Origin of the sequence: Synechococcus sp. PCC 6717 (genome assembly GCF_022698185.1) — a bacterium.
Lineage (GTDB): Bacteria > Cyanobacteriota > Cyanobacteriia > Thermosynechococcales > Thermosynechococcaceae > Thermosynechococcus > Thermosynechococcus lividus.
On record NZ_JAKLTV010000009.1, the window covers coordinates 1 to 57,671 of the forward strand.

Annotated in this window: 52 protein-coding genes and 1 pseudogene (1 of these 53 running past the window's edge); 26 read left to right on the forward strand and 27 right to left on the reverse strand. The window is 54.0% G+C overall.

Annotation, left to right across the window (positions count from 1 at the left end):
• The 3 genes from L5470_RS06620 to L5470_RS06630 form a co-directional block, all read right to left on the reverse strand.
• Nucleotides 1-1,156: response regulator (locus L5470_RS06620; protein ID WP_499498952.1), on the reverse strand; the 1,156-nt coding region annotated here is incomplete at its 3' end.
• A 506-nt stretch (nt 1,157-1,662) separates the two neighbouring features.
• Complete coding sequence (locus L5470_RS06625; RefSeq protein ID WP_499498954.1) at nt 1,663-3,021, reverse strand: methyl-accepting chemotaxis protein; 1,359 nt, start codon at nt 3,019-3,021, stop codon at nt 1,663-1,665.
• 289 nt (nt 3,022-3,310) lie between these two features.
• Nucleotides 3,311-4,510, reverse strand: coding sequence for a response regulator (locus L5470_RS06630; RefSeq protein ID WP_499498956.1), 1,200 nt, complete (start codon nt 4,508-4,510; stop codon nt 3,311-3,313).
• Between the two features lie 337 nt (nt 4,511-4,847).
• On the opposite strand from L5470_RS06630, the gene L5470_RS06635 reads away from it, so the two are divergent.
• Both L5470_RS06635 and L5470_RS06640 read left to right on the forward strand, forming a co-directional pair.
• Entirely contained in the window at nt 4,848-5,030 is a 183-nt protein-coding gene (locus L5470_RS06635) for a transposase (protein ID WP_499498958.1), read from the forward strand.
• 31 nt (nt 5,031-5,061) lie between these two features.
• The gene (locus L5470_RS06640; RefSeq protein WP_499498960.1) at nt 5,062-5,370 is read left to right on the forward strand and encodes a transposase; all 309 of its coding nucleotides are present in this window, start codon (nt 5,062-5,064) and stop codon (nt 5,368-5,370) included.
• A gap of 47 nt (nt 5,371-5,417) precedes the next feature.
• Here the strand turns inward: L5470_RS06640 and leuS are convergent, their stop codons facing one another.
• Both leuS and L5470_RS06650 read right to left on the reverse strand, forming a co-directional pair.
• On the reverse strand, nt 5,418-7,985 hold the full coding sequence (gene leuS, locus L5470_RS06645; RefSeq protein WP_499498962.1) for a leucine--tRNA ligase: 2,568 nt from the start codon (nt 7,983-7,985) through the stop codon (nt 5,418-5,420).
• Between the two features lie 81 nt (nt 7,986-8,066).
• A complete protein-coding gene (locus L5470_RS06650; RefSeq protein WP_499498964.1) occupies nt 8,067-10,202 on the reverse strand; it encodes a hybrid sensor histidine kinase/response regulator in 2,136 nt (711 codons plus the stop codon).
• Nucleotides 10,203-10,479: 277 nt separating this feature from the next.
• On the opposite strand from L5470_RS06650, the gene cobN reads away from it, so the two are divergent.
• The 3 genes from cobN to L5470_RS06665 are packed head-to-tail and all read left to right on the forward strand — an operon-like array spanning nt 10,480 to nt 15,083.
• The gene (cobN, locus tag L5470_RS06655) at nt 10,480-14,172 is read left to right on the forward strand and encodes a cobaltochelatase subunit CobN (protein ID WP_499498966.1); all 3,693 of its coding nucleotides are present in this window, start codon (nt 10,480-10,482) and stop codon (nt 14,170-14,172) included.
• A gap of 31 nt (nt 14,173-14,203) precedes the next feature.
• Complete coding sequence (locus tag L5470_RS06660; protein WP_499498968.1) at nt 14,204-14,752, forward strand: thioredoxin family protein; 549 nt, start codon at nt 14,204-14,206, stop codon at nt 14,750-14,752.
• The gene (locus L5470_RS06665; protein ID WP_227517327.1) at nt 14,724-15,083 is read left to right on the forward strand and encodes a sll0565 family protein; all 360 of its coding nucleotides are present in this window, start codon (nt 14,724-14,726) and stop codon (nt 15,081-15,083) included. The genes L5470_RS06660 and L5470_RS06665 overlap by 29 nt, the downstream gene beginning before the upstream one ends.
• Here the strand turns inward: L5470_RS06665 and L5470_RS06670 are convergent.
• The 3 genes from L5470_RS06670 to L5470_RS06680 are packed head-to-tail and all read right to left on the reverse strand — an operon-like array spanning nt 15,080 to nt 16,694.
• Nucleotides 15,080-15,556, reverse strand: coding sequence for a GNAT family N-acetyltransferase (locus tag L5470_RS06670; protein ID WP_499498970.1), 477 nt, complete (start codon nt 15,554-15,556; stop codon nt 15,080-15,082). The genes L5470_RS06665 and L5470_RS06670 overlap by 4 nt on opposite strands.
• Nucleotides 15,553-16,071, reverse strand: coding sequence for a hypothetical protein (locus L5470_RS06675; protein ID WP_499498972.1), 519 nt, complete (start codon nt 16,069-16,071; stop codon nt 15,553-15,555). Before L5470_RS06675 ends, L5470_RS06670 begins: the two co-directional genes overlap by 4 nt.
• A complete protein-coding gene (locus tag L5470_RS06680; protein WP_376787941.1) occupies nt 16,071-16,694 on the reverse strand; it encodes a flavin prenyltransferase UbiX in 624 nt (207 codons plus the stop codon). The genes L5470_RS06675 and L5470_RS06680 overlap by 1 nt, the downstream gene beginning before the upstream one ends.
• A gap of 388 nt (nt 16,695-17,082) precedes the next feature.
• Between L5470_RS06680 and L5470_RS06685 the strand changes: the two genes are divergently transcribed.
• From L5470_RS06685 to L5470_RS06695, 3 genes are all read left to right on the forward strand, one after another.
• The gene (locus L5470_RS06685; protein ID WP_099799075.1) at nt 17,083-17,613 is read left to right on the forward strand and encodes a hypothetical protein; all 531 of its coding nucleotides are present in this window, start codon (nt 17,083-17,085) and stop codon (nt 17,611-17,613) included.
• 108 nt (nt 17,614-17,721) lie between these two features.
• The gene (locus tag L5470_RS06690; protein ID WP_099799074.1) at nt 17,722-18,318 is read left to right on the forward strand and encodes an ATP-dependent Clp protease proteolytic subunit; all 597 of its coding nucleotides are present in this window, start codon (nt 17,722-17,724) and stop codon (nt 18,316-18,318) included.
• Nucleotides 18,319-18,364: 46 nt separating this feature from the next.
• A complete protein-coding gene (locus L5470_RS06695; protein WP_499498974.1) occupies nt 18,365-18,763 on the forward strand; it encodes a hypothetical protein in 399 nt (132 codons plus the stop codon).
• Between the two features lie 11 nt (nt 18,764-18,774).
• On the opposite strand, the gene L5470_RS06700 is transcribed toward L5470_RS06695, so the two are convergent.
• Nucleotides 18,775-19,971 carry a Coenzyme F420 hydrogenase/dehydrogenase, beta subunit C-terminal domain gene (locus tag L5470_RS06700; protein WP_099799895.1) on the reverse strand — a complete coding sequence of 399 codons (1,197 nt, stop codon included), beginning with the start codon at nt 19,969-19,971 and terminating at the stop codon, nt 18,775-18,777.
• 15 nt (nt 19,972-19,986) lie between these two features.
• Nucleotides 19,987-22,188: a phosphoketolase family protein gene (locus L5470_RS06705; protein WP_499498977.1), complete on the reverse strand. Its 2,202-nt coding sequence runs from the start codon at nt 22,186-22,188 to the stop codon at nt 19,987-19,989.
• Nucleotides 22,189-22,354: 166 nt separating this feature from the next.
• Between L5470_RS06705 and L5470_RS06710 the strand changes: the two genes are divergently transcribed.
• Entirely contained in the window at nt 22,355-23,701 is a 1,347-nt protein-coding gene (locus tag L5470_RS06710) for a cobyrinic acid a,c-diamide synthase CobB (protein WP_499498979.1), read from the forward strand.
• Between the two features lie 252 nt (nt 23,702-23,953).
• Here L5470_RS06710 and L5470_RS06715 read toward each other — a convergent pair whose 3' ends face one another.
• Nucleotides 23,954-24,952: a hypothetical protein gene (locus tag L5470_RS06715; protein WP_499498980.1), complete on the reverse strand. Its 999-nt coding sequence runs from the start codon at nt 24,950-24,952 to the stop codon at nt 23,954-23,956.
• Between the two features lie 554 nt (nt 24,953-25,506).
• Here L5470_RS06715 and L5470_RS06720 point away from each other — a divergent pair.
• The 4 genes from L5470_RS06720 to L5470_RS06735 all read left to right on the forward strand — a co-directional run bounded on the left by L5470_RS06720 (nt 25,507) and on the right by L5470_RS06735 (nt 30,037).
• A complete protein-coding gene (locus L5470_RS06720; RefSeq protein ID WP_499498982.1) occupies nt 25,507-26,190 on the forward strand; it encodes a DUF1345 domain-containing protein in 684 nt (227 codons plus the stop codon).
• Nucleotides 26,190-26,963: a peptidoglycan editing factor PgeF gene (gene pgeF, locus L5470_RS06725; RefSeq protein ID WP_499499025.1), complete on the forward strand. Its 774-nt coding sequence runs from the start codon at nt 26,190-26,192 to the stop codon at nt 26,961-26,963. Before L5470_RS06720 ends, pgeF begins: the two co-directional genes overlap by 1 nt.
• 2 nt (nt 26,964-26,965) lie before the next feature.
• Nucleotides 26,966-28,081 carry a nicotinate mononucleotide-dependent phosphoribosyltransferase CobT gene (gene cobT, locus L5470_RS06730; protein WP_499498984.1) on the forward strand — a complete coding sequence of 372 codons (1,116 nt, stop codon included), beginning with the start codon at nt 26,966-26,968 and terminating at the stop codon, nt 28,079-28,081.
• Between the two features lie 126 nt (nt 28,082-28,207).
• Nucleotides 28,208-30,037 carry a P-type ATPase actuator domain-containing protein gene (locus L5470_RS06735; protein ID WP_499498986.1) on the forward strand — a complete coding sequence of 610 codons (1,830 nt, stop codon included), beginning with the start codon at nt 28,208-28,210 and terminating at the stop codon, nt 30,035-30,037.
• A gap of 34 nt (nt 30,038-30,071) precedes the next feature.
• Here L5470_RS06735 and L5470_RS06740 read toward each other — a convergent pair whose 3' ends face one another.
• The 3 genes from L5470_RS06740 to mraY form a co-directional block, all read right to left on the reverse strand.
• The gene (locus tag L5470_RS06740) at nt 30,072-30,962 is read right to left on the reverse strand and encodes a hypothetical protein (protein ID WP_499498988.1); all 891 of its coding nucleotides are present in this window, start codon (nt 30,960-30,962) and stop codon (nt 30,072-30,074) included.
• Between the two features lie 134 nt (nt 30,963-31,096).
• Complete coding sequence (locus L5470_RS06745) at nt 31,097-35,803, reverse strand: translocation/assembly module TamB domain-containing protein (protein WP_499498990.1); 4,707 nt, start codon at nt 35,801-35,803, stop codon at nt 31,097-31,099.
• Nucleotides 35,804-35,896: 93 nt separating this feature from the next.
• Nucleotides 35,897-37,006, reverse strand: a complete 1,110-nt coding sequence (gene mraY / locus L5470_RS06750) for a phospho-N-acetylmuramoyl-pentapeptide-transferase (protein ID WP_499498992.1) — start codon at nt 37,004-37,006, stop codon at nt 35,897-35,899.
• A 598-nt stretch (nt 37,007-37,604) separates the two neighbouring features.
• On the opposite strand from mraY, the gene L5470_RS06755 reads away from it, so the two are divergent.
• From L5470_RS06755 to L5470_RS06785, 7 genes are all read left to right on the forward strand, one after another.
• Nucleotides 37,605-38,486: an MBL fold metallo-hydrolase gene (locus tag L5470_RS06755; RefSeq protein ID WP_198406108.1), complete on the forward strand. Its 882-nt coding sequence runs from the start codon at nt 37,605-37,607 to the stop codon at nt 38,484-38,486.
• A gap of 7 nt (nt 38,487-38,493) precedes the next feature.
• Complete coding sequence (locus L5470_RS06760) at nt 38,494-39,195, forward strand: esterase/lipase family protein (RefSeq protein WP_099798052.1); 702 nt, start codon at nt 38,494-38,496, stop codon at nt 39,193-39,195.
• A 110-nt stretch (nt 39,196-39,305) separates the two neighbouring features.
• A complete protein-coding gene (locus L5470_RS06765) occupies nt 39,306-39,956 on the forward strand; it encodes a hypothetical protein (protein ID WP_499498995.1) in 651 nt (216 codons plus the stop codon).
• Nucleotides 39,957-40,068: 112 nt separating this feature from the next.
• A complete protein-coding gene (locus L5470_RS06770; RefSeq protein ID WP_099798873.1) occupies nt 40,069-40,536 on the forward strand; it encodes a DUF29 domain-containing protein in 468 nt (155 codons plus the stop codon).
• Between the two features lies 1 nt (nt 40,537).
• The gene (locus L5470_RS06775) at nt 40,538-40,987 is read left to right on the forward strand and encodes a DUF29 domain-containing protein (protein WP_099798872.1); all 450 of its coding nucleotides are present in this window, start codon (nt 40,538-40,540) and stop codon (nt 40,985-40,987) included.
• 16 nt (nt 40,988-41,003) lie between these two features.
• Nucleotides 41,004-41,450, forward strand: coding sequence for a DUF29 domain-containing protein (locus tag L5470_RS06780; protein WP_099798871.1), 447 nt, complete (start codon nt 41,004-41,006; stop codon nt 41,448-41,450).
• A gap of 148 nt (nt 41,451-41,598) precedes the next feature.
• Complete coding sequence (locus tag L5470_RS06785) at nt 41,599-42,039, forward strand: hypothetical protein (protein ID WP_198405919.1); 441 nt, start codon at nt 41,599-41,601, stop codon at nt 42,037-42,039.
• A 17-nt stretch (nt 42,040-42,056) separates the two neighbouring features.
• Here the strand turns inward: L5470_RS06785 and L5470_RS06790 are convergent.
• The 5 genes and pseudogenes from L5470_RS06790 to L5470_RS06810 form a co-directional block, all read right to left on the reverse strand.
• Nucleotides 42,057-42,425 (reverse strand): annotated as a pseudogene (locus L5470_RS06790) (RNA-guided endonuclease InsQ/TnpB family protein); the annotation flags it as partial.
• Nucleotides 42,426-42,440: 15 nt separating this feature from the next.
• Nucleotides 42,441-43,061 carry an RNA-guided endonuclease InsQ/TnpB family protein gene (locus L5470_RS06795; RefSeq protein ID WP_499498999.1) on the reverse strand — a complete coding sequence of 207 codons (621 nt, stop codon included), beginning with the start codon at nt 43,059-43,061 and terminating at the stop codon, nt 42,441-42,443.
• A complete protein-coding gene (locus tag L5470_RS06800; protein ID WP_227517294.1) occupies nt 43,049-43,396 on the reverse strand; it encodes a DUF2103 domain-containing protein in 348 nt (115 codons plus the stop codon). Before L5470_RS06800 ends, L5470_RS06795 begins: the two co-directional genes overlap by 13 nt.
• Entirely contained in the window at nt 43,396-44,946 is a 1,551-nt protein-coding gene (locus L5470_RS06805; protein WP_499499001.1) for a hypothetical protein, read from the reverse strand. The genes L5470_RS06800 and L5470_RS06805 overlap by 1 nt, the downstream gene beginning before the upstream one ends.
• Nucleotides 44,940-46,100 (reverse strand): 5-(carboxyamino)imidazole ribonucleotide synthase, encoded by a 1,161-nt coding sequence (locus tag L5470_RS06810; RefSeq protein ID WP_499499003.1) that lies wholly within the window; start codon nt 46,098-46,100, stop codon nt 44,940-44,942. Before L5470_RS06810 ends, L5470_RS06805 begins: the two co-directional genes overlap by 7 nt.
• A 234-nt stretch (nt 46,101-46,334) precedes the next feature.
• On the opposite strand from L5470_RS06810, the gene psbA reads away from it, so the two are divergent.
• Complete coding sequence (psbA, locus tag L5470_RS06815) at nt 46,335-47,417, forward strand: photosystem II q(b) protein (RefSeq protein ID WP_499499005.1); 1,083 nt, start codon at nt 46,335-46,337, stop codon at nt 47,415-47,417.
• A 280-nt stretch (nt 47,418-47,697) separates the two neighbouring features.
• Here psbA and L5470_RS06820 read toward each other — a convergent pair whose 3' ends face one another.
• Nucleotides 47,698-49,689: an elongation factor G gene (locus L5470_RS06820; protein ID WP_499499007.1), complete on the reverse strand. Its 1,992-nt coding sequence runs from the start codon at nt 49,687-49,689 to the stop codon at nt 47,698-47,700.
• A 182-nt stretch (nt 49,690-49,871) separates the two neighbouring features.
• Between L5470_RS06820 and L5470_RS06825 the strand changes: the two genes are divergently transcribed.
• Nucleotides 49,872-50,924, forward strand: coding sequence for a tetratricopeptide repeat protein (locus L5470_RS06825; RefSeq protein ID WP_499499009.1), 1,053 nt, complete (start codon nt 49,872-49,874; stop codon nt 50,922-50,924).
• Here the strand turns inward: L5470_RS06825 and L5470_RS06830 are convergent.
• The 6 genes from L5470_RS06830 to L5470_RS06855 all read right to left on the reverse strand — a co-directional run bounded on the left by L5470_RS06830 (nt 50,921) and on the right by L5470_RS06855 (nt 53,234).
• Complete coding sequence (locus L5470_RS06830; RefSeq protein WP_099798866.1) at nt 50,921-51,382, reverse strand: hypothetical protein; 462 nt, start codon at nt 51,380-51,382, stop codon at nt 50,921-50,923. The genes L5470_RS06825 and L5470_RS06830 overlap by 4 nt on opposite strands.
• 8 nt (nt 51,383-51,390) lie before the next feature.
• Nucleotides 51,391-51,684 (reverse strand): Asp-tRNA(Asn)/Glu-tRNA(Gln) amidotransferase subunit GatC, encoded by a 294-nt coding sequence (gene gatC / locus L5470_RS06835; RefSeq protein ID WP_448514760.1) that lies wholly within the window; start codon nt 51,682-51,684, stop codon nt 51,391-51,393.
• 10 nt (nt 51,685-51,694) lie between these two features.
• Nucleotides 51,695-52,216, reverse strand: coding sequence for a photosystem I assembly protein Ycf3 (locus tag L5470_RS06840; RefSeq protein ID WP_099798864.1), 522 nt, complete (start codon nt 52,214-52,216; stop codon nt 51,695-51,697).
• Between the two features lie 71 nt (nt 52,217-52,287).
• Entirely contained in the window at nt 52,288-52,764 is a 477-nt protein-coding gene (locus L5470_RS06845) for a CRR6 family NdhI maturation factor (protein ID WP_099798863.1), read from the reverse strand.
• Between the two features lie 40 nt (nt 52,765-52,804).
• A complete protein-coding gene (locus L5470_RS06850; RefSeq protein ID WP_099798862.1) occupies nt 52,805-53,047 on the reverse strand; it encodes a NifU family protein in 243 nt (80 codons plus the stop codon).
• A 22-nt stretch (nt 53,048-53,069) separates the two neighbouring features.
• Entirely contained in the window at nt 53,070-53,234 is a 165-nt protein-coding gene (locus tag L5470_RS06855; protein ID WP_499499013.1) for a hypothetical protein, read from the reverse strand.
• An 8-nt stretch (nt 53,235-53,242) separates the two neighbouring features.
• Here L5470_RS06855 and efp point away from each other — a divergent pair, with 8 nt between their 5' ends.
• The 4 genes from efp (at nt 53,243) to nadA (ending at nt 56,846) form a co-directional block, all read left to right on the forward strand.
• On the forward strand, nt 53,243-53,800 hold the full coding sequence (efp, locus tag L5470_RS06860) for an elongation factor P (RefSeq protein ID WP_099798861.1): 558 nt from the start codon (nt 53,243-53,245) through the stop codon (nt 53,798-53,800).
• An 11-nt stretch (nt 53,801-53,811) separates the two neighbouring features.
• Nucleotides 53,812-54,270, forward strand: coding sequence for an acetyl-CoA carboxylase biotin carboxyl carrier protein (accB, locus tag L5470_RS06865; RefSeq protein ID WP_448527107.1), 459 nt, complete (start codon nt 53,812-53,814; stop codon nt 54,268-54,270).
• 64 nt (nt 54,271-54,334) lie between these two features.
• Nucleotides 54,335-55,831, forward strand: a complete 1,497-nt coding sequence (crtD, locus tag L5470_RS06870; protein ID WP_499499016.1) for a C-3',4' desaturase CrtD — start codon at nt 54,335-54,337, stop codon at nt 55,829-55,831.
• A gap of 61 nt (nt 55,832-55,892) precedes the next feature.
• Entirely contained in the window at nt 55,893-56,846 is a 954-nt protein-coding gene (nadA, locus tag L5470_RS06875; RefSeq protein ID WP_499499017.1) for a quinolinate synthase NadA, read from the forward strand.
• On the opposite strand, the gene L5470_RS06880 is transcribed toward nadA, so the two are convergent.
• Nucleotides 56,832-57,671, reverse strand: the 3' portion of a protein-coding gene (locus L5470_RS06880; protein ID WP_499499019.1) for a (Fe-S)-binding protein. It continues 495 nt past the right edge of the window; the window shows 840 of its 1,335 coding nt (coding positions 496-1,335); its start codon lies off the right edge, out of view — the gene reads right to left on this strand; the stop codon is at nt 56,832-56,834. The genes nadA and L5470_RS06880 overlap by 15 nt on opposite strands.

Genomic DNA, 57,671 nt, shown 5'->3' on the forward strand with positions numbered 1-57,671 from the left:
GAATCATGGCTTGGACAATAGGACTATCGTCCACGCTTAAAACAATGGGCAAGCCCACGGGACTATCATCATTGGCCACAARAYCAATTAAGCCATCCTTGGCCGTCAGCATGATCACTGGAATCTCCTTAAATTTTTCAATTTTGCGGATGGTGCGGCAAAACTCAAAGCCATCAATTTCCGGCATTGTTACATCTAAAAGAATTAAAGAGACGTTCCGGTTATTTAACAGCGACAGAGCATCAATGGCACTGGTGGCGCTAATCACTTCGTAGCGATCGCCCAAGGCACGACGAATCATGGCTTGGACAATAGGACTATCGTCCACGCTTAAAACAATGGGCAAGCCCACGGGACTATCATCATTGGCCACAAAACCAATCAAGCCATCATTGACCCAACGCAGATAAAGGGAGGCCAAGGCAAGGGAATCTTTATACAGCGCCTCGGCAATATCGGCAATGGTGTTTTCACCATTCACCCATGTTTGTAAGTGTTGAGCCGTTGCCTCATGGTGAATAGTTGCCAATGCCCCCTCATGGAGACGCGGAATTGCTTCAAAAGAAGGAATTGCTGGATACAACTGCTGCCATAGGCTTTTACGACTGTCAATGCGCTCCAACAGAGTACTGGCGTCAATGCCATGGGGAAGGTCGCCGTAGCTGAGATCCCACTCAGGGTTAGGCTGAGATTCAATCGTACAGGTATGGGGAGCAAGGCGCTCTAAGATAACGACTAATCGCTCTGTAATCGCTTTTTCAATATCCTCCCAACTCAAGGCTCGCGTGTTGACAACGGCTTCAAGGATGGCGCGATAGGAGTAATTAGCAGTACGACTTTGGGCATACTGCATCAGGGTATCCATAAACCCCACCTTAAGCATCCTGCCGAGCAGCCGCAATAACTCTTCTGGTGTCGGCAGATTTTTGGCGGCCATGGTTAGGTTGCCGTGGTAAACGCTAAGGTCATAGGCTAAGTGTCGCCCAGTGTCTGGGATATGAGCAGCCACCCGCACAATACCCGTGAACTGTTGAGTCCTCAGCATCTGCAGCATCTGTGGGAGCGGCATAACCGCCTCTAGGGTAGAGGCTGATGGATAGCGAGTATTCTCAAAGGCCTGCATGATCATTCCCCCTTCTAAGGTCTGAGCAATCAAAGGACTAAACAGTCACCTTGGTGTTGGAATTAAGCTTGTTGACTACGCACCTTAAGTGTTATAGTTCTAGCTTGCGCTTAACGCTGCTCCATTGCTTACGCTTATCCTATAGCAGTGCCATTCAATGCAATGTATTAATAAATACAATCAATGGGGTGTAATCACTAAACAATAATTAAGCAATTATGAAAGACATAAATTAAAATGCACAGCGGTGCTATTCTACCACGCATTTACTATTCTGCAAGTCATGCAAGGAATGTAGTCGTAATTTGTTTAAGGTACTGTTGGAGCATGGCCACAGTAATACCTTGATCAGAAGAAATTTTTTCATCTGGCGGGCAGTTCTGCAAGAGGATTTGAGCGGTTGTTAGGGATGGCGATCAAGTAAAGCTCCTTGTGGCTGAATTTGCAAGAGGAGGTCGCCTGAGGAAGTCAAGTTGCTGTCGCAGGTGCTTTATGCCAGTCCCTACTTTCAGAAGAATTGTCAATAGAAAGAAATAGGTTTACAGCGAGTTTTGTAATGTCTCAGCGGCTTCGACTAACTGCTGGGTAGCAGTCTTAATTTGGGAGAGGCTGGTCGAAGTTTCCTGAGCGCCTAAATTAATGGCATTCATGGCAGAAATAGCCTGCTGTACCCCCACTGCCTGCTGCTTGGAACTGAGGGCAATCTGCTGGCTGTTGAGGTGGACAGCATCAATGGCGTTGGCGATCGTGGCAAAGGTCTCGGACGTGCTATGGGCTAGCTTGGCACACTCGTTGGTGGCTTTCATCCCTTCATCGGTCACCATCACGGTACCATTCATCGCCGCTTGCACTTCGCGAATGAGGGTGGTAATTTTCTCTGCCGATTTCTTGCTTTGATCAGCCAGTTTACGCACTTCCTGTGCCACCACGGAAAACCCTTTGCCATGCTCCCCCGCCCGGGCTGCCTCCACGGCAGCATTGAGGGCAAGGATATTGGTTTGGTTGGCAATATCGGCAACAAGTTCGGAAATGGCAGTCACCTGAGTGGTTTGCTCACTTAATTGCATAATTTTTTCGGCGATCGCCATGACATTGCCTTTGAGGGTGTCAATGCCTTCAACGGTGTGGTGTACCGTATCTTTACCATAGGTGGCTAGCTCCATGGCTTGCTTAGCACCAGCGGCGGAAGCTTCGGCCTGCTCTGCGGACTGACGGGAGGAGGCGCCTAATTCTTCCATGGTGGTGGTTGTTTGGTTCACGGAAGCCGCTTGTTGGGCAATCACTTTTTCTTGCTCTGCAAGGGCAGCAGCCGTTTCATTGGAGGAGGTGACCACTTGAGTGGAAATCTGCAACAGCGAGGCAATAACACGCTGAATAACTATAGCAACAAAAACTATTAATATTATTTCTAGACAAAAAATGATGGCTTGAATAATTCGACCATTGCGCTCAACTGCTGCGACAGACGCTTCTGCTTCCTTAACCGCCTCATCGACCAGCCTAAAAAATCCTTCACTGTTTTCAGCAAGCTGTGTCACATCAATAAACGGTCCCTGTATTTGCTCTTTAAGCTCTGGCCATGCAGACTGTACCTTTAGCATCAGGGCACGTAACTTAGGATCTCGTGCTGCTGGAATACCCATTCTAGGGTCGCCATTGATTAGGGCATTGATCCGCTCATCATTGGTACTGGCTTCCTTGTTAATCATGTCAATATTGCTTGCGGTAAGGCGTAGGTTGAGAACGCGCTGACCTGACTCTCGTACTCTATGGGTTTCATTGGAAATCAGGTAAGCTTGACGACTTTGCTGCGACATGTAGAACTCTAAACCTAAACCAATCAACGCTGTAGAGGCAATGAAACCAATCAGGGCGTAAAGTTGATAGCGAATACGCATGAATCTTCCTCGCAATTATGATGGTATGGAACTCTGACAAATGATAAATTAATGTTGCCTAAGCGGCTGCTAAGGATGGCATCATTTTACTGAGTACCTGATTCAGGTTTAATAATTTAATTACATGACTTCCTTGAATAATTGAGCCAACGTGGATCAATAATGTCAACAGGCGCTTCCGGTATCGTCGCCAATTCCGGCAAATTGATCAGTTCTTCCACCACTGGTAAAGGCAGGACACAGCTCAGCCCCTGCGATCGCAACTTTAGGTAGTCCATAGCAGCCAGTACTAGATAAATTTCTCAATCGTACTTAACAGGACGTCGCGATCCACGGGTTTGGTAAGGTAGTAATTTGTGCCTGCCATATGTCCTTTGGCACGATCAATTAAGCCATCCTTGGCCGTCAGCATGATCACTGGAATCTCCTTAAATTTTTCAATTTTGCGGATGGTGCGGCAAAACTCAAAGCCATCAATTTCCGGCATTGTTACATCTAAAAGAATTAAAGAGACGTTCCGGTTATTTAACAGTGACAGAGCATCGATGGCACTGGTGGCGCTAATCACTTCGTAGCGATCGCCCAAGGCACGACGAATCATCGCTTGGACAATAGGACTATCGTCCACAGTTAAGACCACCGGTAACGCTACGGAACTGTTATCCCCACCTACAAAGTGAAGCAAACCATCATTCACCCACTTTAAGTACAGCGACCCGAGAGCTAATGAGTCTTTGCAAAGGCTCTCGGCAATATCGCCAATGCTATTTTCACCATTGACCCATTGTCGCAAATGCTGAACTGTGGGTTGGTGGTGAATTCCAGCAAGGGCACCCTCATGTAATCGCGGCACTGCCTCAACGGAGGGAATTGCTGGATAAAGTTTTTGCCAAAGTGGTTTACGGCTTTCGATGCGCCGCATGAGGAGGGCGGCAGCAATGCCGTGGCCGTCCTCCCCATAACAGAGATCGCAAACTAGGTTAGGCTGGGGCTCAAAGGTACAGGTGTAAGGCACCAAGCGTTCTAAAATTATCGTTAACCGCTCTGTCATCGCATTTTCTATATCGTCCCAATTGAGAGCACGGGTATTGACAACAGCCTCAAGAACAGAGCGGTAAGACGCATCAGCACTATGGTGATTGGCGTACTGCATTAGGGTATCTATAAACCCAATCTTGAGTAGTTGACCGATGAGCTGCAAGAGACCGATAGGGGTGGGCATTTGCCGAGCTGCAATCGTCAAGTGACCCCGATAAAAGCTGACATCGTAAGCTAGGTGACGCTGAGGGGCAGGAATTTTAGCCGCAATCCGTAAAACACCTGTAAATTGCTGTACTTCAAGCATTTCCAGCATTTGTGGCAGGGGSATTACTGCCTCCAATGTGTCTCTCATTTGCGGCAGGGGCATTGCTGCCTCCAATGTATCTCTGGGCAAGTCACTGGCATTGCCAAACGCCTGCATAACATCCCCCCGATGAGTGCCAAACACAACATTTATTCCTTTTACTAAAGCTACACCACTAGAACAAACTCACTATGTATCCACAACTACATCGAATCATTAAAAACTCTTAAATAAAGACACTGATTATTAAGTAAAGACACTAAAATTTGTCTATAAAATCCGTGGAAATATCTTAAATTGCTATAAGATACGGTTCTTCCGGAACGGTGGTGAAAATTTTAATGAGATACTTTTAATCAGGGATGGCATCCATGGATATTCATCTTGATATATTGCCTCAATTGCCGAATACGATGGTTGAACGTTGCCCTCAGCAAGACGATAAGGTTTACTTAAATTTGCGGCGTCTTAACGAGGCAGCATGCTGTCCGCACTGTCAGACGTCACCAGTGTTGGGAACCATTTAGATGGAATTAGCAACTACTTTAGAAATCGCACCACCAGTGGAGCAATGGAGGGAATCAATAATCGTATTAAGTTGATTAAACGAGAAGGGTATGGCTTTGTAAGCTTCAAAAATTTTCGGGACAGGTTGTTAGATTAATTCTCTAATTAGTAAAAATTATCACCACACGGTGGAACGTTTTAGAGATGTGGCTGCTAATGTGCTGCTCAGGAATCGGTGCATCTTGCTGGAGTGCAAGGGAGAGGAAGACCACATTTACTTGCTGATAGACCTGCACCCCGATAACAATCTTCTGGCCTTGCTAGGTGCTACAAAATCAGCAACTAGCCGAATCCCAAGAAAAGAGTTTGAGTCTGAGCTTAGACCGTATTTCAAGGGTGTTGCTGAGTGTGGCTATGAATTGCCCTCATCCCCAACCCTTCTCCCTAGGGAGAAGGGAGCTAAGAGTCTCGTTCCCTCTCCCAAAGGAGAGGGCTAGGGTGAGGGCGGCAAGCGAAGGAAGGTGGGGATAGCCGCGCTTTTCTTCTAGGCATCCAACACAAAGTTGACCAATTTGCCAGGGACAACAATCACTTTCTTAATCACCTGGCCACTGAGATAGCGTTGGCCAATGTCGGAGTGTTTTGCTGCCGCTTCTAGCTCTGCTTGGCTGGCACCAGCGGGAACCTGGATGGTGCCACGGGTTTTACCCATAATTTGAATGACAATCGTGAGTTCATCGGCAACAAGAGCTGTTTCATCGAGCGTTGGCCATGGTTGACGATGGATGGAACTGTTGCCCCCAAGCTGCTGCCAGAGGTCTTCGCTGATGTGGGGCGCAAAGGGAGCAAGGAGGGTGAGCAGGGTGCGAACGCCTTCGCTGTACACCCCAGAAGTGTAGCAGTCAGCATTACTCAGGGCATTGCTAAGTTTCATGAGTTCGGCAACGGCGGTATTGAGTTGGTAGTCCCCTGTAAGATCGTCAGTTACCTCTTTGATTGCGGTGTGAGTGGCGCGTCGCAGTTCTTTTTCAGTTTTACTCAGGGTCGACGGCAACGGTTGTCCAAGCTGGCCGCCTTGGGTTTTGAAGGTGTGTACCAGCCGCCAAACGCGATTGAGAAAGCGGAACTGGCCTTCAACATCGGCATCATCCCACTCAAGGTCTTTTTCGGGRGGGGYTTTRAAGAGAAWAAACATGCGAGCCGTATCCGCGCCGTACTGCTCAATCACATCGCTGGGGGCAACACCGTTGTACTTGGATTTGGACATTTTTTCATAGACGATGTCTAGGGGGTCGCCGGTTTCTGGATCGGTGGGGGCGCTGAGATCCGCAATCTGATTGGGCATGACGTATTTGCCGGTTTGCGGGTTTTTGTAGGTACGGCCTTGCACCATGCCTTGGGTGAGCAGGCGTTGGAACGGTTCCGAGACCGAGACAAGCTGGCGATCGCGCAAAAATTTAGTAAAAAAGCGCGAGTAGAGCAAGTGTAAAATGGCGTGCTCAATGCCGCCGACGTACTGATCCACCGGCAACCACTCCTGAATGGCAGCGGGATCAAAGGGGGCTGCTGCGTTGCGAGCATCGGCGTAGCGGAAGTAATACCATGAGGAGTCAATAAAGGTATCCATGGTATCGGTTTCCCGTTGGGCGGGGCTGCCACAGCGAGGACAGGGTACCTCGCGCCACGCAGTGAGTTTGGCTAAGGGGGATGGGCCGCGGCCACTAAATTCCACATCCTCAGGGAGCAAGACGGGTAACTCTTCGCGGGGAACTGGTACGGCACCGCACTGGGGACAGTGAATGATGGGAATCGGTACACCCCAATAGCGTTGACGGGAGATTAACCAATCCCGTAGGCGATACTGTACCTGTTCGCGTCCCCAACCTTGGGCAGCAGCATACTCGGTAATGGCTGTTTTAGCGGCGATCGAGTCCATGCCCGTAAAGCGATCGCTCTCGATGAGCACCCCTGGCTCAGTATAAGCAGCCTTGAGACGTTGCTTGGTTCGGCCACTGGGGGGAGCAATCACTTGCTTGATGGGGAGTTTATTCGCTGTGGCAAACTCAAAATCACGCTCGTCGTGAGCGGGCACTCCCATCACCGCCCCTGTTCCGTACTCGTACAGCACGTAATCGGCAATCCAGATCGGGATTTCTTGTCCTGTGAAGGGGTTAATGGCTTTGCCGCCCGTCGCTACTCCCCGCTTGGGGCGATCGCCCGCAGTGCGCTCTAGCTCACTTTCCTGTTGCACACTGGCAATGAACGCTTCAACGGTTTTGCGCCGCCGAGCACTCGTCACCTTGGGCGTTAAGGGATGCTCCGGTGCTAAGACAACGTAGGTCACCCCATAGACCGTATCTGGGCGGGTTGTGAATACCGCAATCGTCTCGTCGCTACCCACAATGGGAAACTCAAGGTATGCCCCCACCGACTTCCCAATCCAATTGGCCTGCATCAACTTCACCCGCTCTGGCCACCCCTCAAGTTGGTCAAGGTCGTTGAGGAGTTGCTCAGCGTAGGCGGTAATTTTGAGGAACCACTGCTTGAGCAGCTTGCGCTCCACTAAGGCACCCGATCGCCACGATCGCCCTTCACTATCTACCTGTTCATTGGCTAAAACCGTCTGATCCACCGGATCCCAGTTGACTGCTGCTTCCTTTTGATAGGCCAAACCGGCATCAAAGAACTCCAAAAACAGCCATTGCGTCCAGCGATAGTAATCGGGATGACAGGTCGTTACCTCCCGCTCCCAGTCGTAAGACAGCCCCAACCGCTGCAACTCTTGGCGCATTTGCTGGATATTTTGCTGCGTCCAAACGTGGGGATGAATCCCTCGCTCAATGGCTGCATTTTCCGCGGGTAGGCCAAAGGCATCCCAGCCCATGGGGTGCAGCACTCGATAGCCCTGCATACGGCGCGATCGGGCAATCACATCAGTGATGGTATAGTTGCGAACATGCCCCATATGTAAATTGCCCGAAGGATACGGAAACATCGAGAGGGCATAGAACTTCGGCTTACGAGGATCGGTATCCGTGCGATCCAAGTGTTGTGCTGCCCATTCCTGTTGCCACTTGGCCTCAATAGCGTGGGGGTCGTAGCGATCGTCCACAGGAGTTTTCCCAACAGTTCGGCTTATCTATTGTAGGGGAAAGGCTTAGCGCTTCTTACGGTACCACCGGATCCAGCAACCCTAGATGGGCACCGCTACGGCGGTTAAGCCAATCGTGATCTGCTGTAAAAACCCTTCCGGGTTAATGGGCATCGGAATATAGCGATCCACCCCCCGATAGTTCCCCTGTGCCCCTAGGATAAATATTTTGATCTGAGCCGTGGTGCAGCGGCAGCGGAGGTGATCCACAAGCTCTTGCACATCTCCGTAGTTAAAGGGTTCCGTCAAAATCACCGCCAAGGGAGCCAAGGCCAAGAGGCGCTCCACTTCCCCATCCACCAGCCAGACGACCTGATAGCCTGCGGTTGTCAAAATTGAGCAGATGAGGGTGGCAGTGGCTTCATCATCACTAACGAGCACAATGCGCCCTTCGGGATATGTCAGGAGATCCGTGGCGGCAAGGGGTGGCAGTGTGTTTGTGACGGCGGCGGGTGGCTCGGCCATTGGTTTGGGTAAGCCGACGGTAAAGATACTGCCCTTCCCTTCGGTGGAGTCCACCTCAATCCACCCATTGTGCAGCTCTACCCACTGCTTGGTTAAGGCTAAACCCAAGCCAGCCCCGGTATAGGCACGCCCAAAGGAGCTGTCCAGTTGCTGAAACTTTTGAAATAGGAGGGGTTGCAAATGGGCAGGAATGCCAATGCCGTTATCTTCAACTTGGAACAGGAGTTCATCCTCAGTCCACCATGCCCGCAAAATCACCTCGCCCATCGCAGGAGTAAACTTAATGGCATTACTGAGTAGGTTAATGAGCGCCTGTTGCAGACGGCGATAGTCACCCCAAAAGCGATCACGACCGGGGGAAATCACCAGTTGATGCCTGAGGTTGACGTGATGGCGCTGGGCTTGAGGCCGGACGAGTTCGAGGCACTCGGCACACAATTGCCGGATAGAAAAGCTACTGCGGCGCAGATGCGATCGCCCCAGCTCTGCCTGAGAGAGATCCAAAATGCTATTAATCAGCTCTAGGAGGTGGCTACCGCTCTCGTGAATAATCTCAAGGTACTCCCGCTGCTTTTCGGTGAGTGGGCCAAGGGGCCAACGCAATAGAGTGGCCGACACCCCAATCACACAGGTCAGGGGGGTGCGCAATTCGTGGCTCATCGTTGCCAAGAAGTCATTTTTAATGCGATGAGCCGCTTCCATGGCGCTGAGGGCTTCGCGGAGGGCTTGGGTACGCTCATTCACCCGCTGCTCAAGGGTATCCTTTTGGTGTTGTAGCTCGCTATAGAGTTCTGCTTGGTAAATGGCAATGCTGAGGTGCTGGCTGAGGTGACCCAAGAACTCAATTTCTTGGGGCTGCCACTGGCGGGGGCGATCGCACTGGTGCGCAATGAGCACCCCCCACAAACTGTCTTGCACAATCACAGGAACAATGAGCCATGCCTTGATCTGCCAGCGGGCGGCAAACTCCTGCAAGCAGGGAACACTGGCATAGTGGCGGTCAATATCATCGACGGCAATCAGCTCACCCCGATGTAATCGCTCGTAGGTTGGCGCAGGGGTACTGGCCCATTCCCAGCATTCATCCCACAGCCCCAGCACCGACGTAATACTGCTATCCCGGCAGGATTCATAGGTAATTTCACCGCTCAGCACGGCGGTGGKGCCCCYAAACTGCGCCACCAAGAGACGATCCACTGCCAAGAACTCGCGAATCCGATCCACCGCTGTTTTTAAGAGTGCTGGCAGTTCCAAGCTCTGGCGAATTTGGGTGGTTACCTGATGCAGCAGTCGTTCTTGGGCTTGGCGTTCCTTCAGCGCCGCCGTGACTAAGGGCTGGCAACTCTGGCACTGCTCCATAGTTGCGTCACTAAAGAGATTCATCAGGGCGATCGCCACCCCAGTGGGTAGGGTGCTGCTGCTCTCGTTGCCACGCTGAGCCAAGCGATGTAAAAAGGGTTTGAGGACGGGGCAGTAAGCAGGTGCCGTTTGGGAACGTATCTGCCGTAAAAAGCGGGCGATCGCGGCGGGGGAGGTCACTAACTGAGTGCGATAGTGATTCAGGTGCGCGGTCGTGATGGCTCGCAACAGGACGGTCAGGGAGTCCCCAACAACAAGGGTAAAGGGTTCCACTGCCGCAGGTTTGCCTACATCTTCACTGGTGAGAACAGTGGCACCTAGGGCAGTCGCTTCCGCCAGCAGAGCCGTTGCCATGCGTTCGTAAAACAGAGACGGTAAAATCCGATCAAATATAGGTTCCGAATGGGACATCATCCACAACTAAATCGGCAGAGACAGCGTTTCACAAGCGTTTCACATCACTATGAACATGGGCAGATGAATGGGCGAAAGCATCCCTCACGTCACTGAGCAAACATACAGCAGAACTCACCCCTGTGGCTGCAATGATTGCTCTCAGAGTCTAGTTGTATCGGAGAGCATGGGTCGTTGAGTTAACTGCACTAGTTTGTTTAATAATTGGAACGGGCTGATGCATCGAATCCTTACACTTGGTGATATTTCGTTAGAGTCGGCGGGCAGCGATGTTGCCTTTGTGCAACAAACCGTTGCACCTGTTGTTATTTTAACGGCAGCCGATAGCGATATTACGCTGTTGGCGCAGGCCTATACCGAGCTTGCCGCAGAACTTCCACCCCTGCGCTTGGCGCACCTGTTGCAGTTGCAAGCAGCGGCGGTTATTGATGACTACGGCGATCGCGTCTTGGCTCATGCAGACGTGGTGGTGCTGCGTCTGTTGGGGGGGCGGGGCTACTGGAGCTATGGCCTAGAGGTAGCGCAGCAACTGGTCAGCGATCGCGGTGCGCAGTTGGTTGTTCTGCCTGGGGACGATCGCCCCGACCTCGAACTAATGAGTGTGTCCACCTGGCCGCTGGCGSGGGTGAACCGCCTGTGGCAATACTTCCGTGAAGGGGGGCTGCCCAATATCCGCTCGGCCTTGCAGTTTGTAGCCCACCACGGGTTTGGGATTGGCGCTGAACCACCGGCTCCCCAGATCATTCCCCGCTGCGGCACCTACCCCCAGCCTACAGCGGCACCGCCAGAGTGGCCAACGGTGGGGCTGATCTTTTACCGCGCCCATTATTTAGCGGGGAATACTGCCGTGATCGATGCCCTCTGCCAAGCCCTACGGCAGCGTCAGATTGCCCCCTTGCCGGTAGTCGTCTCTTCGTTGCAGGAGCCTGAGATTCAAGCTGAGCTATTCGCCATGTGGCAAGGCAGGGTGGAACTGGTGCTGAATACAACGGGGTTTGCGATCGCCAAGAGCGAGGCCACCCCCTGCCATTTTTGGCAGCAGCTAGACGTGCCCGTTCTCCAAGTGGTGCTCAGTAGCAGCACTCAAGAGGCATGGCAGCAGCATCCCCAAGGGCTGGTGCCCCGGGATCTGGCAATGCACGTTGTCCTGCCGGAGGTGGATGGCCGTGTGCTCACCCGGGCGGTGTCCTTTAAGGCGGTAGAGCAAATTCAGCCTGCGGTGGAAGCAACGGTAACCACCTATGTCCCCGAGAGCGATCGCATTGCATGGGTGGCGGATCTCGCTCAAAATTGGCTTAAGCTACGGCATCGCCCTCCCCAGCAGCGGCGAGTGGCTCTCATTCTGGCAAATTACCCCTGTCGCGATGGGCGGCTGGCCAATGGTGTCGGCCTAGACACCCCCAACAGCACGGTGGAGATCCTCAAAGCACTGGCGGGCGCTGGATACGACTTAGGGACAACCCCATTCCCAACCGACGGCGACGCGCTGATTCACCACCTGACGCGCCACCGCACCAATGACGCCGAAGGGAATCAGTGGCGAGCCACCAGCCAGTCTCTCCCCCTTGAAGCGTACAATCGCTATTTTGCGGAATTGCCTGAGAGTGTGCAAGCAGCCCTGCGGCAGCGCTGGCCATCGCCAACGACAGACCTGCCCATTGCCGGCAAGCAATGGGGCAATATTTTTGTGGGGATCCAACCCAGCCGTGGCTACGATCGCGACCCCAGCCTGAACTACCATGCACCAGATTTAGAACCCACCCCTGAGTATCTGGGGTTTTATTGGTGGGTGCGGCACCAGTTCCAAGCTGATGCCATCATCCACGTGGGCAAGCACGGCAACCTAGAATGGCTCCCTGGCAAAGGGGTTGCCCTCAGTGCGTCCTGCTATCCCGAAATTGCCCTAGGTTCTCTGCCGCACTTCTACCCGTTTATTGTCAATGACCCCGGCGAAGGGGCCCAAGCCAAGCGCCGTGCCCAAGCCGTAATTGTGGATCATTTGACCCCGCCCTTAACCCGTGCGGAACTCTATGGCGGCTTGGATACCCTCAGCCACTGGATTGAGGAGTACTATGCTGCTGAGCAGTTCGATCGCCCCCGCTTGGGTATCCTCCGCCAACGCATTGAGGCACTGGTGCAGGAGTTAGACCTCACCCAAGAGATTCGTGCCCCACAGGAGGAGGAATCGTGGACCGCTTGGCTAGCGCGTACCGATGGCTATCTGTGCGACTTGCGCGATGCCCAAATCCGTGACGGCCTCCATATTCTGGGGCAGTGTCCCACAGGCCAGCAACTGCGGGATTTAATCGTGGCGATCGCCCGCAGTGCCCCTCCCCAAGGTATTACCCGTGCCCTCGCTCAGGATCAGGGGGTAACAGTGGATCCCCTCACGGCTGATCCAACGGATGCGAGTCCTGTGGCGGGGTATCGCTCGGTGGGCGCATGGCAAGAGGCGCTAGAAACCACGGCGGCCTCGTTGGTAGAGCGGCTCTTAGCCGGGACGCCAGTGAGGGAGATCCCCTGTGGTGCGGCAACCCAGCAGTGTTTGCAATGGATTCACAGCGTTCTGTGGCCAGCGCTACAACACACGTCACACGAACTCACCCACCTGCTCCACGGTCTCAATGGGGGGTATGTTCCCAGTGGGGCTGCCGGTGCCCCTAGCCGCGGACGGCCTGATGTCTTGCCCACCGGCCGCAATTTCTATGCAGTGGATCTGCGGGCTGTACCCACGGAGGCCGCTTGGGGGTTGGCACAGCGATCGGCGGCGGCGCTGATTGAACGCTACTGCCAAGAGCACGGCGAGTATCCGCGCACCCTCGGACTGTCGGTGTGGGGCACCTCTACCATGCGCACCGGCGGAGATGACATTGCCCAAGCGCTGGCGCTACTGGGGGTGCGCCCAATTTGGGATGGCCCATCGCGGCGGGTGGTGGGTCTGGAGGTCATCCCGTTGTCCCTGTTGGGGCGGCCACGGGTCGATGTGCTGCTGCGGATTTCCGGGTTCTTCCGCGATGCCTTTCCAAACCTCATTGCCCTGTTTGATGCAGCGGTGCAGCGGGTTAGTGAATTATCCGAACCCCCGGAGCAAAACCCCTTAGCGGCACAGGTGGCCACAGAAACCCACTACTGGCAGACGCAGGGGCTAACTGCTGAGCAAGCTCGCACCCGCGCCCGCTATCGCATCTTTGGCTCCAAGCCCGGCGCGTACGGTGCAGGCTTACAGGGGCTGATTGAGGCGCAAAACTGGGTGGAGGATGCCGACTTGGCAGAGGCGTACATTCACTGGAGTAGCTATGCGTACACTGGCGAGGCGCAAAGCCACAGTGCTGCCGACGCCTTGAAACATCGCTTACGCCAGTTGCAGGTGGTGGTGCAAAACCAAGACAATCGCGAGCACGATCTGCTAGATTCCGATGATTATTATCAGTTTCAGGGGGGGATGACTGTGGCGGTGCGATCGCAGCGGGGCGAGCAACCAACGGTCTATTTTGGCGATCACTCCCGACCGGAGCAGCCGAAAATTCGCACCCTCCAAGAAGAACTGCTGCGGGTCTATCGCTCGCGGGTGGTTAACCCAAAGTGGCTCACCGGCGTGATGCGGCACGGCTATAAGGGCGCCTTTGAAATGGCGGCAACGGTGGACTACCTCTTTGGCTACAGCGCCACAACTCGCTGTGTACCGGATTATGTGTTTGCAGGGGTGGCCAACACCTACCTGCTGGCAGAGACAGCACAGGCCTTTGTTGCGCAGCATAATCCTTGGGCACTGCGGGATATGGCAGAGCGGCTCCTAGAAGCGGCACAGCGGCACCTGTGGCAAGCGCCTGATCCGGACGTACTAGAGCGGTTGCGATCGCTGGTTCTGTACGCCGAAGGTTTAATTGAAGGCGCATCTGGACTACCCTAGGGGATAGCAGTGCATCGTTTGGATAAGAGTCATGGGGGCATCCACAGCAGCAGATGGCCAGCGCCTACGCAATTTCCTAATTGTCATGGTGGCCATTGTCCTGAGTTTGGCGTTGTTGGTGGCGGTGCGGGGCAACAACCAGCCGCTCACCTTAGCGGAGCAGGCGAGTCAGGCTACCCCATGGGCAGAGGCACAAACCAACGGGAAGCCAACGCTCTTAGAGTTTTACGCCAACTGGTGTAGCAGTTGTCGCGCTATGGCGAAAGACTTAGGAGAGTTAAAGGTGGCCTACCGCGATCGCGTCAATTTTGTGATGCTGAACGTGGACAATCTTCAGTGGCTGCCGGAAATCGAACAGTTTGGCGTAGATGGGATTCCCCACTTTGTTTTTTTGAATGCCCAGCAAGAACTCCAAGGGACGGCCATTGGCCTGCAACCGAAGGGCATTATGGCACAAAACCTCGAAGCCCTGAGTCTTGGCCTCCCTCTGCCCCACGGTGGCAGCAGCGGCAACGTATCTCAGTTGCCCAACCCCCGCGCAACTCAGCGCAGTGACGATCCGCGCAGTCACGGAGGCTAAGGGGGTGGACTCCGAAGACGAGGTGCGGCAACTCTATCGCGAAACCCGCGATCGCCTTGACCAACTCTATGCGGACTATGAACGCATTCAGGCCACCCAAGCACGGCTGAAGCAGGCGAACGCAAACGCCCTCCAAGCCGAGGGCGATCGCCTACAGGAAGAACTACGCCAGCTGGAAGTGGAGTTTGGCTTGACCTTACTGTTTAATTTGGGGGATGCTGCCCGCGAGTGCTGGCAAGAGATTCTCCGCCAAGAGCGGTTCTGGAACTTTGTGCGCTTTTTTGGCTTGGGGTTTGCGCTAGGGATTCTTGTCAAGGCACTGACAGGCTAGGAGCGCTTCAGTGCCGTTTGCCAAAGCCCGGGCCGCGACTCAGGAATGGCGATCGCCCCTACGGCCTTAGCATAAAACTCTTCTGAGGACACCCAGCCAATGACAGCATAGGCATAGCCCATTGCCCCCATGTGCCAGAGGGTTAACTGCAACAGGAGGCGACCAATGCCTTGGCCACGGTGCGACTCCGCCACAGCCATCGGGCCAAACATCCCCAACGCGGCGGTATCATAGCAGGCCATGCCAAGGAGGTGCCCGTCCTGAACCGCAATCAGAATGCGGGGTGGGCGTTGACTGAGGGCGATCGCCACCTCGCTGTGCCACCCGGCACTAAAGCGATCCTGCACCCACTGCAAAATGAGATCCGTTTCTGAGCCAAGGGGGTGGCGATAGTGAATCCCCTGCTGCTGGTGGGCGGTGACAGCTGGCCAGTCCACCTCAAGCGCATAGAGTTTGACCAGCATATCCGTCATAAATCAATATCCCAATCCTCGTTATCATCACTGCGGGGGGGAGGGGGCGTGAGAATGCGGTACTCGGCATCCACAACCGACTGTGGTGGCGGCGGTGCTGGCTGGCTTTTGCGGGAGGGGCGGTAGCGGTGGGAATAGGGGGCACTGCGACGCGGCGGCGAATCGTTGAGGGTGGGTTCGCGCGGGGTAGTCGAGTCAATCTCCTCAAACCAATCCTCGGCATCCGCGACCTCGCTATCCTCTGCGGGGGCACGCATGGATGCATCCTCTACTGGGATTGGTTCTGGCGATTGCCGCTGGGGTCTGCGCTTTTCTGGTAGAGTGCTTGAACTCAGCACCAGCAGCCCCTGCCCCCACAGAAGACCAACCATAGCAGCAGCAGCAATCCAGAAAGCAAGGGGCAACGGTGGTGTTTGCTGCCCTAAAAAACGCAATGGCAGCACAGGCTGCCAATTTTGGACAACTAATGTGGTGATCAGGGCGATCGCCGCCACATATACCCAGACTTGCGACATTAGTTAACCGGTCCTTGCCAACGCTTTAAGGGCACACAATCCAACCCTAGCTGATCGAGAGCACGAGCCACGACAAAATCCACCAAGTCCTCAATCGTTGTGGGGCGGTGATACCACGCTGGAATCGCTGGGACGATCCGCGCCCCGGCCATAGCCAACTGAGTGAGATTCTGCAAATGAATTAGGCTAAAGGGGGTTTCCCGCGGCACCACTACCAAGGGGCGGTTCTCTTTAAGGTGCACATCCGCCACCCGCTCCAGTAAATCAGAACTTAAGCCTGCTGCCAGCTTGGCCACCGTGCTCATACTACAGGGAATAATGACCATCCCAAGGGTGCGAAAGGAACCACTGGCGATCGCTGCGGCCACATCGGTTGGGCGATGGCACGTCAACGACCCGTCCCAGACCTGCGCTTGCTCTCGCCAAAAGAGCGCCTGCTTATCCGGCAGCACTGGCATGGCTAGGCCGCATTCCGCTTGCCACACCTGATGAACAGCCTTAGATGCCACTAATTGAATAGGATACCCTGCTTGTAATAGAAATTTAATGGCACGGACTGCGTACAAAAGACCAGACGCGCCCGTAACACCCAAAACAATCGGTGGAGGAGAGGAAGTCACAATTTAAGCCATACTAAACGAAACAGTCATCACCCTCGGCAAACCCTTAGGTTTTTGCAACGGTTCCATTGTGAACTACCGCTATTGAATCAACGATTACAATAGCGGCTTCCTACCCACAGAAGCGCTTGCCACTCCGAGAGTGATGAGTCTTACCTTCTGACGATAGGCATTGCCCCGCGTCCCGCAGGTCAAACAGCATGGAGAACAGGAGAATGCTTGTACGTATCTGGCTTGGTTTTCGCTCAGTTGCCTTCCACGCAAGGCTGTTTGGATTGTACTACAAGCTGCTGCCGCAATTATCTCACGCTTCCATCAACGATTTGAAGTGGAGGAGTCTTGCGGGTTTTGCTAAATTGCCGACTGGTACACTCTCTTAAGTAGCTGCAACATGACCATTCCTGATCCGGCCTTCTTCCCTGAACCTACGACAGATAGTGCGGTGGTTATGCCACCAGAACTTATCCGCGAGTTGTTTGATGCTGCACTCCTAGATGCGCTAGTCTCTAGTGAGTTACCAGATCTCGATCAACTGTTTGTGAACCTAGAACCCCTCAGGCTTCAGACCGCACCCCCCCCTATCTCTGACGCCCAGTGGCGGCAAATGCAGGCGCAGCAACAAATCATTGCTCGGCAGCTTGAAGAAACGCTGACCTATTTGGCCAAAGTCAAAGCCGTAGCCTACCAACTCCAAGCGGTGGCTAGCGAGTTTGTCACCACACCCAAACGGGGTCAGCGACAGCCATCTTCCCTCCATCCCCTTGAATATTTGGCCGCAGAGTTGCTACAGGCGATCGCCCACACCCAAGCCGCTTTAGAACCAATCTATGACCCCCTACACAACCTAGGAGACACCCTCAATGCTGACGAGCCAGCATTGAGATCCTTTTCTAGTGCAGCAATGTCACAATCTCTGCCCTAGGCGTGGTTATGGCTTGTAGCTTGACCTAACTATGCTTGATCCTGTTGCGCCGCAGGGGGGCTAAATTTTGTTACTGTAGGAGCATGAGCGTCAGCATGGAAGAGTTTTATGCCCATCGGAGTGCCTAAAGTCCCCTACCGGATGCCCGGGGAACCCTACACCCAGTGGATTGACATTTATAACCGCCTGTACCGTGAGCGAATTATCTTCCTCGGCAAAGAGGTTGATGACGAGATTGCCAACCAAATCGTGGCAGTCATGCTCTACCTTGACTCGGAAGACCCGGGCAAGGATATTATGCTGTACATCAACTCTCCTGGTGGCTCGGTCACCGCAGGCATGGCCATTTATGACACGATGCAGCACATTAAGTCGGATGTGGTGACCATCTGCGTTGGTTTAGCCGCTTCCATGGGGTCATTTCTTCTGGCCGCCGGGACGAAAGGCAAGCGTTTGGCATTGCCCCACTCACGTATTATGATTCACCAGCCTTCGGGGGGCACCCGCGGTCAAGCCACGGATATTGAAATTGAAGCGCGCGAGATTTTACGGGTACGGCGGCAACTCAATGAACTCTACGCCCACCACACCGGCCAACCCGTCGAAAAAATTGAGCGGGATATGGATCGCGACTACTTTATGTCTGCCGAAGATGCGAAGGCCTATGGCCTCATCGATCAGGTCATTGAAGAACGTGCCCATTAAAGACCCAAATTAACTGCATTGCCGTTTTATCGAGGTTGTATCCATCATGCTGCGCCCCCTCTCCTGTCTTATTGCGGCTCTGGCTGCTGGTATGGGAGTCTCGTTGAGTCAACCAATGCGTGCCCAGTCTGCTAGTCCCTTTCCCGAAGAGATGATGACCAGCACGGTTCAACAGATGAGTGACTCGTTGGCGACCTATATTGCAGGTTCTAGTTGCAGCCAATTAGCCAGCATTGTCAAAATGATTCCCACCGATGGCAGCAACCCGGCACCGGATCCCAACTCCATCATTGGGTCAGTGATGCTGACGGTTAAAAACAGCCCTAATTTGCAGTCCACGATCGCCACGCGGGTTGGCCCTCCCCTCATTAGCAAAATGTTGGAATGCAACATGGTTCCGGTAGATCTATTGATGCAAGCCGCAACAACTCGCAGAGGGCCGTAACACCTTAGGGTCTAAGACTCTGGTAAGTGGTACTGATCAACAATTTTTTGGGCAAACCTAGGGACATGAGTCGCTAGCTTAGCTGGGTAATTGCGTCGCACAAACAGATAGTTGCGAGTAAAGTGCGAGTCAATGGAAAATCGAGCATATTCCAACCCTTTGGGGCCAATCCGCTCAATGACTAAACCCATCAACTGCGCTGCCCACATTGGCAAGGTCACTCCCTTATCGTAGGCTGGAATGCTTTGCTGCACGGCGGCATGGCGATCGCCTTTGCTCATCACCGGTTGGGTCTCTAGCTGTGCCCGCACTAAGTCCAGCATTTCTTGGCCTAGGGGATTGCGCACCACCAGCCACTGCCAACCAAAGGGTGCCCCCATATAGCCGACAACTAAATCCGCAAGGCCATTCACATAATCAAAGCAACTCATGCAGGAGGGGGCAAACACATCCTTGAGTTGATTGGTTTTAAGGCCAAAAAAGGGAACCGTTTCCGTCGAACCATCACTGTGCTTAAAGTGCACCCGGAAGTCCTGCATAAACTCGTAATAAACCACGGTATCTGGGGAGCGGCTCGTGGTTTCTAAGAACTTTTGCAGACCCGCGCGGGTGACGTTATCCACACAGGGGGTGCCCAACACGTAGAGCTTTTCTAGGCCTAATTTATCCTGCACGGCTCGCAGGGCTTGGATTTGGCAGCCCACACCAATGACAAGCAGGCGCTTTAACCCTGAGCGCTCCACCTCCTCCAGCACGGATAGGTTGGGGGACAGGGTGGGTTTATTGACCCGGGCGGCGAGAATCTCGTCACGGTTGCGGGCAATGACGGGCTTGGGGGTAAAGCGATCGCCCTCGCTAGCGTGAACACAGACCACCCCTTCCACCCGTCCGGACTCCAGCATGGCAATGGCAATACTGCTGACGATGCCGGTCCACTGTGCCCCTGCAATCGGCTCTGTTTTGCGGGCAGCCAGCATTTGGTGGTGAACCCCAAAGTAGCATTCATCCCAATTCTCAAGCTGGCGCGATCGCCCGTGGGTTTGGGTCTCAAGGGTCTCAAACTGTTGGTTTAGAAAGGCACAGGCCTCCTTCACGTAGTGGATATAGTAGGTGTCACACAGGCCGCATTCACTACAGAGGGCTTTGGCGGGGCGGGGGCTACCGGCTTTKAGGGCACGGGCTTTTTTATGGTTACGAGCGAGGGTCATCAGAACGTCCTGCATCTAGAGCTTCAGGAGAGTATGGGCGCGATCGCAAATGGCCGCTGGGGTCAAGCCATTGTAGGCCATCAGTTCAGAGGCACTGGCGGTGGTTTCACCCCGCTGCCATGCCAGTACATCTCGTGGCGCCGTGGCTCGCAGCAGCACCGGCTCCAGAAGAGCAGCAGCACCACCGGTGATAGCTAACAGCGCATCACCCCCAAAGAGACGGGCAAAGGTGGCCTCATCGGCAAAGCCATCGTCTGGTTCCGCACAGGTTTGCCATGCTACATCGCTAGGGCGGTATAAACGGCGGGGATTAATGACCGAGACAATGCGCACCCGATAGCCTGCAGCTTCTAAGGTGGGCACAGCCGCATACACAGGATTCAAAATCATATCCCCAAGCACCGCCAGCACTAAGGTAGCGCGCCCACTGGCGGATTCATAGAGCGTCACCGCGCCCTCCGCCAGTCCTTGCTCTGTTTGGGCAAAGGTCGTCCGCACCGGCAGCGGGCTCTTGCTAGCAAAGATGGCAATCCCCTTATTCTGCGCCGTTAGTGCCCAGCGATAGCACACTTGAATACTGTTCGCATCCGGTGGAAACAGGGCAAAGACATTGCCATTGCGCAGCAGCGCCGCGTAGTAGGCTTCAATTTCTGGGCGCTGGTGCGTCCAGCCATTGCGCCCCTGCTCAAGGGCACCCGCCGTATAGAGGGCTACAGTGGCGGGGGTGGGGCGGCGCAGTTCGGCCATCGCTTGGGTCACGGTTTGCCAAATCGGCAGACCATTAATGGCAAAGGACTCGTAGGAGCACCACAGGCTGCGACTGCCCATCAAACACAACCCTGCTGCTAAGCCTGCACAGGCATCTTCGCTGAGGGGTTCATAGACTTGGCCGTGGGGAACTTGGTTGTAGAGGGGGTCCTCTGTGGGGTGAATGATTTTCAAGGCTTGGTTGATGTTGCCAATTCCAGAGGCTTCGTTACCATCGGCATTGGTGATCAAGTAGCGGCGATCGCGCGCTCCCACCTCTGCCACCATCCGACCCATGGCGGTAGTGGCTACTTTKGCCTCCCCAAGATCGTAGGCTTCGAGGGGAATATCCCCCAACGGCGGAAGCTCAAGCACCTGTTCTGTAACGGCAACACGTGCTGCCGAACCCCCTGCAGCGACTTCGCAGTTGTGGCGCACCAGTGCCCAGGCTGAGGGCGAGAGGGCGCGGGCTTTCAGGGCACTAACAATGTCGGGATTCTCAAGGGTGTGCTGGGCATAGAGATTGTGGGATTTGGCTCCCTTGGCATGCACCCCTGCCCCTTTAAGCTGCTTGAGAATCAAGACCGTGAGCTTACCAGAGAGCGCTGATTGCGCCGCCTCCTGTACCCCTAGGAGGACGGCTTTTGTAAAGGCCAGCCGTTGCCCAAAGGAAAAGAGGGTGCTGTCCACATAGGCTCCCGGTTGGTTGGCATCATCAAAGTCCTTGGCATCCACCAGCACCACTTCCTCAAAGCCATTGCCGTGCCAGTAGGCCATCATTTCGCGATTACTTTTCAGGGATACCATGCTGTGGTGCTCTTGGCTAAAGCCGTTCCACACCAGCACCGGCAAGAAATTGGTCACCTCAGGAAAGGCGGTATGGAAATGCGCCATCCCACTCATCACGTAGGGTTCTCCGAGGCCACCATCGCCCAATGTAAAGGGAAAGAGGGTGTGACGGTGCAGCCAAGCTGCCGCCATTGCGAAGTGCTGCCCCTGCCCCAACGGGCCGGCGGGAGCCAAAATACCGGGAATATAACCGGAAAGGTGCCCCAATAACCCGTGTTTTTCCCGAAAGCGATCGCGCAGGTCTTGAACCGTGTAAATCCCCATCTGCTCTAGGGAGCGATCCAAGAACATGGCGGCATAAAAGCCGGGCGCATGGTGCCCCACTTCGGTAATGATATTTTTGTACCCCAGCAGTACTAACGCTGCATAGGCTTCCGCTTGGCTCGCAAAGCCCCCCGGATGCCCCGAGGCTTTACTGGCGGTCATTTKCAAAATTAAGTAGCGGAGCGCATCGGCGTAGAGGAGGGTTTGGTAAGCCGCCGCAGGGGACTCTGGGTCTGGGAGCGTGGTTTGCTGGGGGTTCAGCAGCGGTGTTTGCCCATAGTGCTCCCAGTCTGGCCAATCGTCGCCAAAATACTGAATTCCTTCACAGAAGCTGGGCACCGAAGTTACCGCTGTCATACGACCCAATCCTTAACTTGCACACTTAATCTTCCATCTTACAAGGGGGTGGCGGCGGTCTCCGGCAATAATTAAAGTATGCCCAACAAAGTAAATAGGGCTGCTCATCAATGGTTGCGGTAGCTTGGCCAGATCAATTGATTTTTGTAGGGGGATGTAATTAGGAATGGCCTTAGTGATTGCCGGCGATCGCAGCGGTGTGGGCAAAACCACGGTGGCTCTTGCCCTCAATGCGGCTCTAACAGCGCGAGGGCGGCGGGTACAAACCTTCAAAGTTGGCCCTGATTACATTGATCCGCTGTTTCATAGCGCCATCAGTGGCCGTCCCTGTTACAACCTTGACCCCATCCTCACCAGTGCTGATTATGTGCAAACCTGTGCGAGGTACTATAGCCAAGATGCGGATGATGTTCTAATTGAAGGGGTGATGGGGCTGTTTGATGGCCGTAGTGGCACCAGTGAAGGCAGTACGGCGGCCATTGCCCAATTGCTGAATGCCCCGATCCTCTTGGTCTTGGATGTGCAAAAACAGGCAGCATCGGTCGCAGCCTTGGTTTATGGCTTTTGTCACTACCATCCAGCCCTGAGAATTGCCGGAGTCGTTCTCAATCGCGTCGGCAGCGATCGCCACCGCCAAATTTTAGAAGATGCCCTTGCGCCCCTTGGTATCCCCGTCCTTGGTGTCCTCTACCGCGATCAGCAGCTTGCCCTACCCAGCCGCCACCTTGGGTTAGTTCCACCCCACGAGTCAGCAGCGTTTCAAGCCGTGGGCGATCGCCTAGCTGTTCTTGGTTGCACCTGCTTTGATTGGTTACACCTCGAACCCCTTTGCGCTCCCCTCTCCTCTCTCTCCCCTCCCCTCTCCTCTCTCCCCCCTCTTCCCTCTCCCCTCAACATTGGTATTGCCCAAGATGCTGCGTTTCACTTCTATTACACCGATGCCTTAGATGTGTTACGCACCCTAGGAGCAACCCTTATTCCGGTATCACCGCTGCGAGATCCTTGCCTCCCCCCCAATCTGAGCGGCCTGATTCTAGGGGGTGGCTTTCCTGAGGTGTTTGCTGCCGAGCTAAGCGCCAATGAGTCTTTTTTAAGTGCTCTGCGCCACAGCCTCCAGCGTGGGTTACCCGTCTATGCCGAGTGTGGGGGGTTAATGTACTTAGCGCAGGGGATTCACACCCTAGAGGGTCAGGTTTACCCCCTAGTGGGGCATCTGCCGACAGTTGCACACATGGGCGATCGCCTCACCCTAGGCTATCGCACTGCAACTGCACTGCACGCTACCCCGTGTGTTGACCAAGGGCAGCAGGTGTGGGGGCATGAGTTTCACTACTCTAGGGTGACACCATCCCCCCTCTCTCCCCTGTGGTACCTCAACAGCTTGCCAGAAGGATGGGGAAGCGATGATGTCCATGCCAGTTATCTGCATCTGCACTGGGGAGGCCACCCAGAATTTGCCATGAAATTTTTGCAACGGGCAGCGCATTTTTCTAGGTCAACACATCTGTGTTAGCCTGCGCAAACTACCCAACGCTGATGCTACGCATAGAACGCGGGCTTTCTGTAGCCCTCCAGTTATCTCGCAAGACAACTAGGAACCTCTAGGCTGGTTTACCCAAAAAAGCGCCGTAAAGCCCTTGCCTACCGCTACGCGGAAGCAAGCTAACAGGTATGGGGATATAGGACGCAAGCTATTTTATCTGCCCCAATAGACTCATGCTAGTTAGAGAAGCCAAGCTAAAGGGGACACGCTTCAGGGGCATACTCAATGCCGAGGAGGGCTAGACTGGTGAACTGATGCTTGGGCTTTCTTCAGGTATTTTTCAATAGTTATCTGTTTGAAATACTTAAATTTCAAGCGGCAAAGCCGCTCCGCCTCAGTTAAATACTGTAGGCCTGTGCGGATATCTCCTGCACCTAAAGTAGCAATGCCAGCCCTCAGGAGTAAATCTGGATCATCAGCACGATGGCGTCGCAGTTCATATTGATCACGAGATGCCTGAGTCAGCGCACTTGCAACCAACAGTGCTAGCGAAGCCTCCTCGCCTTTCAGAGGTAAAACTCGTTTAGTGATGGCCTTGAGGACATCTTGAGGCACGCGGATCGTTGCCTGAGCAACCGGAGCTGCCAATTCGTCTTCTTGGGGTACCCCTAAGAAGTTTGCCAACGCTGCCAACGTTTGATCACAGGATGCTTGAGTTGAATGCTTAACCGTTGGTAGATAAATGACGGTACCCATGACATCCATGGCTAAGGTAGGGGACTGTTGGTAATTCTGAACCGAACGGATCGCCCTCAAAGAAAACTGATAATACTCAGTATCCCACTTCGGTAGATGGAAGAGGGGGGTAAAAAGCCAATTATTGTTGTGAGGCTGCTTGCTTAAGCCAACAAATAGAGACAGTCCAAGCCAAGAGCTAACAGTAAGAATCTTGGTATTCTCATCAAACTTGAACTCCAATTTATCCCAATATTCGCAGGCCAGCAGACTAAAGAACATATAGAAAATCAAAAATGCCAATAGTTGATTGCCAACCCCATACACCCACAAACCCGATGGTGACTTTAACAGGGTAATGATTGCTGGTGTTAGGACAAACTGGCTAACAGGCCACGCTGCAATCAGTAGCACAACGGTACCCATTCCTGGTACAAACCGGAGTAAAAATACCTCCATTGCCACACGTGCTACTCCCCTTAAGTCAAGCAGCGCCGTAATAAAATTAGCCACCATTAGATATAGCAGCCATGTCAGTAAACCCATCAAAATTACCAATACAATGAGTCCAATGGTTAGGTTTCTAGTGAGGTCACTGGCAAGATTTTCGCTGTAAATCAGAGCAGCGTGGTTATTCTGAATATAGGCTGGGTTAAAGGAGATCAATAGCCCCCAGCCAAAAATAAGTGTAAAAATTCCTGCAATAAGACGGCCAACTAGATCAAAGCCCTCAGTTCCCACTAGGGTATATTGGTTGCCACTTGCAAAACGATGAATTCGTAACATAAAGCAAGCAATTTAGCCGTTACACTCTATTCTATCGAAGTGTCTTGAGAGGCTTAGTATTCCACATTACACAGGTCACAGAGATGCCCAAAAGTGTTGAAGATTAGTTGCATCTTATTAAGCTAGTATGGGGCTACCCAATGCTGCACTCCACAATAGTGACAGGTACTTCGCAAGTTTTATGGAAGCCAAGTTCTTTCCTTGCAGCAGCTATCTCCAACCTTTCGTTGTGCTGGTTGGCTCAGTTCTTTAAGTTCACGCTGAATTCTCTCCCCAATCCTCAAGACAGCGGATAGCAAGGTATGCTGAGTTGTATGAGCTTCAGTCGAATTGGCCGATGGATTGATCAACTTCAGGTGGGAATGCGCCTGATCCTTGCTCTGTTGGTGGCTGTTATTGCCCTTGCCCTTACGGGTACTTGGCTAGAGTTAGGACAGCGACTTCTATTTGCTTGGGATGTAGGCATCACTACCTACCTGCTGTTGCTCCTGAAGATGATCGTCAGTGTCAATAGCTTACAAACCCAGCGGCGATCGCAGGTGGGGGAACCTAGCACGCTCATGATCCTTGTGCTGGTGGTGTTTACGGCCATTGCCAGTATTGTGGCAACGGGTTTACTCTTAGCAGATACCAAAATTCCTAATAACCCCCTGTTGGCCTTGCAGGTGAGCTTGGCGACATGGGCGGTCATTGCCGCATGGTTTTTAACTCACACCTGCTTTGCACTGCAGTACGCCCGCTACTACTACGATGACAACTACCATACCGTTAATGAGTTTGGTTATGCAGGGGGTCTGGATTTTCCGGGAGACGGCGAACCCGATTACCTCGATTTTATGTATTTCTCCTTTACGATTAGCCTGACATCCCAGACCTCTGATGTCTCTATCGAGGGGCGACGCATTCGTCGTCTTGTGCTGTTTCACCAAATTGTCTCCTTCTTTTTCTACAGTGTTATTGTCGGGTTGGTGATCAATGTCATTGCGGACTTGTGGTGATGTGGCACTGGCAAACCACTGAACTGGGGGTATTTTTAACCTGTGACCTGCTATCAGACTTTCGCCATGGGTTCTTTAGTCGCACTTGGCAGGGTCAGCCCCTCGAATGCCTCACGACGGCACTGGGGTCAACTGCACCTCCGCTGCGCACTCAACAGGTGCATGGCAATCGTGTTGTCTTAGCCGCAGAAGTGTTGGCCACGCAAACCCGTTTAGAGGCCGATGCCCTAGTTACCACGGCGGCGGATCAAGCTCTGTGGGTGTGCAGTGCTGATTGTGTGCCACTGCTGATTGCTGATCAAAGGACGGGACGGGTTGCGGCAATTCATGCAGGTTGGCGGGGGACGGCTGCTGAAATCACCAAGAAAACAATTGCCCAAATGCAGGCCTTGGGTAGCGAGTTGGCTAGTTTACGGGTGGTACTAGGGCCTGCCATTCAGGGTAAGCGATATCAAGTGGGTTTGCCGGTGGCCTATGCTTTGGCGGCAACCGTGACAGACGTAACCGATCAGGTCGATGCTGCGATGGTCTCTACAGACCTTTACCAATCCTTAGCAAGGTTGGATCCGGCAGTAGTGTTTACGGATGCAGACCCGCAACGGCTGCGGATTGATGTGGCGCGGGTCAATCGGTTGCAACTGTTGCAATTAGGGCTACAGGAGGATCAGATAGCGCTGTGTCCCTACTGTACCTACGAAGATGCGACCTACTTTTTCTCCTACCGCCGAGAACGCCTCAAACAGGTGCAGTGGTCAGGAATTGTTAGTCAGTAACCATGATTGGCGTGGCGTGGGGACAAGACATTGCTCTGCGGTGGTGCGATCGCCTGCGGTGCACTCACAAGGGCGATCGCCCCCAAAGTCAACAACCAGCGATCATTTGTGTCCTAGGCTTTACGGAAACTGCCTTAATTCCCGGAATTTCAGCAGCAGGGAAAACTGCCACCGATCGCCGCTATACTGCCCTAGCCGATGGCGAATTTTTACTCAGGGGGGTTCAACCCCGCTACCAGTACCCCCTTCCCCCCCTGATTGAGGGAGCCTCCCCCGCCCTTATTAGCCGTGCCCTCATCGAATCCCTCGATCTCCCCCTCTACGTTTTTAATGCTGGCCTGCCAGCACCAGGGTTGGTGCAAATGATTGACCTAGGGGGAGCGCCCGCGCGGTGTGTGAGTACAGGGCAAGCCATGGATCGCGCGACGGTTGAGCATTTGTGGCATCAAGGATGGCGGTGGGGCGAACGGTTGAGCCAAGCCCACCCTTGGCTGGTAATTGGTGAATGCGTTGTTGCGGGCACAACCACTGCTTTGGCACTGTGCGAAAGCTTGGGAGTTACGGCACAGTACTGTGTGGGCAGTAGCCATCGCCAGAGTAACCATGGGCAAAAGTGGCAGATTGTCCAGCAGGGGCTGAGCCAGTTACCCCCCAATCCAGGCCCTTTGGCCTGTGTGGCGGCCATTGGTGATCCGATGCAAGTGGTTGTTGCCGCCATGGTTTTACGCGCTAGTCAAACCTGCGCTGTTCTTTTGGCCGGGGGGTCACAAATGATTGCAGTGTATGCCTTGGCGCAGGCGATCGCCCGGTGGCAGCAGTTACCTTGGCGGCCTGATCAAATTGTTGTGGGTACCACTCGCTGGATTGTAGAGGACACCACGGCTCACATCAGCACCTTAGCTGCGCGAGTTGAGTGTCCGCTCCTCTATAGCCAACTGAATTTCACGACCTCCCGTCATGCCGCCTTTCGAGCCTATGAAGCAGGGTTTGTCAAGGAAGGAGTCGGGGCGGGTGGCTGCTGTATTGCGGCTCATCTTTTGGCGGATTGGCACAACGAGCAGATGGTTGCGGTCATTGACAGCCTAGGCGATCGCTGGCATAAGCGTCTTGCTGAATAGGTACGTTGCAGGCAGACATGCAACCCTGTAGCTTGCGCTCAGATGGCGGTAAAACAGGGCTTGTATTTTGATCCCAAAACAAACGTTATAAGCTGAGAAGAAGTGGCCAGTATAAGGCAGTGTGCAATGGAGCAGCAGATTGTCCATGCAACCGTAGGACGGGTACGGTTTCGAGTGCCGCGACTACGCTGGGATGCCAACTATGCTGAGCTAGTGGTGCAGTTGCTAGAGTCCTTGGCCATTGTGGAGCGGGTGCGCTTAAACCGCCAAGCCGCCACAGTGGTTGTTGAGTATCAGCCCCATTTACTCGCTGCCAACACCATCCACGATGCCCTTAGTCGCTGCTTTAGCCAAGCAACGGTTGCCACTCCCCAGCCATGTCCGCCCACGGCGGCACCTGCGGATGCGATCGCCCTCGAAGATTACGAGGCGCAAGTGGAGGCCGATGCCCGCCTTGAAACCGATTGGGAGCGCTTAGGGTTACCCCTTGTTGCCTTGGGCGTATCACTGTTGAGTGTGCCGTTCGAGCTTCCCTTTGTCGTCGTGGGGGCAGCGGTGCTTGCCAGTGCGTGGCCATGGTTTCAGCGCGTGGAGCATCAGGTCAGCCAAGGGCATCCTCCCAATGTCGATTTACTCGATAGCCTGTGGATTGGGCTGCACACTGCCAACGGTCAGTTTTTAGCMCCCGCCTTAAAAACTGCGATGGTTGGGGTGAGGGCAGATGTGCGCGATCGCCACCGACGACAGCAATTACACGCCTATCCCAGTGTCTTAATGGAGCACTATCAGCACCTTACGGTTGAGCGAGGGCAGGTTCCCCTAACGATTGAAAGCCAACAACTCCAAGCTGGGGATATTTTCTGGCTACAACCCGGAGAGTTAGTGCCTGCCGATGGTAAGGTTTTGGTTGGCATCGCCGAAATTGAGCCTGCTCACTTTGCCCTCTCGCGCCAAGTGATGGTTGTCCGCCCAGGAGACTCCCTCAACGCCGGTAGCCAAGTGATTACCGGGCAACTACAGGTGCAAGCCACCCGCACGGGTTGGCAAACTCGCCTTGGCTTGATCACTGACTTGCTGCACACAGAGCCTGTCTATGATAGTGCCTTAGCACACCAGCAAGGAGAATTTGCCCGTCATGCTGTTTTGCCCACCTTGGCACTAAGTGCCGCATTGTGGTTCTCCACAGGAGCCTACGGGCCGGCGATCGCCCCCCTGCAATTTGACTTTGGCAGTGGCGTCCAACTCTCACTGCGTACCGTCCTCCTGTCTGCCCAAGTATTTGCCGTGCAGCAAGGGGTTTACCTGCCAACCGCTGGCACCCTCGAATATCTTGCCCAACTGGATTGTTTAATTATCGATGGTCGCTCAGGCATTCCCGACCTCTTAGGGTGTCAACGCCTGATTCAAACCCTACGACGTATCGGCATAGCCACCTACGTGGTGCATCCAGAGGCGCATACCGTCCCCATGGAGGGAGCCACAGACCTCACCTCAGATCGCCTTAGCGATTTACAGTGCTATCTGCAGGGCAAACAGTACCGTGTGGGCTGGCTCAGCTTTGGGGAAGCCTGTAGTTGTCCCCTAGATCAGTGGCTGCCAATTCGCTGGGCGCCTTCCACCTTTACCCCCAATGCCAAAGTTGTCGTCTTGCTCGATCCGGAGTGGGCGGCGCTTAGTCGTGGCATTGCCCTAGCCCGGGATGCCCTAGAGCGTACCTACCAAAATGTTGCCTTAATTACCTTGCCTAACCTCGCTGTCACCTTTGGCGGTATGTTTTTGGGGCTGCATCCTGTGGTCAACGTAGTCACCAATAATGTCACTGCCTTTATGGCAGAATTTCTCCATGGCGACGCTCCCCAGTTCCGCACTGAATTATTGCCCTCTAGGCCAGCCCCCTCGTTACCCACGACCCAACACGCGCGCCCTAGCATACCTCAGTTGGCCTTTGCACCCTAAGGATCACATCGGGTAGGGCTGGAAGCCCCGTACTTCAGTGCGGGGAGGAAAGCTCCTTTAGCAACTTCAGTTGTTTTAGGTTATAATTGTATTGCGGACACCAGAAACGGTTGTTCAAGGCACTGGTAACGGTCGATTGGGGGTGTTGTAAACCACCCCAGAGGCTCGCGGTTGGCTTGCTAACTGCAGGGCTACTAAAAGCTCCCTGCTTTAGCTGGGAGTAGTTTACGGGATAGTAGTAGTACTGCTTAGTCCACAGCATGCCAGCGCAGGCTTGGCGAATAATGTTGCGCTGATCCGCCGTGCACTCATCAGGAATGAGGTGATGGTAAAAGGCGTCTGCCTCGGCAATGGCAGTTTGCAGTTGGTCGTTAAAGGCTTGGCCAAAAGCACCGCTGGTGGAGCTACCGTCTTGAAATAGCCGTAGTTGAATGGTCTCGACCCCTTGGGCAGGAATGGTGAGTGTGTAGTGGGCGGCAACTTTGGTGCCTACCTTACCCGGGTTCACAGCGCTCTTTTCTCCGTGGATAACGTAGCGGTGAATACCATCTTTGACGTAGGGGGAGGGGTTTGGCTGGTTAAAGAGGCGCTCGACGTTGGTTTCGTTCTCAGTAAATAGGAAGGGGACGGGGCGATCGCTCACGAATGCATACTCGCCAAGCGCCTCATGGCGTGCTCGCACCTTAGTGGCATCCATCTGTTTTAGTTCCGGTTTGCGGGGGGTGTAATCGGGGTGCCAACTCCACGTGTTACGGAACCAGAGGGTGGGTAAGACGTTGAGCTCAGCCGCGTGATCGCCGCGGTTGTGAATACTCACTTGAATTAAAAGATCGTTAGGTGCAGCCTTGGCATATTCAATAAACACATCAAAGTAGCGATCGCCCTCAAAAATCCCCGTATCCAGAAGCTCATACTCTAGATCCATGCGGGTGCGGTGGCGAGAAGAAATTTAAGACACTCTTGCCATCTTGCTTGCAAACAGCAACATGACGATACTGCAAAGCTAACAAAGGTTTCTAGAGCCAACCTAGGGAAAAAATCTTAAGGTTTGCCTGCCGTCTAAAAGCGGCGGCGAAACTCAAGAAAACCTGTCCCCTCGCCATTGGTGCTAATTTGCGATCCTAAGCGGATGTGCTCGTTCACCTGAAAGCCTAGGTTAAATCGTGTGGGGTCTGATGGGGCTGTTAACAATTGCAGCAGCGACACAGAGGTAAAGTTATTGATCTGAAAGCCCACTTCTGCACCAACGGCCAAGGCAGGGGTAGAGGATTGCGCCTTGCGATCCGGTGGCACCACCGCCGGAAAAATCCGAAAGGAGGTACGGTTGCCGGTGGCGCGGTCGATGGCAGCTTGGAGGTTATTAAACAGGGCGGAGCCAGCAATATTGGCCACAAGAGCTTCGCCACTGACTTGATTTTGATCGCTACTTGCCCCTCCCCCCATCAAGGTCAGCAACTCCGCATTACTGCGGGGAGGGCTACTAGACAGTTCGAGCACTGCCGGTAGGTTGGTTTGGAATTGGCTGGCACGACCATTGATACGAGCGGTAATGCGCACGGTGTTGAGGGTGCCAATACTCGTGGCGGTTGCGGTGCCAAAGTCTCCTAGCCGGGTGGTGCCGGGGGTAAAAACTTCGGTGGCGGTTGCGGCAAGGGTAAGGTTTAGGTCAGGGTCAAGACCGTTAGCAGGGGTAAAGCGAACATAATTATCCCGGCGTCGTTGCAATAAAAAGAGGGTAGTAAATAGGTTAAGCTGACCGCTGGTGAGGCGGATTTCCCCAGCGGGCTGAAGCGTGTCAAGGGCACCATTGAGGGTCAGGCTCCCCGTGGCGTTGAGATTGAGAAAGGGCGCACGGGTGACCTGTAGGGTATCGACCAGTTGAATTTGTAAGTTCTCAAAGACGGGTTGCTCAAAGAGGGGCGTGCGAGCAGTAGGAGCACCATTGCCATTGCCGAAGCCAGCGATCGCCCCTAGGTCGAGGCGACCACGGCTGAGCTGGACGCTACCGCCAATATCCGGACTCAGCAGGGTATCAGTAATCACTAAGGTGCCGTTGACGGTGCCCTGATAAATCTCCCTAGCATTCACTTGGAGTTGATTGAGCATAATGGTTAAAGGGGTTTCAGCATCGACATCATCGGCAGCAAGGGGCTGCTGAATCGGTAAGACCCCGGCCATCGTAATTTGACCTTGGCTAAAGACTCCTTGGATACCATCAACCCGTAGGCGATCGCGATCAAAGCGTACCCGCGCACTGACGTTGGTCAAGGGAGCCGTAAAGGTGGGCGTTTTCAGCACTGCGTCATCGACACTCAGCACGCCATTGATCAGAGGCTGCTGCCAGGTACCCCGCAGTTGAGCTTGTAAGGTGCCTTTCCCCTGCTGCCACTGCACCTGATCCGTAAAGGCGTTAATTAATGAGAGACCTTCATCTTTGATGGCCACATCAAGGGCGAGTTGCTGGTCTGGGAGGGGATCGGGGTCGAGGGGGTACGGCAGGGGCACAGAGCCAGTAATGGTGAGGGGTTCAGGGGTATCAAAACGGGCGACTGCTTGCAGTGCCAAACGATTCTGGCCATAGCGGAAGGTGGCATTGGCCGCTTCAAGGGGACGCTGATTGAGGCGGGCATCGCCAAGGGAGGCTTCCCCCACAAAAATGGGTCGCTGCCACGTGCCTGTGATCACCGCATGGCCATTGACGGTTCCCTCAAGGTCAATGCCTGGAGGGAGGAGGCTGGCAAAGGTACTGATGGGAAACTGTTGCAGAGTGAGTTGAGCCTTTTGAGTGCTGCCACCGATGGTGCCGTTCAATTGCAGTTGGCCGCCATTGGCTACCACCTCCATGGTGGAGAGGACTAACTGCTGTTGGGCAAAACGCCCGCGACTAAGGATGCGATCAATGGCATAGTTCCCCCACTGCCAGTCTTGACCGCTGAGATCAAAGTTCGCCACTAGACCTGACTGGGGAGTTTGGCTGAGGCTGATCTGGCCGCTGAAGTCCCCCTGCAGCTTAGACAGGGGGGGGATGAGGTGCGGGCGACGCACAAGGGCAGCTTGGGCTTGCAGCATTTCAATTTCTGCTAAGCGACGAATTTGGGTGAGCAGCAGTGCATCTGGCCCTGCCCCAGCAGAGGGGGTTCCCAAGTCGGCGGCGCTGCCATAGGTCTTAGTGTTACCTAGCCCCAAAACGGTGGCCAAGCCTGTGAGGTCTTCCAAATTCCCCTGAGCAATCCTAAGCTGAGCGGCTAAGCGTTGGGGTTGCAAATCGGCACTAAACTGGTATTGACTCTCGCCTTTTTGGAACTCTCCTTGCCCGAGGCTGAGGCGATTGGGGGCAAGGGCAAACTGAAAATCGAGGCGATCGCCCCGCCATGCCCCTAGCCCCGGGCGCTCAATGCTGAGGCTGCCTTGGCCACTGCTCCACCCTTGTAGGCGCAGTTGCCCTGATGCAGTACCAGCAATGATGGCGGTTTCCGGTAATTGCGGTGGCACGATGCGCAGACGCTCAAGGGGAAACTGCTGCAGGCGAATGGCCAACGCCTCCTCTTGACGCTGGCCAACAAGCCGCGCTTGCTGCTGCTGAATCTCGAAGGACTGGGGTTGCCACGCACTGTCAAGGTGTAGCTCAAGGCGATCGCCCCCTCCCTGCAAGCGCAACGATCCCCCCTGCTGTTGACTCAAGGCCACGGTACCGCGCAGAAGTGGTGCAAAGCGCAGGTCGTTTACGGCCAACTGCCGAGTTTGCAGCGTTCCCTGAAACTGAAGAGAGCCTAACGTGCCGCTGAGGTGTCCTTGCAGGCTACTGGTGCCGGCGATCGCGACGGGGATAGGCACAGCCGGCGTAAACAGCCCACTTAAAGCCCCTAGGGAAAGGTTGTCTGCCTGTACCCCTAGGTTCACCTGCCCGAGGGCAAGGGCATCCACATCCACCGCAATCGTCCCTTGGGCACGCACTCCCCCCAAGGTAGCCTCTTGGAGGCGTAGCTGTTGGCCATCCCACCCTAAGCGCGCCAGCAGGGGATCACCGGTGGGGGTTGGGCTGACCCTCAGGTTAGCTTGAGCTGTTATGGCACCAAGGTTTAGCTCATCAATGCGCCCTTGGGCGATCGCCTCTCCGTTTAATTGCCCATGGACTTGGTCGCTAAACTGGCGCAGAGCCACGTTGTGCGCCGTTGCCTCCAGTTGCCATCGCCCGGCCACCGCTTGGGCGCGACCTTGCAGAACGCCGGGGCGCAATTGCACCTGAAAATTCGGCACCAAGAGTTGAGTTTGGTTGATCTGAGCCACGCCCCTGAGGGGATACTGAGCCGTCGGCAATTCAAACGCTGCCTTGGCCAACCAGGTTTCAGGGGCAGCCACATCACCGCCAAAATCTATTTGGGCAAAGCCACGCCCCAAGGGAATTGGGGATGCTACGTCATAGGCAGCGGCGATCGCATCCAGGGCAACGTGACGAACCTGGGCACGCCCTTGGAACGTCCCATTCGGCTGCAACCTCAGGTCAGCATTCAGCGTGCCACCGCTTTGCAGCTCAGCCACAGCATTCGTAAGCTGTAGGCCCTCTAGGGAGGCAACAAAGGGAAGAGTGACCGATTGCAGACGGAATTGATCCACGTTTAGGGGGGTTTGGCTGCGGATTTCCCCTTGCACGTTGGGATTATCGAGAGCACCGCGAATTTCCAAGCGGGGAATGTGAACTCGACCGCCTAAGGGCACAGGAGGCTCTAGGTTGAAGGCGCTCAAGGTCGGTGCTAAATCCAGCGTGCCGACTTCCGCATCAATCTGCCAGCCGGTCTGTAGTCCCACTGTCCCTTTGGCGTGCCATTTCACATTGGCTACTTCTCCCCGGAGGTAGTGCAGCCGGACGCGATCGCCCTGTAATTGCAGATGGGCATTCACGTTCTTGAGGCTTTGGGGCACGTCTGTGCTGCGCAGATCTGCCCCCCGCAACCACACTTGGCCAGTAATGTCTGGGGTATCCGTGAGGGGGAATGCCACGCTGATGTGGCCGTCAAGTTGTCCCCGCTCGACCACAAGGGTTTCCGGTAAAATGCCAAAGTCATTAATGAGGGCAACGGCAATGGCTTTACCTTGGATGTGTAAGGCGCCTGTTGCAGTTGGTTGATCCCAGTCGCCCTCTAGCCGCCACTGCCCCCCCGTGGCTAAATTTCCCTCTAGTTGACCGCGTAGAGCCAAGTTTTTAGTGTCAGGGTTGAGGGTGACAGCGCCGTGGATGTTCTCAAGACGGTAGGCTGGCTTGCCAAAGGGCTGAACCACCACAGAGCCGTTGCGTAATCGCAGGGATAGCTCACCAAGGTCAAAGGGGGTCTCCTGATCCTGCGGCAGCATCAATTCGGTACGCCACCACTGCCCACGACTATCTTGAACGATGGTAATTTGCGGCTGTTGTAAGGTAATGCCAATGGTTAACTTTTGACCCGTGAGAATTTGCCACAGGTTAAAGGAGACCTCAATCCCCTTAAGGGTGGCGCTGTCGGGTTCAATTTGTCCTGCCGCCGTGTAGCTGGGAATCTCTGAGGCTCCAAAGCGGATAAAATTTAGCCCAACCTGCTCAACCTCGCCAATTTGTACCGGGCGATTCAGGCGTTTTTGCAGTTGTTGACTCATTTGGGGAGCCAGCTCGTAGTTCACAAACCACCACGCTCGCACGCCGCCAGCGATCGCCGCTGCACCCACGAGGACAACAGCCGTGCCCCACAGGCGCTGCCGACGACCCCAGCGAGATGCTTGCGATTGCTGTGTCATGATTGATGAATCCCTCACACCATGCCAATCCACCTACCGGCTTCATCCTAATACGGAAGATTGGCGGTTGTCTTTCGGATGTGAGTGCGCAGATCAGGTGCGCTGAACCAACCAGCCCAGCAACCCTAAAACAGCGACCACGGCATAGAAAGTGCTCACCACCTGCAATTCCGACCATCCCCCCAACTCAAAATGGTGGTGCAAGGGTGCCATCCGCAACAGACGTTTACCAACCCCATCAGGTCCTTTGGTGGCTTTGTAGTAGAGGACTTGAGCGATCACCGAAAGGGATTCCACAAAAAATAGGCCACTGACAATGAAGAGTTCCCACAACTGCTGACTGGCTAACCCCAACCCCGCTAGCACTGCCCCTAGCGCTAACGAGCCGGTATCCCCCATAAAGACCCGCGCTGGATGGTGGTTGTGCCAAACAAAGCCAAGACAAGCCCCACTCATGGTGGCTGCGAGAATTTGCAGATCGGGGTGAGTGCCCATGATTGTTCCAAGGGCAAGCAGGGCGATCGCTGCGGTGCCGCCTGCTAAACCATCGAGACCATCGGTAAGGTTGAGGGCATTCCCCTGCGCCATTGGCACAAAAACTGCTAGGGGAATAAACCCAACCCCCAGCGGCCACACCCAGCCCCAAGGTGCAGTAATGGTTGTTGCCGCCGGTTGAGTGCCCACTAGCCATGCACAAAAAAGCGCAGCCCCCACCGCTTCCAGAAGCAACCGCAGCCGCGCAGACATCCCCCTATTGGATTTGCGTCGTAACACTTGCCAGTCATCCCMCCAGCCAATGGCAGCGTACCAAACCGCCAGCAGGGCGATCGCCACCACCGACCCTGAGAGTTGCCCCACAGCCAGAGATGCCCAGAGGACAGCTAAGAGTAACCCTGTGGGTACAAAAAAAATCCCCCCCATTGTCGGCGTACCCGACTTTTTCAGGTGAGATTGGGGGCCATCTTCACGAATCACCTGTCCCGTTTTTAGCTGCCGCAGTAACGGCACAACCCCAACACCGATCAGCACTGTCAAAGTAAAGCTCACCAGCAGTGGCAAGGTCAAGGTTTGCAGGGGTGCGTCCCAGCGATCGCCACCGACATCATAGGCAACGGCAGCCATGAGTAAACCCGCACTCAGGAGGCCAAACAGCCACCACCCAGTCAAGAACTGCGGTGCCACAGCCGTTTTTGTTGGGGGCATTGTTGCTTCACCAGCGCATCACTCTAGCAATTAGTAGTTAGGATTGACTTCTCCCCTCCTTGAAAGAGAGGGGATTCCCAAAGGATGCTACGCAACGGGCTGAAGCCGCGTTGCTTCGCTTTTCCCTTGAGCTGTCACCCACAACTTAATGCGGGTGGGAGCAGTCAAAGACCCCCTACTCACCTCAAGCATCTCTGCTATTGGGACTACGTTTATGTTCGGTTTGTGGTTTCGCACTTTTCAACACTAGCCAGTTCGATACGCTCAACATCCTGCCATTGCTTGCAGTGGTTTAGGCTTGCCGCCAAAGCGGTAGTGACTTACTTGCCGGGATTTCTCCGTACTAGGATGTTTCTTCGCGTAGTTGATACGCCTACTTTCCACGTCTCTAGTTTAACACATAGAGAGGGCTAAAGCCCCCTGAGTTGGCTGTATCCCCTCGCTAAAGCGGAGGGGTTTTAGCCCGCCCACATCACTCCTATAAGCATGGATAAAATTCCACATTTGGAACTGCTGTCACACCCCTTTGCTGATCTACGTCACAGGGGATCTGTGTGTTCTGTGGCACACTAAGCAGTAAGGTTTCTGATAGACCCTCATGTTCAACCCTCTCACCGTTCGTTTTTGGGGGGTGCGCGGCAGCATCCCCTCTCCGGGTTCTCACACCGTTCGCTATGGCGGGAATACCCCCTGTGTGGAAATCCAAGCCAACGGTCAGCGCATTATTTTTGATGGCGGTACAGGGTTACGGGTTTTAGGCGAGCACCTGATGGCGCAATTGCCCGTTTCTGCCCACCTCTTTTTTACCCATACCCACTGGGATCACATTCAAGGGTTTCCCTTTTTTCAGCCCGCCTTCGTTCCGGGGAACCAATTTCACATCTACGCCGTTCCGGGTCAAAATGGTCAGGGTATTGAGCGCCGTCTCAACGATCAGATGCTACATCCTAACTTTCCGGTTCCCTTACAGATTATGGGGGGCGACCTTCACTTTCGCGATCTAGAGATTGGCGAGCAGGTGCCCCTAGGGGACGGGGTTACAGTCAGCAATCAAGCGTTGCACCATCCGGGGGGTGGCGTGGGTTACCGTGTGAGTTGGCAGGGGATCCATGTGGCCTACATCACCGACACAGAGCATTTACCCGATCAACTCCATCCCGGCGCCTTAGCCTTGGCCGATCACGCCGATGTCATGATCTACGATGCTACCTACACCGACGAGGAATATTACCATCCCCGTCAAAGCAAAGTTGGTTGGGGGCACTCCACATGGCAAGAAGCCATTAAATTAGCGGCAGCGGCTAGCGTCAAGCAGCTCATCCTATTCCATCACGATCCCAGCCACGATGATGATTTCCTTGATGTCATTGGTGACCTAGCGCGAGAGCGGTTCCCCCAAACCCTCTTGGCACGGGAAGGCTTAGTCATCTCCGTCTATCCAAATGTGATACACTTCCCAGCGACGGCTCAAGCAAGCTAAACTCACCGTGTTACCTGTCGTTATTCTGCCGGGATATCTAGCCCCTGCTTCGGATTACTATCCTCTCCGGGATGAGTTGCGACGGCTGGGGTGGATAGTCGAAGTGGTGCCGCTAAAGGTGCGCTCATGGCTGCCTACCTTGGGCGGCCGACCTGTGACCCCTATTTTGCGAGTCTTAGAAGCAACTGTTCAATCTGTCTTAACTACCAGTGGTGCAAGTCATGTCACACTGATTGGCCATTCCGCAGGGGGCTGGATTAGTCGGATTTACCTTGGCGATCAGCCCTATGAGGGGCAGGTATGGGCAGGGCAGCAGCGGGTGCGTACCCTCATTACCTTAGGCACCCCCCACACCAGTCAAGAACGCTGGACGCGCCGTAATCTCGAGTTTGTCAATACAACCTATCCAGGGGCGTACTACTCCCACATTCGCTATGTTTGTTTGGCGGGCAAAGCCATTTATGGTACACCCTACGGCTCCTTTGCCAATTGGTTTACCTATCAAAGCTATAAACTCACCTCTGGGGAAGGCGCCTGCTGGGGAGATGGGGTTACCCCCGTAGCCGCTTCGCACTTGGCAGGGGCACACAACCTGACCTATGACGGTGTATTGCACGCCCCTCGCAGTCGGCTGCGCGATCGCCCCGATGCCCCGTGGTACGGCTCCCCTGAAATCATCGCCTCATGGCAGTCTTATTTAGACATTTAGCTTGAGCAAAAACCGCAAGACCCCTCCGCTTCAAATCTTTGATTGATGACCCAGCCTAAAATTCCTTTTCTAAAGTGGTCAACGGCTCTCCACAGCCAGATTTTGTTTTTTTGAGCCGACATAAGGTGTGGATCCCATGGCAGGATTTAGTCAATGCTGGGCTGCGCAATCTTGGGGGCGATCGCGAAATTATTGCTGGGGTTGAGCACGTTTCTCTCCGGTCCCTTGCGCCGGACATTACCTTTGAGCGGGATGATGCAGCACTGATATTGCGGCTGCAAACACCTGCAGCAGCCCTAGAAACGGGCGTGGTCAACTTTAACCCCAGTAACGCACCTAGCGGCATTCTCTACAGTCAGCCGTTGAGTGCCTATCTGAACTATGGGGTGAACTGGCAAGATTTTGAAACTTTGGAGGTAGGCGGAGAACTGGTCATTAGCTTTGGTGGCAATGCCTTTGCTAGTGGTTGGTTTATTGATGCCAATAATGGGTTTCAGCGCGGTCTGACTAACATGGTGTTTGATAATCCCAAACACTTAACCAGTCTTGTGATTGGCGATACGTTTGTAAACTACTCCCAGCTAAAGCAGAGAGCTTTTAGTAGCCCTGCAGTTAGCAAGCCAACCGCGAGCCTCTGGGGTGGTTTACAACACCCCCAATCGACCGTTACCAGTGCCTTGAACAACCGTTTCTGGTGTCCGCAGTACAATTATAACCTAAAACAACTGAAGTTGCTAAAGGAGCTTTCCTCCCCGCACTGAAGTACGGGGCTTCCAGCCCTACCCGATGTGAGGGAGAACTGCCGCAGTGTAGAAGCCAAAATTTGTCCTAACCGAATAGACAACCGCCATAGATCGTTAAGGAGATTCTCTAATGTCTCAAACCCCAAATCTAAGCTCCCTCTATGACCAAGATATTTTGTTGTGGTCAGAAGATACGGTTGCCAAGCTGAAAGCACGGGACTTTGACCATCTGGATATTGAGCATTTGATCGAAGAGGTAGAGGCATTGGGGATCTCTCAGAAAAAGGAATTGATTAGTCGTTTAATTGTTTTACTAGAACATTTATTAAAACGGTTATATGTGAACTTGCCCGGTGACTACAATGGATGGGAGCGAACAATTCGGACTCAGCGTTCGGAACTAGAAGTTTTATTAGATACCGCACCGAGCTTAAGCAATCGATGGGAACTCAGTTTTGATAAGGCTTGGCAAATTGCGCTTAAAAATGTACGGAAGGAATATCCTCAAGTCTCTTTTCCGGATGCATGGAGTTACGATCGCGCCATCGAGCAATTATTGAATAATGACTTTTGGCTGCAATCCACTGAGGAGAATTAGTATGCCATCCAATCTCTATGAAACTGATTTTTACGCCTGGACACTGGAGCAGTCAAAGTTGCTTAAGGAAGGCGATTTTAAGCATCTGGACATCCCAAATTTGGTGGAGGAAATTGAGTCATTGGGGAAGCAACAGCGTCAGGAACTGAGAAACCGACTCGGTGTTTTAATTGGGCATCTTTTGAAGTGGGATTATCAGCCCGACAAGCGCAGCAAAAGCTGGCGCGTGACCATTCAAATCCAACGTCGTGAAATCGAAGATCTGTTGGACGAAAACCCTAGCCTCAAGCCCTATTTGTTAGAGGCGATCGCTAAGGGATATAAAGCTGGAGTCGATCTAGTACGGCTAGAGACTCCCTTGGATTATGAGGATTTGCCGAAGACTTGTCCTTATACATGCGAGCAACTGTTCGATCCAAATTTTCCCGCTGATTTGAATTCAATGATCTGAGTTAGGACTTGAATATATGCCATCCAATCTCTACGAAACGGATTTCTATGCCTGGACACTGGAGCAGTCAAAGTTGCTTAAGGAAGGCGATTTCAAGCATCTGGACATCCCAAATTTGGTGGAGGAAATTGAGTCATTGGGAAAGCAGGAACGTCGAGAACTGGAAAGTCGCTTAGGAATTTTAATTGGGCACCTGTTGAAGTGGCACTACCAACCGGAACAGCGTAGTAAAAGTTGGCGAGCCACAATTCGCGAGCAACGGCGAGCAGCACAAAAACTAATCGGTCAAAACCCTAGCCTCAAACCCTATCTGACAGAGATAATTGCCGATGCTTATGAATCTGGTAAGGATTTAGTTGTGGGTGAAACCCCTTTAGACTATGAGGATTTACCCCAAAGTTGTCCCTATACACCCGAACAACTCTTTGACCCTAACTTTCCCACTGATTTGACCCCTGCTTAATTTGCTGGCATTTAGCTATTGATTAAGCATAACTCGGACGATAGAGCCGGAATTATTGGTAGCAGCTTCTATCTTAAATAGTTTTTTATTTGACTTTATGATTCGTCAGAAAGTAACAGCTCATTGCAATATGTTTTATGTTTACTCAATGCCTGTTCCTCGGCTTCAAGAAGGGGATAAATGGTTTGCTGAAATTGTGGAGCGGGCGGCGAAGCTGATTTGCACTACGCCGGAGTTTGAGGATTTGTGGGCGGCGGTTTTCCCTCATCCCCTAACCCCTTCTCTCAAGGGGGGAGAAGGGGAACCGGACAGTACTCTTGCTCCCCTCTCCCGTTCTGGAGCTGGAGAAGGGGGACAAGACCATCCACTCTCTCCCTCTTTGGGAGAGGAATGTAGGGTGAGGGCTAACGAGGGGCGTGGCGTTACCGACGAAGCTGAACGGGCAAAATTGCGGGCGGAACTGGATGGCATCATTGCCCATTTGTATGGTCTCACCGAAACCGAATTTGTCCATATTCTCAGCACTTTTCCCCTAGTGCCCGAAGACACTAAACAAGCGGCTCTCCAAGCTTACCGTGAGTTAAGGTGAACTACCGCTCCTCATCGCTACGGGCTAGATAAGCGGCTTCCTTGTTCAACGGGGACAGCATCTAACAAAACCGACGTTTTACCAGATGACTTACGTTCCCTCCCAAAGGCAGTAGAGCGAGTTCCTAACTCCAATATCCGCAAGGCTTCATTGTACTTGAGCATGGTGCAAAACATCCCCCAACCACCGTCACTAATCGCTTTAGCGAGGTTGGGATTTCGCACCATCCCCTTCACATAAAGATTCTCTACAGCAATCACTTGGTTGTCGTTGACTATCTTGCGGGATAGCTTGTGTAGAAAATCTTCACGACAGCGAGCTATTTTACTGTGAACGCGAGCGACTCGCTGTCGAGCTTTATCGCGATTGTTGCTTCCCTGCTTTTTGCGAGAAAGCTTCTTCTATTTGCGCTTTAGGTTACGAGCATGTTTGGCTAAGTGTCGAGGATGATCAAACTTTGAGCCGTCACTCGTAATTGCGAAGTGAGTCAGCCCTAAATCTATGCCTATTGCTTTCCCCTCAGGACTAGGAGGAGGTTGCTCTCGGCCATCCTCAACGAGGAGGGACACATAGTACTTCCCATCTGGATTGAGCGAAACCGTAGCCGATTTGATTTTTCCCTCAAACTCTCGATGTTGACAGCAGTACAACGTCCCAACGTTTCCAGGGAGTTTAACGTAATCCCCTTCTACTTTGACGTTTTGAGGGTAGGTCATCGATTGACGACCTTTTTTGGATTTGAATCTTGGTAGCTTAGCTCTTCCCTCAAAAAAGTTCTTGTAAGCCGTGGATAAATTTAGAGCCACAACTTGCAAGCACTGCGAGTAAGCTTCCTTCAGCCAAGGGTGCTGCTTCTTTAGGCTAGGGAGTACTCCCTGAATAGCTGAGCGTGATAACCCTTTCCCAGTTGATTGGTAGGTTTCTTGGCACAAGTTGAGCGAATAATTCCAGTACCAGCGACAGCAGCCAGAGCTTTTGGCTAAGGCTAATCTCTGTTCGTTGGTTGTTGTTATTGGTCGCAATTCATCCCACGATTCGCCTGCTGTAGCATCGGGGACTTCTTGCTACATGTCGTTAAAACAGTGGCGATCGCGCCTTTTAGTTCCGCCTCGCTCAGGTGGGTAACAACAAAGACCTCTTGCACCGTTTTGCCACGGCGTGCAATGACCTTGAAGCCTCCCTTAATGGGCACTGACACTCGCAGGTGCAGGTGGGGAGACTTGCCTTTGACCGGGGCAATCACCCCCGGAGTGAGGGTGGTAATGCCCGCTACCTTGGCCAACTTTTCTAGGACGGGAATCAGCCCCTCAATATGGGTAGAGTGATTCAGAACAACTCGACCAGTTGCCGCTGCCATTAGGGTAACCACCGTGCTTGCAGACCGGGTGCCAACGGTTCTGGCATCCCAACTGTAATCTTATCCTGATTTAATTCTAGGGGGAAAAGCCAAATTTGGTGCTGTTGGGGCTGGGGTTGCTCAGAGCGTGGGGGTGCCTCGCCAGTATCAGGGGTGGGTAGCTCCCCTAGGAGATCGGGGGAACCCTCTAGGGGGGCAGTATCCCCATACAGATCGCTATTGTCAATGGTATCGGGAGTTGAGTGACCCTCGGCATAGTCCACGGCCAAGGTGCGCCCATCGGGAGACAAGCTCAGGTATAAGTCCTGCTGTGGAGCAAAGTCCTTGAGCTTGTATAACTGCTTAGTTTTCAGGTCAAAGAGTCCTAAATAGGGTACCTCACGGTATGTTTCGTCCCCTTCAATCCGCGTCAGAATCACATAAAGGTGCTCTGCTCTAGGGTCAAACTGCGCTGCAAGGATGGAGCCATTCACGGTCAACAACTCTTCATGGGTACCAAAAATGTTCACCACGTATAGCGATCGCGAGAAATTCGGATTAAACTTCACCACCGCAACCTTGCGACCATCGCGGCTAAAATCGAGAACCATGCCGTACTGCGGGAGAAAGTCAAAGGCGGTTTCCTTACTCTCAGGCACCAACGGCACGATCGCCAACCCCTGACCTTGGGCAATAATAAGATGCTGGTTATCAGGGGCAATGCGGAAATCTCCCGCCGCCGCTTGGTTTAGACGGCGGGGCTGAAAGTTGCGATCCAGCAGCCACAGGGAACTCTCCATTGGTTGCAGACGATTAACCCGCTGCACAATAATTTTGCTGCCGTCGTTTGCCAACTGAAAGCGTAGATTTTGGTAGTCGCTATTGTCGAGAATTAAGGAGAGCTCGCCAATAGGGCGCGGTTGACGGCGCGGACGGTCTGGGGCATTGAAATGCAGACCCGTGGTAACCGTATAAAGTTGGGGGTCAAAGCTCATTTGTTCGCCCCGCTCACTAGCACTAAAGAGAATGCGATCGCCAGCGGGATAGGGCTGAAAATCAAACACCCGTAAATTAGGGGGGCTCAAAAAGGTTTTTTGTTGCAGGGTCAGGTTATAGAGAATGAGTCGTCCTTCCTCCACCCCTGAGCCAAGATATACAAGGACGCGATCGCGACTGCGGAACTGGCCCTGAAAGGCTTGCATGGGTTTACCTTGGGGAACTGAAACCGCTTCATCAAGGGAGAGCTGAAAGGTTTGGCCGTAGGGAATAGGCTGGGTCAGCGTGTAGGCAAAGCGCCGCCCTGACCAACTAGCTTTACCTGCGAGGGGCGGTTCAATCCTTAAGTGTTGCGTCACCGACGACCAATCCATGAGACGATTAAACGCCAAGATAAAGGCACGATCGTCAGCACCAATATCGCGGTTTTGCCAAGTAAAGTAGCGCACTTGGGCATGGGTGCGATCTCCCCCCCAAAGCAGAAGCAGCGTGAATAGCGCCGCCACCAACATGACTCCTAGGGCAGCTTTATCTAGCGGTTGCGGGAAGGGCAGACGCGAGGGACGCATTAGCACAGCGAGGCAGACACACTAGCACCATACCAGATTGCTTCGATTTGCTGAATCATGGCTGCTGCTGCCTCAGGGGTATCGAGCAACACAGTCAGGTGCCCCAGCTTACGCCCCGCGTAGGCCTCTTTCTTGCTGTACCAGTGCAAATGTGCGTGGGGAAGAGCCGCTAGAGCCATACATTTAGCAGTGTAATCTACCTCCGCCGCTGCTAACCCCAGCAAATTCACCATGACTGCTGCCGGAGTATGCATCGCCGTGCTGCCAAGGGGCTGCCCACTCACTGCCCGCAGATGTTGGGCAAACTGGCTGGTGGCACAGGCATCAATCGTATAGTGACCCGAATTATGGGTGCGGGGGGCAATTTCATTCACGAGCACCTGCCCGGTGGCGCTTAAAAAGAACTCTATGCCAAAGATCCCGACTGCCTCTAGGGCATTCAAAATCTCCGTTGCCATGCGCTCCACCTGCTGGACAATGGCTGGCGTAACCGCGGCTGGGGCAATCACGCGCCGACAAATTGCGTTGACCTGCTGGGTTTCTACCACTGGATAGAGGGCAATCTCCCCCCGGGGCGATCGCGCCGCCATAATCGCCAGCTCATGGGTATAGGGAACAAACGCCTCTGCAAGAAAGTGCTGCGCTGGGATCTCTGGCCATCGCTGCCGAAACTCTTGCCACGCCGCCTCCGTGCGGATTAAAAACGTGCCCTGACCATCGTACCCATGGCGGCAGGCCTTAATCACGCAGGGTAGCACGGTTGGCCACTCTTCTAAGTAGGTGAAGGCCGGGATCGGAATCCCCAACTCTTGCAGAAAGCGTCGTTGCTGATACTTATCTAGCAGGGGTGCCAAGGAAGACAAGGTCGGATAAAAACAGACTCCTTGCGTTGCAAGGGCGTGTAGCGCGCCCAGATCGACAAATTCGTTTTCAAAAGTGATGACCTCTGTGTGGGCAGCCAACCGCTGGGTGGCCATCACATCACTGACCGCACCGTAAATTACCCCCGCCGCAACCGCTACGGCTGGATCCTTAGGGTCGGGGGTTTGCACCCAAAGGCTGATCCCCATCTCCTTGGCCGCTAACCCCAACATCCATGCCAACTGGCCACCACCAATGACACCAATGCTTGGAATAGGGGATTGTCCTGAGTTCACCATGCAATATGTAATGTACAACCTCACTATTGTCGTAATTTCGAAGCTGGGGCGATCGCCCTCAAATAAATTAGTAAAGAAAAATAAATACAGTTTACCAATTATTTAGTTTTGAAAACAAGAATTTAGATCACTCCCTCTTCCTAGTCAAAAACTATAGATTAATGCTTAAGCCCTTGCATTTTATTTCAATTGTTAAGGGTTTTGTCATCTATATACATTAGATTCATTACGACTATGACTACGACTCTCCAGCGCCGCGAAGGCGCAAATCTGTGGGAGCGGTTTTGTAATTGGGTCACCAGCACCGATAACCGGCTCTATGTGGGCTGGTTTGGGGTGATCATGATCCCAACGCTGCTAGCCGCAACCATTTGCTTTGTGATTGCCTTCATTGCTGCTCCTCCGGTGGACATCGATGGCATCCGTGAACCTGTGTCCGGGTCGCTTATCTACGGCAACAACATCATCACGGGTGCTGTGGTGCCCTCCAGCAACGCCATTGGCTTGCACTTCTACCCCATCTGGGAAGCCGCCTCTCTCGATGAGTGGCTTTACAACGGTGGTCCTTACCAGTTGATCATCTTCCACTTCTTGCTGGGTGCCTCCTGCTACATGGGTCGGCAGTGGGAACTCAGCTACCGTCTGGGGATGCGTCCTTGGATTTGCGTTGCCTACTCTGCTCCCTTGGCGTCGGCCTTTGCCGTGTTCTTGATCTACCCCATTGGTCAAGGCAGCTTCTCCGATGGTATGCCCCTCGGTATCTCCGGTACCTTCAACTTCATGTTGGTGTTCCAAGCTGAGCACAACATCCTGATGCACCCCTTCCACCAGTTGGGTGTGGCCGGTGTCTTTGGTGGCGCTCTGTTCTCCGCCATGCACGGGTCCTTGGTGACCTCCAGCTTGATTCGTGAAACCACCGAAACCGAGTCGCAAAACTACGGTTACAAATTTGGCCAAGAAGAAGAGACCTACAACATCGTGGCTGCCCACGGTTACTTTGGTCGTTTGATCTTCCAATACGCCAGCTTCAACAACAGTCGGGCGCTGCACTTCGTCTTAGCCGCTTGGCCAGTGGTGGGGATTTGGTTCGCCGCTTTGGGGATCAGCACCATGGCCTTCAACCTGAACGGTTTCAACTTCAACCACTCGGTGATTGATTCCAAAGGGAATGTGATCAACACTTGGGCCGACATCATCAACCGTGCCAACTTGGGGATGGAAGTGATGCACGAGCGCAATGCGCATAACTTCCCGCTTGACTTAGCCAGTGCTGAGTCTGCCCCTGTGGCCATGATTGCCCCGAGCATCAACGGCTAATTGCTCAAGAGCCTAGAAGATTACTCAATCTCTATTTCTAACCGTCTCTCGTTGGAGGGGCGGTTTTCCGTATCTGTTCTCTGCCTGCTACTGCGGTTTTTATGGCTTCAAGCGCCGCTGGTATTCTCAAAGGGATGGTTGGCGACCCTTCCCTCGCCACGTTGCTTTGGCGCATGCAGTGGCGTGGGGCAGGAATATCCATACGCCTTTGGCGGGGCGAAGGAAGCCTGCGCTGTACCCGTGGATCAGCAGCGTTGGGAGGATGTCACTGGCGGATACTCTAGCTACTGTGGGCGGCAAGAATGGCTGCCGCTAGTTTTTCGGGTACTTCTTGCAAATGGTCAAACTCCCAGTGAAAACCCCCAGCCCCCATGGTGATTGAGCGCAGCTCCACAACGAAGTCATGCATTTCTGACTGTGGCAGGTAAGCCTCAATTTGCTCCCACCCCGGCCAGTCTGCCTTTTGGTCGTAACCCAGCACTTGCCCCCGGCGACCCGTGAGGGCTTGCATGACTTTAGCAGTAAAGGCTTTGGGCACCCACACGTGCACCCTCATAATTGGCTCTAGCAGTTGCGGCTCGCACTGAGGAATACCCGCTTGCATGGCGAGGCGGGCTGCTTGGCGGAACGCTTGCTCGGAGCTATCCACAGAATGATAGGAGCCATTGGTGAGGGTCACCGCCAAGTCCACCATCGGAAAGCCCAACGGGCCATGGTTGAGAAATTCCCGCACTCCCTGCTCAACCCCAGGAATATATTGCTTGGGCACCACACCCCCCACAATGGTTTCAGCAAACTGAAAACCGCTGCCGCGACTGAGGGGGGCAATGTCTAGATAGACATCCCCAAATTGACCATGGCCGCCGGTCTGATGCTTATAGCGCCCATGGCTGTTGTGGGTGCTACGCCGGATGGTTTCTTTGTAGGGCACGCGCGGCAGATGGGTTTGCATGGGCAGGTTGTACTTCCGCCGCAGGCGATCGAGGGCGATGTGCAGGTGAATTTCCCCTTGTCCCCAAAGGATAATTTCGTGGGTGTCGCCGTGGTGTTCCCAGCGTAGAGCCGGATCTTCTTCTAGGAGCTTTTGCAGCGCCGTGGTTAGCTTGACTTCATCACTGCGTTTGGTGGGGGTAATGGCTAGGGCATAGACCGGCTCAAGCTGTTCGGCGCGCGGGAGAGCCGCTGCTTGACCATCCAGACTAAGGGTGTCACCGGTGGCAATTCCCTCTAGGCGTGCCAAGAGGACAATGTCGCCAGCGGTGGCTTGATTTTGGGATTGTAGTTGGTGCCCAAGGGCGCGATACATCCCGCCAATACGCACACCGTTAAGGCTCATGCCATCGGTGAGGGTGCCCTGCCACACGCGTACCAAGGAGAGCTTGCCGCCCCCTTGGGGTAAATAAAAGGTTTTCAAGACCTGTGCCAAGGGGGCATCCCCAGCGAGCTGACGACGAGCCGCCGTCTCCTGCGCGGCGGGTGCTTCCCGCTCTAGGGCGGCTAGGAGGGGGCGCACGCCGTAATCTGTTTGGGCGCTGCCAAAGAAGACGGGGACAATGAGGTCGGCTCCTAGCTCCCAGCGCAAATCCGCCATAATTTCGCTCGTGGGTGGGGCAATGTCCTCCAGTAGCTCTTCTAGTAGGTGATCATCGTAGTTGGCTAGGGCTTCAAGGAGTTCAGCCCGCGCTGCTTGCTCCACAGTTCGCAGGGCATTGGGGAAGGGCACTAGATCGGCGGCAGCACCCGCGTGGTAGTGGTAGGCGTCTTCACTGACAAGGTCGATGTAGCCTAGCAAATCATCACCGTTCCAGATGGGGTATTGGTGGGGCACCAGTGGCCGCGTGGAGACCTGACGATAGGCAGCCAGAATGTCCATAAAGGAATCGTGAGAGCGCTCCATCTTATTCACAAAGAGAATATGAGGGATCTGCCAGTCGTCAAGACATTTAAATAGGGGGGTGAGGGTAAAGGCGCGATCGCTGAGGGGTTCGCACACCACAATGGCCATATCAACTCCGATAAGGGCATTGAGGGTTTCTTGGAGCAACTCTACTGAGCCGGGGCAGTCTAGCAAAGTCATCTCTAGCTCCCCCCAGTGGGCATAGGCCACGTTGATTTCTGTGCCCATGTGGCGATCGCGGGCTTCAGGGCTGCTATCGAGGAGGCTGCTGGCCTTGCCATTGATGGTTTGGGTGAGGCGTAAAATACTGTCGAGAAGGGTTGTCTTACCGCTGTTGTAGCTGCCTATCAGGGCAATGTTGCATTGTCTTGCCATCGGACACCTGCCTTTTGATTTGCCATTCGGGTCAAAATTGTCCAGAATAGACCCTTAGTTTCTTGTTTATATAAATTCTCACGCTGTGGCGATCGCCACGGGCGGAATTTGCAGCATCTCTTAAGGGATGCGTAAACAACCATTAAGCGTCGGTTAATTGTTGCGAGGAGGACTCACTCACGATGAACTTACGACAGATGTGCTGCCTAGGGGCGATCGCTGTGACCTTAGGGGTTGCCACCCCTGCGGTTGCTAATAGTCAATTGGCCGTGCTCATGCAGGAAGGTCGTCGTTTGGTGGAGGCGGGCAGCTACGATCAAGCCCTTGCGGTCTATCAGCAACTCCTGCAAAGCGATAGTCGCAATCCTCGTGTTCATTCTGCCCTTGGGTTTATTTATGCCCAGCGGGGGCAATTTGCGGAGGCTGCCCGTGCTTACCAGCAAGCCATTGAACTCGATCGCCAAAACCCAGACTTTTACTATGCCTTGGGCTACAGCCTAGGGATGATGGGGGAAAACCATGGAGCTGCTGCCGCCTATCGCCAAGCCATTCGCCTCAATAATCGCAATGCTCAAGCCTACGAAGGGCTGGCGGTGATTTTGGCACGCATTGGCGACCCCCAAGGGGCGATCCAAGCCTACCGCTCTGTGATTAGCTTAGAGCCACGCAGTTGGTCTGCCCATAAGGGATTAGGCGTGCTCTTGCTCCAGCAGCGCAACGTGGCGGAGGCTCTTACCACGCTCCGGCAAGCTGCACGTTTAGCCCCCAATAATGCCTCGGTGCAACTGAATTTGGGGATGGCACTGTTGGCGGCTGGAGACCCAGCCAGCGGTTGGCAGGCCATTGACCAAGCGATGGCAATGGGTCAGCGAGATCTAGACCTACTAGAGCAAATTGCTGAGCTAGCCGCAGCGGCGAATGAACCCCAGCGCGCTGTACAAGCCTATCGCCGGATGATTTCCCTGAATCCAGAGCGCCTTCTCACCTATATCCAGTTAGGAGATCTGCTGATGCAGCAAAATAACCCTCTGGAGGCGGCTGCCACCTACCGCCAAATTACCCGCATTAGCCCCACCAACCCTGAAGGGTTCTATAAGCTCGGACGCGCCTTGGCAGTGCAAGGTCGTCGCTCAGAGGCGCGTAGTGCCTACCAAACGGCACTAAAACTCTACCGAGAACAAAACAATCCTCAGGGGGAGACCAAGGTCAAAGAGGCAATGCACCAACGTAACTAAGGGCAGTTAGAGCGCCCCGGGGCGGGGACGCACAACTCCCACTCAGCATTAAAGGGTTCATAGCCAATGGCCAGACCAGCACGCTCAACCTGTTCGCGTACCTGCTCAAAGCAGGGGAAGCCATCGGGACGCACGGCAATGATCACGTATTCGCGATCGCCCCGGTTGCGCAGGTTGGCAAGGTAAATCGCCAGCAATGACGTGTTGCTGGCTAACTGCGATTGGAGAACCAGTTGCCGTTGGGGATGGATGACGACCCCATCGCGGCGGCATTCTAAATAGCGGGGGGCGCGACCATCATTTTGGGCTGTTTCCCGCGCCAAAATTTGGACGGTAGTGCGCTCGCGGGTGAGGCTGCTGACGCTAATGACCACCACCAGTAGGATCAGGGTGCCAATCGTACAGGCCAAAATCGACAGAAAGGGAAACAGATCCAGTTGCAGGGGTTGACGGCGCACAAACAGGGTTAAATAATTTTGGGCACACGGAAAAAGTCATCTTCGCGATCAGGGGCGATCGCCAGCAGGTCTTCGCGGTTTGCGTCGGTGGTCAAGGTGTCGGGACGGGTTACATTACTCACTTCAATGGCACGGGTGGTGGGTGCCACAGTGCTAACCTCCAGTTCACTAAGCTGGTTCACGTAGTCAAGAATGCTATCTAGCTGAGCCGTGAGGGCGGCAATTTCGCTTTCCTCAATGGCTAAGCGCGCTAAGTGAGCCACCTTGCGCACATCCTCTGCGGTAATCACTTTAGTTCCCATGGGTTGCTACCTAGAAATACACATCCATGCTGGATCGCCCGGTGGTTTTCAGCCAGTTCTGTGCCTCAATGTAGTTATTAGGGGCAAGCTGAATCGCCCGTTTCCAGTAGTCCGCTGCCCGATCAAATAACTGCTCTGCCTCCTCGGAGTTCTGTTGCTCCTCAGCCAGTGTCCCGAGATAGTGATAGATAACCGCCACGTTATTGAGGGCTTGGGGCATCCGCGGATTTAGATCAAGGGCTTGGTGATAGTAGGCCAATGCCTTCTCGTGCTCACCGTTACTGGCGTGGATCAGGCCAATGTTGTACAGGATATAACTGCGATCGTTGGGGTCTTCTTCCAGTTCAAGAGCTGCTTCATAATTTTCCAGTGCCTCGGCGTACTCACCATCCGCCTGCGCTGACATCCCGTCGCGATAGTAGGCAAAGGCGGTTTTGGCTTGGGAGCTGGTGGGCAAAACCTTGAGAATGAGATCGGCCATGACCGTAAAGGTTTTGTCAATGAAGTTATCGTTCCGTTGCGATCGCGGCATAGTACGTAGGGAGTAGTCTTTTGCTTAGTGTATCAAAGGAACTACGACCCGCAGCAACTCGCCTCGCTAGGTTACAGCAGGGCAAACAGATCGCTATCTAGGTCGTAGCCAAAGATAGCGGCCATGGCCTTCACCTTTTCGGGGGCGGCGTAGCCGTGGGCTTGCAACCATTGCCACAGGGTAAAGACCTTGGCCATAACAAAAATATCAAGGGCTTGGGGGTTAAACACAATGCCCTGCTGCGGATGAAACTCGTGGGGAATCAGCATAGCGGCATAGCGAACCAGTTCCCCCTCTGACCAGTTGAGCAGGTAGGGCAGCCACGGATAGCAAACATCGGCACGAATAAACCAGAGACGCACCGGGGCAAGCTCTGATAACTCTAAATCGGGGTCCTCGTCAGGGCGAGGATACTCAATGGTAAAGCTTAGGGACTGATGGTGCTCAAGCAGGGTACCTGCGGCCATCAGTGGCTCCAAGGCAGCACTGAGGGGCGTCAGATCAAGGCGATCAATCGTGTCTGGCTTAAGCGCAATGGCGATCGCCACAGGAACGCTCCCCTCGCATTTTTACCAATTTACAAGCACCCTATAGCACTTGCTGCACTTCAGCAATTTCGGGAATCGACTCTTTTAACTTGCGTTCAATCCCCATACGCAGGGTCATCGTTGAACTGGGGCACGACCCACAGGCTCCCTGCAACCGCAGCCGCACCACTGGACCTTCAATTTCGACAAGCTCAACATTGCCGCCGTCCGCCATCAGGTAAGGGCGCAGTTCATCAAGAACTTTTTCAACATTTTCATTGCACAGTTCAAGGGTTGCTGCCATAGTTACTGTCCTTAGCCTGTCGTTAGCCGAAGTACATTACATCTAGGGTAATTCTATCACTACACGGTGGTAAGCCAAACGTAACAATTTCTTGGGGTGCTAATGGATCCAAGTCTAGGGAAATCCTAGGGGCGATCGCCGGAATCGGAACCTCACAACGGTACAATGGTAGCTTGGTGAACTGCACGGTAGGACATGATTTCCAGTAATGATTTTCGCCCGGGTGTGAGTATTGAGCTAGATGGTTCCGTCTGGCGGGTTGTTGAGTTTTTACACGTCAAGCCCGGTAAAGGCTCGGCCTTTGTGCGCACCAAATTAAAAAACGTGCAGACGGGGAATGTAATTGAGCGCACCTTTCGTGCTGGGGAAACGGTTCCCCAAGCCACCCTAGAAAAACGCACCATGCAACATACCTATAAAGATGGCGAAGATTTCGTCTTTATGGATATGGAAAGCTACGAAGAGGCACGGCTGTCGCCGAGTCAGATGGGCGATCGCGCCAAGTACCTCAAAGAAGGCATGGAAGTGAATATTATCAAATGGGGCGAGCAAGTCCTTGAGGTTGAGTTGCCCAACTCCGTCGTCTTAGAAGTCACGCAGACCGATCCTGGGGTCAAAGGGGATACCGCCACCGGCGGCACAAAGCCAGCCATCGTCGAGACCGGCGCCCAAGTCATGGTGCCGTTATTTATCTCAGTGGGTGAGCGGATTCGCATTGATACCCGCACCGATTCTTACCTTGGCCGCGAATAGGAGTAACGGGTGTGGAGCTTGATCTCAACCAAGTACGCGAACTGTTGTTGATGTTTGATCAAACCAGTGTCACCGAACTCAACCTCAAAAGCGGTGAACTGGAACTGCAACTGCGCAAGGGTGAGCACCTCAGTAGCTCTAGCCCGCCAGTGGTTACAGCAGCCTCACCCCCTGCCCCGCCAGTCCTAGCGCCAGACTCAGACCCTACCCCACCCCCAGCCAACCGCAAAACCGTGGATATTGCTGCCCCCATGGTGGGTACGTTTTACCGCGCTCCGGCCCCCGATGAGCCGCCCTTTGTGGAAGTGGGCGATAGGGTCACCAAAGGACAGGTGGTCTGTATTATCGAAGCGATGAAGCTAATGAACGAGATTGAGTCAGAAGTCAACGGCCAAGTAGTTGAGATTCTGGTGCAGAACGCCGCCCCCATTGAATACGGCCAACCCTTAATGCGCATCTTGCCTAACTAAGACTTGTTACAAAACTTAAAAAAGTGCCATCCTAGGAACTAGGTAGGGTTTTTGAGGATGAGGCATGACCCGTCAAGTTGTGGTTGTCGGGGCTGGTATCGGTGGCTTAACGGCGGCAGCCTTGTTAGCGCGGCACGGCTACGGGGTAACCGTTTTTGAGCAAGCGCAGCAACTGGGAGGATGTGCGTCAACATTTTGGCGGCGTGGCTTTACCTTTGATGTCGGTGCCACCCAAGTCGCTGGCTTGGAACCAGGGGGAATTCACGAGCAAATTTTCTCTGAACTGGAGGTCTCCCTACCCACTGCAACCCCCTGCGATCCAGCCTGTGCGGTTTACTTGCCGAACGAGACAACGCCCATTCAGGTCTGGCGCGATCGCCAGCGCTGGCAACAGGAACGACAACAACACTTTCCGGGCAGTGCAGGCTTTTGGCAAAGCTTAGAACAGCTCTTTGCCATTAGTTGGCGGTTTCAACAGCGCCAGCCCATTTTGCCACCGCGCACCCCCTTTGATCTCTGGCAGTTGATCCAAGCGCTGCGCCCCGATACCGTGCTGACACTGCCGCTGAGCCTGATGACGGTGACGGATTGGCTGAATTTGTGGGGCTTAGGGGGCGATCGCCGCCTGCGGCAGTTTTTAGATCTGCAACTTAAGCTCTACTCCCAAGTCGATGCCTCAGAAACCGCACTCCTGTATGCGGCTACAGCTCTGTGTTTGTCTCAGGCACCCCATGGGCTTTATCATCTGCACGGCAGTATGCAAGTCCTCAGTGATCGGCTGGCCACAGCTATCCGGCGCGATGGCGGCCAAATTCACACCCGCCATTGGGTCACGCAAATTCTGGTTGATCACGGCCGTGCTGTGGGGGTAGAGGTACAGAACTTAAAAACCAAAACCACCACTCGGGTTGACGCGGATCATGTTATTGCCAACGTCCCGGCCCAAAATTTGCCCCAGCTACTTGGGAAGGCAATTCCTAGGGGCTATCTGCACCGCCTGAAAACCCTGCCCCCTGCCTCTGGTGCGTTTGTGCTCTACTTAGGGGTGAAAGACGCCGCCATTCCTGAGAACTGCCCTCCCCACTTGCAATTTCTCTACGATGGCACCGGCCCCATTGGTGAAAATAATTCGCTGTTTGTCTCGGTGAGTCAGCCGGCGGATGGCCGCGCCCCTGAGGGCTATCGCACCCTCATTGCCTCTAGTTTTACGGAGCCAAATTTTTGGCGACAGCCCGATTTAGACTATGGGCGCACAAAAGCAGCCTATACCCAACAGGCACTGGCGCGGTTGGGGCAGTTCTTTGATCTGCGGCCAGAGCACATTATCCACTGCGAAGCGGCCACCCCCCGCACCTTTGCGCGCTACACCGCCCGCCTAGATGGCATTGTCGGTGGCATTAGTCAGCGCCTGAGCACCTTTGGCCCTTTTAGTCTGGCGACCCGTACCCCTATTCCTCACCTTTGGCTGGTGGGCGACTCGGTGCATCCGGGGGAGGGCACAGCAGGGGTGAGCTATGGGGCGCGATCGTTGGTGCAGCAATTACTCGCGGGCGATCGCTAGATTTTGGTAAAAATCACTATAATAGAAAACACCCGTTTCATTCAGAGGACGTTGAGCGACTGTGTTTGCCACCCTTGCCCGCCCCCCCCTACCAACAGATTTAGTTGCAGCCATTCAGGCGCTCAAGCAAGAGCTGAACGCTGTTATTTTGGCGCATTACTACCAAGATCCGGTGATTCAAGATGTCGCTGATTATATTGGTGACTCCTTGGGGCTGTCGCGGCAAGCGGCGCAGACGACGGCGGATGTCATTGTCTTTGCTGGGGTTCACTTCATGGCGGAAACGGCCAAAATTCTCAACCCCACGAAGTTGGTGCTACTGCCGGATTTGGCTGCTGGCTGCTCCTTGGCCGATAGCTGCCCCCCAGATGCTTTTGCCGCCTTTAAGGCACGCCACCCCAACCATTGGGTGATCTCCTACATTAACTGCACAGCCGAGATTAAAGCTCTCAGCGATATTATTTGCACCAGTTCCAATGCGGTGAAAATTGTCCAGCAACTGCCAGCGGATCAACCCCTCATTTTTGCCCCCGATCGCAATTTGGGGCGCTATGTGATGGCGCAAACCGGGCGGCAGATGGTGCTGTGGGAGGGCAGTTGTATTGTCCATGAAACGTTTTCCGAGCGGCGAATTCTCGAACTAAAAGCCCAGCACCCAACGGCACAGGTTATTGCCCATCCGGAGTGCGAAGAGGGGGTGCTGCGCCACGCCGATTTTATTGGCTCGACCACGGCGCTCCTGACGTACACCAACACCCACGACCAAGATACCTTTATCGTCGTTACCGAACCGGGGATTTTGCACCAAATGCAGCGACGGCATCCCCACAAAACCTTTATCCCTGCTCCGCCTCGCGATCAAACCTGTAACTGCAATGAGTGTCCCTTTATGCGGCTAAATACCCTCGAAAAGCTGTATCTGTGCATGCGCGATCGCCAACCCCAGATCGACCTGCCCGAAGATATTCGCCGTGCGGCGCTTCAGCCCATTCAACGGATGCTAGACCTCTCCTAGGGGCAGCGGTTGGCCACGAATTGACCTCTCTAGTAACTGCATGGGGTGATAGACGGGAACCCGGCTCCCCTGATCCTGCAGGTGCCGCTTCAGTTGCACACTACAGCCCACATTGGCAGAGACAATGACATCGGGACGGGTGTTGAGGAGGTTGCGCACCTTTTGCCGCCCCAGTTCTGCGGCCACCTCAGGCTGAAAAATGTTATAGACCCCGGCACTGCCACAGCACAGTGCTGCATCAATGGGTTCGCGCAACTGCACTTGGGGAATCTGCCGCAGGAGTTGGCGCGGTTCTAGGCGAATTTTTTGGCCGTGGATCATGTGGCAGGCATCTTGATACACCAAGGTCAAGGGGCGATCGCTGAGGGGATGGAGGGGGGTCACCAGTCCCTTGGTTGCTAAAAAGACTTGGACATCGTCCACCTTGGCAACAAAGTGCCGGGCGCGATCGCCATAGTCGGGATCCTGAGCCAGCAGGTGATGATACTCCTTGAGGGTGTGTCCACACCCCGAGGCATTGATGAGGACGTTATCCACCGCTGCCGCTGCAAAACAATCAATCATGCGTCGGGCAAGGGCTTGGGCTTGCGCTTCTTCCCCTTGGTGGTGCGGCAGCGCCCCACAACAGCCCTGCTGCGGCGGCACGACCACGTCAAAGCCATTGGCACTCAGAACGGCGATCGTCGCATCGTTCACCTCTGGTAAAAAGAGTCGCTGCACACAGCCCAGAATCACCCCCACACGCCCCCGCCGTTTCCCTTGGGCAGGAATTACCGTCGGGTAAGTATCCCGAAAGCTCGCCGCTGAGAGCGGCGGTAGCATGGC

Bases quoted from the DNA above. Each gene is read 5' to 3' on its own strand.
- L5470_RS06710 (WP_499498979.1), top strand. From the start codon at position 22,355: ATGGCCTTAGTGATTGCCGGCGATCGCAGCGGTGTGGGCAAAACCACG.
- L5470_RS06695 (WP_499498974.1), top strand. From the start codon at position 18,365: ATGCTGCGCCCCCTCTCCTGTCTTATTGCGGCTCTGGCTGCTGGTATG.
- gatC (WP_448514760.1), bottom strand. From the start codon at position 51,684: ATGGGAACTAAAGTGATTACCGCAGAGGATGTGCGCAAGGTGGCTCAC.
- L5470_RS06685 (WP_099799075.1), top strand. From the start codon at position 17,083: ATGACCATTCCTGATCCGGCCTTCTTCCCTGAACCTACGACAGATAGT.
- L5470_RS06635 (WP_499498958.1), top strand. From the start codon at position 4,848: ATGCTGTCCGCACTGTCAGACGTCACCAGTGTTGGGAACCATTTAGAT.
- L5470_RS06675 (WP_499498972.1), bottom strand. From the start codon at position 16,071: ATGTCGCAAGTCTGGGTATATGTGGCGGCGATCGCCCTGATCACCACA.
- pgeF (WP_499499025.1), top strand. From the start codon at position 26,190: ATGTGGCACTGGCAAACCACTGAACTGGGGGTATTTTTAACCTGTGAC.
- L5470_RS06745 (WP_499498990.1), bottom strand. From the start codon at position 35,803: ATGACACAGCAATCGCAAGCATCTCGCTGGGGTCGTCGGCAGCGCCTG.
- efp (WP_099798861.1), top strand. From the start codon at position 53,243: ATGATTTCCAGTAATGATTTTCGCCCGGGTGTGAGTATTGAGCTAGAT.
- L5470_RS06785 (WP_198405919.1), top strand. From the start codon at position 41,599: ATGCCTGTTCCTCGGCTTCAAGAAGGGGATAAATGGTTTGCTGAAATT.
- L5470_RS06660 (WP_499498968.1), top strand. From the start codon at position 14,204: ATGGGGGCATCCACAGCAGCAGATGGCCAGCGCCTACGCAATTTCCTA.
- L5470_RS06715 (WP_499498980.1), bottom strand. From the start codon at position 24,952: ATGGGTTTACTGACATGGCTGCTATATCTAATGGTGGCTAATTTTATT.
- L5470_RS06800 (WP_227517294.1), bottom strand. From the start codon at position 43,396: ATGGCAGCGGCAACTGGTCGAGTTGTTCTGAATCACTCTACCCATATT.
- L5470_RS06740 (WP_499498988.1), bottom strand. From the start codon at position 30,962: ATGGATCTAGAGTATGAGCTTCTGGATACGGGGATTTTTGAGGGCGAT.
- L5470_RS06780 (WP_099798871.1), top strand. From the start codon at position 41,004: ATGCCATCCAATCTCTACGAAACGGATTTCTATGCCTGGACACTGGAG.
- L5470_RS06825 (WP_499499009.1), top strand. From the start codon at position 49,872: ATGAACTTACGACAGATGTGCTGCCTAGGGGCGATCGCTGTGACCTTA.
- L5470_RS06810 (WP_499499003.1), bottom strand. From the start codon at position 46,100: ATGGTGAACTCAGGACAATCCCCTATTCCAAGCATTGGTGTCATTGGT.
- L5470_RS06840 (WP_099798864.1), bottom strand. From the start codon at position 52,216: ATGCCGCGATCGCAACGGAACGATAACTTCATTGACAAAACCTTTACG.
- L5470_RS06770 (WP_099798873.1), top strand. From the start codon at position 40,069: ATGTCTCAAACCCCAAATCTAAGCTCCCTCTATGACCAAGATATTTTG.
- L5470_RS06670 (WP_499498970.1), bottom strand. From the start codon at position 15,556: ATGACGGATATGCTGGTCAAACTCTATGCGCTTGAGGTGGACTGGCCA.
- L5470_RS06720 (WP_499498982.1), top strand. From the start codon at position 25,507: ATGAGCTTCAGTCGAATTGGCCGATGGATTGATCAACTTCAGGTGGGA.
- L5470_RS06820 (WP_499499007.1), bottom strand. From the start codon at position 49,689: ATGGCAAGACAATGCAACATTGCCCTGATAGGCAGCTACAACAGCGGT.
- L5470_RS06690 (WP_099799074.1), top strand. From the start codon at position 17,722: ATGCCCATCGGAGTGCCTAAAGTCCCCTACCGGATGCCCGGGGAACCC.
- L5470_RS06755 (WP_198406108.1), top strand. From the start codon at position 37,605: ATGTTCAACCCTCTCACCGTTCGTTTTTGGGGGGTGCGCGGCAGCATC.
- crtD (WP_499499016.1), top strand. From the start codon at position 54,335: ATGACCCGTCAAGTTGTGGTTGTCGGGGCTGGTATCGGTGGCTTAACG.
- L5470_RS06850 (WP_099798862.1), bottom strand. From the start codon at position 53,047: ATGGCAGCAACCCTTGAACTGTGCAATGAAAATGTTGAAAAAGTTCTT.
- L5470_RS06775 (WP_099798872.1), top strand. From the start codon at position 40,538: ATGCCATCCAATCTCTATGAAACTGATTTTTACGCCTGGACACTGGAG.
- L5470_RS06625 (WP_499498954.1), bottom strand. From the start codon at position 3,021: ATGCGTATTCGCTATCAACTTTACGCCCTGATTGGTTTCATTGCCTCT.
- cobT (WP_499498984.1), top strand. From the start codon at position 26,966: ATGATTGGCGTGGCGTGGGGACAAGACATTGCTCTGCGGTGGTGCGAT.
- psbA (WP_499499005.1), top strand. From the start codon at position 46,335: ATGACTACGACTCTCCAGCGCCGCGAAGGCGCAAATCTGTGGGAGCGG.